The sequence below is a fragment of the Weissella minor genome (genome assembly GCF_001437425.1).
GTDB classification, from domain to species: domain Bacteria; phylum Bacillota; class Bacilli; order Lactobacillales; family Lactobacillaceae; genus Weissella; species Weissella minor.
Map to the genome: position 1 here is coordinate 57,672 of NZ_JQCD01000024.1, position 57,671 is coordinate 115,342.

Below are 57,671 nucleotides of genomic sequence, written 5' to 3' on the forward strand. Positions count from 1 at the left end.
TTGCTAAGTAAACAAAACCAAGCTTCCTCCGCCAGTATTATCTGGATCAGGTTTGTGGGTATTTTCTCAGCCGTAAAGGCACCCCAGCATGGTTGATTCGTTACTTAATAGTATACGTGATTAGTTAAGCGTTTGCAATGCGCTACGGAATTGGTTGACATCATCATAGCCCTTTAATTTCATTTGTTCAGCTAACTCAGCTTTCAAACGGTTAAAGACTTCAGGGCCTTCTTGATGCAAAGTTGTTCCGACTGATACAAGGTCAGCGCCACAAAGGACAAGGTCATAGACATCACGACCATTTTGAACACCGCCAGTACCAATCACCTTGATGCCGGCATTCAAACGTTGACGCAAGCCACGCACATTGGCAAGGGCAGTTGGTTTAGCAATCGCACCCCCTAAGCCACCAAAACCACCCTTAGGGGCAATCATGGCTGTGTCAGTTTCTGGATCAACCATAAGTCCGTTCCCGATTGAATTGATGGTATTAACAAAGGCAAGTGGGAAATCATTCAAAACCGCGGCAATCATGTCAAAATGCGCGATGTCAAAGTAAGGTGGCAATTTAACACCAAGGGGCTTTTTAAAGAAAGCAAATGTTTCTTCTAAAATTTGACGCGTTGTGTCAAAATCGTAACCCGTTTGAGGCTTACCCGGTACATTTGGACATGAAAGGTTTAATTCAACTAAACCGTTAAAATCTGAATCTTGAATTTCATGCAACATTTGTAAGTTATCAGCCTTTGTTAAGCCAGCAATTGACAAGAAGAGTGGCTTTTCATCTTGATGGGCAATGGCATAATCTAAATAGTAATCAAGGCTCAAGTTAGGGAGGCCCATTGAATTGATTGAACCAAGTGGCATATCCGCATAACGTACACCGGGGTTACCAGCACGTTCGGCCGGAGTGGCACTCTTAGTTACAAGTGAACCAGCACCTGGGGCTGTTAAAATTTGGTCTAATTCTTCAGTCGTTTGACAATAAACACCGGCAGCGTTTAGTAAAATGTCCTCAAAAGTAAATCCAGCAATGCTCGCGGTCATTGTAGTCATAATAATCTCCTTCATATCTCGTATGGCTTGAATGTTAATTTTACTTATTTTACCAATGTTTAGTTAAAAAAGCTACTGTTTTAACTTAGGCGCGGTGGCGCGTGTAAAATAGTTAAATCGAAAAGTCAGTTCGTCAGAATTGACTGTTTTTTTCATGGGGCAGCATGGCGTTGGTTTTTGAAATCTGATAAAATGTAGTATGGATATAGTTTACGAATGAATCGTCAGCTAAGAAGCATTGGAGGGAATGACTGTGTCATCGGAATTGAAAATTTTTGGTTTATCAACAAATCATGAATTAGCTAAAAAAGTTGCTGAAGGTTTACGATTACCATTAGGGCAAATTGAACAAACAACTTTTGCTGATGGGGAAATATATGAGCGCATACTTGAGAGTATTCGTGGGGATGATGTCTTTTTGGTTGCGCCAATTGCATCTGAAGCCAATGATAGTTTTATGGAAATTATGATTGCTGTTGATGCTTTGCGCCGCAGTTCAGCAGGTACAATTAATTTGGTTATTCCGTATTTTGGTTATGGTCGTCAAGACCGTAAGGCGAAGTCACGTGAACCGATTACTGCTAAAATGGTTGCATCATTATTAGAAATGAATGGGATTGACCGGGTTGCATCAATTGATTTTCACGCCGATCAACTACAGGGATTCTTCAACAAACCAGTTGATCATTTGTTAGCGGCACCTTTGTTATCAAGTTATTTTTATACACGTAACTTTACAGATAACTTAGTGGTTGTGTCACCAGATCATACTGGAGCTGGACGTGCTCGTAAGTTTGCTGATTTGTTAGATGCCCCTTGGGGTGTCATTAACGATATGGTTGCACGTACAAATCCAGCTTCTCCTGATGCAATTGTTGGGGATGTTGCTGGGCGTCGGGCCATTATTATTGATGATATTATTGATTCCGGAGAACGGATGCAATTAACGGCGAATGCTTTGAAGGCCAATGGCGCAACTGAAGTCTTTACAGTTGCAACCCATGCCGTCTTTTCTAACGAAGCTGGCCGTCGCTTAGCCGAAGATGAAAATATTGATCACATCGTGGTGACTGATACAATTCCGATTAGTGAAGCTAATACAACCGCAAAGCTAACGGTGCTATCAGTAGCACCATTATTAAGTGAAGCGATTAAACGTATTTACAATGATGAACCTTTGGATACATTGTTGAAATCGTTAAATAACCCAGAAGTGAAATTATAATCAGACATATTGAAATGAGGTATTAAAGATGGTTTATGCAGCAGCAGATAATCGTTATGACGTTTTGCCATATCGACGCGTTTCTGATTCAGGCTTGATTTTGCCAGCGTTGTCATTTGGTTTATGGCGTAATTTAGGTGATCAAAAGCCATTGGCGAATTCACGTGAAGTTATGTTGAAGGCTTTTGATAATGGTATTTTTTCATTTGATAATGCCTCAAACTATGGCCCATCAAATGGAACTGCCGAAGAGACATTTGGCGCTGTCTATCAAAGTGATTTGAAGCCTTACCGTAATGAATTAGTTATTACGACTAAGGCCGGATATCATATGTGGCCAGGTCCACTAGGGGAATTCTCTGGGCGTAAGACTTTGACGGCGGCTTTGGATTTGTCATTGGAACGGATGCATTTGGATTATGTTGATATTTTCTATGCGCACCGTTGGGATCCAAATACAAACTTACGTGAAACAGCTGAAGCGCTAGATTCACTTGTCCGTCAAGGAAAAGCGTTGTATGTTGGGGTTTCAAATTATACTGCTGAACAAACAGCGGCAATTGCTGAAATCTTTGAAGAATTGCATACACCATTTATTGGAAACCAAATGTCATATAATATGTTCAACCGTGAGGCAGAACAAGACCAGATGCTTGATATTTTGGATCAACATCATGCCGGCTTAATTGCATACGGTCCTTTGGCTGAAGGCTTGTTGACTGATCGTTACTTGGACGGCTTCCCAAGTGATTTCCCATTGCATCGTTCAAATGCCTTTATTGCTGAGGATCCTGAAGGAACCGTTGCTAAGTTGAATGCATTGAATGATTTGGCTAAGGGACGTAATCAAACCTTAGCGCAAATGGCTGAAGCATGGCTGTTACGTGATGATCGAGTGGCCTCAATTGTGATTGGTGCTTCATCTGTAGATCACTTACTTGATAATGTGAAGGTTGCTGGAAATATGACTTTCACAGCCGATGAATTAGCTGAAATTGATCGAATTTTAGGATAGATAAATTTAAATAGAGAAATTCAAGATGAAAATCTTGAATTTTTTTTTGTGAAAAAACCAATGATGGCGCCGTTTTGAGTGGATTGAAAAATATTTTTGAAAAAAACATGATATTCTACTTGACCGCATATTATAGTTGGTATAATATAATGCTATATTCAAAACAGTATAAAAGGAGCAAGCACATGGATATACAAGTACCAACCGTCGTTCTTGACGGTACCGTTCTTTCTATCTTGTCAAAAGAAGATACTTACGGTTATGTGATTACCAAAACAGTGCAAGAACATTTAAATATTAGTGAATCGACAATGTATCCGGTTTTAAGGCGTTTAAAGAAAAATAATTATTTAACGAATTATGATGAACCATTTGAAGGCCGGATTCGTCGCTACTATCACATCACGGACGAAGGAGTCGCCCGTTTAGCAGAAATAAGGACAGCATGGAGTGATTTTGATAAATCCGTTAATGCACTATTGGAGGGAGAATAATGTTTAACGACTATTTTGCAGAAGTACGTAACTACTTAAATGGTATACCAACGCGTGACCAACAAGAAATGGTTCAATTTTATGAAGAGCAGGCACTTGATGCTGACTGGACTGTTGATCAAATGGTCGAAAAATATGGAACACCTAAGCAATTAGCACGTTCATTACGTCTTGAATATGCAATGGACGTTGATGATGGACAAGCTGGTTTGGGGGAGACAGAATATCCACAATCAAAGAGTAAGAATCGAACGCAAATGATTTGGTTGATTGTTTTGGCTTTGCTGGCAAGCCCAATCTTGTTCTTATTGGCGATTATCTTAGTGCCAATGATTCTTGGAATTCTAATGGGCTTTGTGTCATTAATTATCGGAATTTATGTTGCGGTGATTGGCGTACTAGCTGGGGGCATTGCAGCAATTATTGCTGGAATTTCAGTTTGGTCAAGTTCAACGGCAACCGGTATTTTCTTGATGGGTGCTGGTGTTTTACTAACTGGATTAGTTGTGATTTTTGCACCAATTGTTTGGAATGTAACCAAGTGGTTATTTGAAATGTTTATTAAGTTTATGAAGTGGATTGGACGTAAACTCGTATCACGTCGACAAAATTCGCAAGTAAAGGAGGGCTAAGAAAATGAATTTGAAAAAACCTTTAATTATTGGTGGGATTTTGTCAGTTGTTGGTATCGGGATGATGGTCACAACCTATCAAGATGCAAACTTCAATTTAACGTATCAAAAAGGACGTGGTCTTGAGACGGTTGATGTCCGTCAGAACCAACAATCTTTTGACACGAAAGATATCAAAAACTTAGACGTTGATGTCAAAAATAGTGAAGTCCAAGTGCGTCAAGGCGACTCAGATAAGTGGAAAGTTGAAACAGTTGCTTATAGTGGTGTGCAAAGTTCTGTTAACGTAACTGATGGTACACTGAAAGTTACAGCGCCTACAGATAAGCCGAAGTTAATCATGTCAACAGGTAGTACCTCTGGTCATTTTGATGATAGCTATAATAGTGATCTAAATAATGCGGATACTGTTATCATTGTGCCTAAAGATGTCAATATTGAAAATGTTCGGGTTGATGGTCGAGATGGTGGTATTATCCTTGAGCGAATTAACGCTAAACATACGAATATCAATTTAGCTGATGGTGGCGCCCGATTAGAACATGTCAATGGTGATACATTGAAATACAGAGGCCAAGATGGTCGCATGCACTTAGAAAATGTTGATTTGAAAAGCATGGATGTTTCCGGAGATAACTTAGTAGTGTCAGGAACAAATTTGAAGTTGCAAGAAGCCAGTCAAGTTAAAATGAGTGATGGTAAATTCTGGATGGATCGCGTTCAAGCGCCTGGTTTTGATTTGCAAGCTGATGGGAATGTGCATTTTAATGCGAAATATGATGAAGATACTGATGAATTTACAGAAAAAGGTACGCATGAAGCAAAGCGTGGTGATCAAGATAAAGCTTTGAAGATTGAAGCTGGTTCTGGAAAGATTGGTGTGAATGAACACAAGGGTCTTCCTAATGATTATAATGACGGTTTCTATTACGAAAATTATGAAGAATATGATGATGAAGACGACGATGATGAAAATTAACATGTGTGATTTTTAAAAGTTGATAAAAAATAACCTTTGCCTTGAAGCAAAGGTTATTTTTTTTGAGATGAATCAACGGCCGTATCTATTGCATTCAGGCTTGCTATCAGTTAGTCTAAAGAATAAATATTCAAATATAACGGATGAGATAATAATGAAAAAACTAATTGGAATTGACTTAGACCAAACAACATTAAATAACGATGGGGTTGTGACGCCGCGTACGCAAGAAGTGTTACGAGCAGTCCAAGACCAAGGCCATGTCGTCGCAATTATTACCGGACGATCACCACGTTTATCACGTGATATCCATGAACAAATTGGCTTAACATCTCCTTTAGTAACTTTTAACGGGGGATTGGCGTATCATCCTCGTGAAGATTGGGACGATGCTTATGATTTTAATTTTACAAGCGATATTCTAATGGATTTAATGTTGCGTTTTGAAGAATTTAGAATTGATGGGATTGTTGCTGAAAATCGAACAGATGCGTGGGGCCGTTCAAGTAAAATTGAACTCGCACCATCTGAAAGTTTGTTTTTCCCAACCAGCGTTAAAAACCGTCGTTTATTGACGATTGATAACTTACCGCGCGAGATTAATGAAACGCTATTATACGTAGCACCGGAGCATCAGCCAGCCGTCGTTGACTATGTGAATAAACGTTATGGGCGCCAAGATGTCGAAGCGATTGGCTGGGGGCATGGCTCACCCATTGTTTCAGTACGCGTTAACTTTGTTAATAAGTTAATCGGGTTAACAAGTTTACAAAAGTCATACGGGATTGAACCAGATCAAGTTTATGCCTTTGGTGATGAAATGAACGATTACGAAATGTTAAGTGGAGCCGCGCATGGGATTATGATGAAAAATGGTAATGAAAAATTAGCCGCAGTCTCTGATGCCGTGACGCAAAAAACAAATGATGAAGATGGTTTGGCAGATTATTTAGAAAATGTTCTAAAATTAGTTTAGTCAGGCACATTTAAACAATTGATTGTAAGTACAAACTAGTGAGTTTGTGCTTTTTTTATGTTAAAATAAAATGCAAATTATGCTTAAGAAAAGGAGCTAATCGGATTATGGCGTTACCCGTCGCTTTTCAAGAGAAATATCGTCAATTATTAGGGGATGAAGCTGATGAATTTTTTCATGCGTTAGCTGCTGAACCAACAAAAGCTTTCCGGGTGAACCCGCTTAAAGCCGGTCAAGAATTGACTGATACCATAGCCGAAACGCCCATTCCGTGGAGCCGCTTTGGGTACTATGGATCGGTTTATGGCCATTCCGTTGATCATACTGATGGCTTGATTTATTCTCAAGAACCATCAGCCCAATTAGTTGGTGAATTGGCAGCGCCACAACCGGGCCAAAAGGTTTTGGATTTGGCGGCAGCACCAGGTGGTAAATCAACGCATTTAGCGTCATTTATGAATCAAGCGGGATTATTAGTTTCAAATGAAATTAATCGTAAACGTGCCGGTATTCTTAGTGAAAATATGGAACGCTTTGGCGTTGCGAATGCATTGGTGACGAATCATGATGCAATTGCATTAGCCAAAGTTTTTCCAGAATATTTTGATACGATTGTCCTGGATGCGCCATGTTCTGGGGAAGGGATGTTCCGAAAAGATCCAGATGCCATGCAGTATTGGTCAGCTGATTATCCAGCTGAAAATGCAGCGCGTCAAAAGGACATTTTAACGGATACGATAAAAATGTTGAAACCTGGGGGCACATTGGTGTATTCAACCTGTACCTTTGCCCCAGAAGAAGATGAACAGGTGATTGCTTGGCTATTGGACAATTATCCGGAATTTTCAATTGTACCGGTTGATAAAGTCGCTGGCTTTGATGATGGACGACCAGAGTGGGCTGATGGCAATCCGGCTTTAAAGGATACAGTGCGTCTATTCCCAAATCATGTCGCAGGCGAAGGCCATTTTATGGCAAAATTGCACAAAGCCGATGGCGAAGTGACTGCAAAACCTGTTAAATTGGCCAAGTCAAATGTGACGGCCGAGCAACAAAAATTGTGGGATGCTTTTGCCAATGAAAATTTGACTATCGATATGCCTAACACATTAATCACATTTGGTGATCAATTATATGCCATTCCTGAAGGAACGCCACGTTTAAACGGACTGCAAGTGCTACGAGCGGGCTTACACTTGGGAACATTTAAGAAGAAACGCTTTGAGCCTAGTTTGGCGTTAGCTTTGGCTTTACAACCAGTGCAATTCAAACAAAGCTATGCTTTAACGCTGGATGAATGGCAAAAGTATGTCCATGGCGACACATTTATGATAGAAAAAGATGAATCATATGCTAATGGGTGGTATATTTTAACTATGGCTGAAAACGGTGTTGGCTTTGGAAAACTCGTCAATGGTCAAATGAAGAATTTCTATCCCAAAGGATTACGTTTTATTGCGCAAACACATGATAAATAGCGAAGGAGAGCTAACATGGCAGTAGAAAAACTGAATCGACAAGCAGTCGAAAATGTAGCAGGTTTGGCAAAGTTAAGTCTTGATGACAACCAAGCTGAAATGATGACAGAGCAACTGGACAAAATTTTTGATTTGGTTACCAGTTTAGCAGAAGTAGATACAGACGGGGTGGAGCCAACTTATTCACCAACACAAAATCAAACCGTGTTGCGTGAAGATGTTGCAGTTAATGCCAACCAAACAAAGCAATTACTAGATAATGCACCTGAAAGCGAAGCGAACTTGATTAAGGTTCCCACAATTATTGATGAAGGAGCAGAAAACTAATGGATTTCTTACACACTGATTTAGAAACATTACATCAACAATTAGTTGATAAAGAAATTACAGCAACGGATTTAGTTCAAGCGGCCTTAGATAATATTGACGCTACAGATCCAAAGTATGATGCTTTCATCACCGTGATGAAGGATGAAGCTTTAGCTCAAGCAGCGCAATTAGATGCGCAAGGCATTGATGCTGATGATATTCTAGCAGGTATTCCTTATGGAATTAAAGATAATATCGTGACAAAAGATGTTTTGACAACAGCGGCTTCACGCATGCTTGAAAACTTTGTGCCAATCTATGACGCAACAGTTGTTGAAAAGTTGCGTGATGCTGGTGCGATTGGTATTGGTAAGTTGAATATGGATGAATTTGCCATGGGTTCAACGACTGAAACTTCATATTTTAAGCAAACAAAGAATGCTTGGAATACGGATAAGGTACCTGGTGGTTCATCAGGTGGTTCAGCCGCTGCGGTTGCTTCTGGTCAAATTCCATATGCACTCGGAACTGATACGGGTGGTTCAGTACGTCAACCAGCTGCCTTTAATGGAATTGTTGGGATGAAGCCTACTTATGGTCGTGTATCACGTTGGGGTGTGATTGCCTTTGCGTCATCATTTGACCAAGTTGGTGTTTTGGCCCGTACGGTTAAGGATAATGCGCATGTTTTGACAGCCTTAGCTGGTCAAGATGCACAAGATCAAACTAGTTCAGCGCAAGCTGTTCCTGATTTTGCGGCTAACTTGACGACTGACTTGTCAGGGATGAAGATTGCGGTGCCAAAGGAATACTTTGGCCGTGGTGTTTCTGAAGAAGTAAAAACAACAATTGAAGCAGGATTAGAAACGCTTAAGTCATTAGGTGCAACGGTTGATGAAGTGTCATTGCCACATACACAATATGGGGTTGCTGCTTACTATATTTTGGCATCAGCTGAAGCATCATCAAACTTGCAACGTTTTGATGGGATTCGCTATGGCTTCCGTGCCGATAATGTGAAAAACTTAGAAGACCTTTATGTGCAAAGTCGTTCACAAGGCTTTGGGGATGAAGTAAAGCGTCGTATTATGTTAGGAACTTATTCATTGTCAGCAGGTTCATACGATGCTTTCTTTAAGAAAGCCGCACAAATTCGTACGTTGATGGCTGACGATTTCAAAAAGGTCTTTGCAGACTATGATTTGATTGTTGGACCAACAGCGCCAAATGTTGCTTATAATTTTGGTGAAAACTCAGATGATCCAGAAATTACCTATATGAATGACGTTTTGACAATTCCAGTGAACATGGCTGGTTTGCCAGGGATGTCTGTGAATGCTGGCTTTGCAAATGAGCTACCAGTTGGTATGCAATTTATTGGTGATCAATTCCAAGAAGAAAAGCTATACCAAGCGGGTTACGCGTTTGAACAAGCAACAAAGTTATACGAAAAGACTCCAGGAGGTGCAAAGTAATGGCTGTACCAAATTTTGAAACAACAATTGGTTTGGAAGTACACGTTGAATTAAAAACGAACTCAAAAGCTATGTCACCTTCACCGGTTGGTTATGGTGCTGAGCCTAATCAAAATACAAATGTGATTGACTGGGGTTACCCAGGGGTCTTGCCACAAGCAAATCAAGGTGCCTTGGAATACGGTATGATGGCAGCAACTGCCTTGCATGCAGATATTACACGTGACTTGCATTGGGATCGTAAGAATTATTTTTACCCTGACAATCCAAAGGCTTACCAGATTACACAACAACAACAACCAATTGGTAAAAATGGTTGGTTAGAGGTTGAAGTTGATGGTGAGACGAAGCGCATCGGGATTACAGAAATGCACGTTGAAGAAGATGCTGGTAAAAATACCCACGGAACAAGTGGTTATTCTTATGTTGATTTAAATCGTCAAGGAACACCATTGATTGAAATTGTTAGTGAACCTGATATGACGACACCGGATGAAGCGTATGCTTATTTGGAAGCTTTGCGTCAAGCCATTCAATTTACAGGTATCTCAGACGTGAAGATGCAAGAAGGTTCAATGCGTGTTGACGCAAATATTTCTATCCGTCCAGTTGGTTCTAAGGAATATGGAACAAAGGTCGAATTGAAGAATTTGAATTCATTTAACTATGTCCGTAAGGGAATTGCATTCGAAGAAGAACGTCAAGCGAAAATTTACCTGGCTGGTGGAACGATTCAACAACAAACACGTCGTTTCGATGAAGCAACTGGTGAAACAGCTCTTATGCGTGTTAAGGAAACAGCGGATGATTACCGTTACTTCCCTGAGCCTGATTTGACACCTGTGCACATTTCAGAAGAATGGGTCCAAAAGGTGGCGGATGAACTACCTGAAGCAGCCCCTGAGCGTCGTAAGCATTATGTGGATGATTTGGGATTGGAGCCATACGATGCCAAGGTCTTGACACAGACACTTGAGATGTCAGACTTCTTTGACGCAACTGTCAGCGAAGGTGCCAATGCAAAACGTGCGGCTAACTATTTGATGGGTGATGTGAATGCTTATCTAAATGAAAAGCAGATGGACTTGCAAGAGACTGAGTTAACACCTAAGCATTTGGCAGCAATGATTAACTTAATTGATGACGGCACAATTTCAACTAAGATGGCTAAAAAGGTTTTTACCGCAATTACGAAGGGCGAAGATCCAGTTGCCTATGTTGAAGCAAATGGGTTGAAGCAACTATCAGACCCAGCTGAATTGCAACCGATTATTGATGAAATTTTGGATGCTAATGAACAATCAATTATTGATTTCCATAACGGAAAAGACCGTGCTGTGGGATTCTTGGTTGGTCAAATTATGAAGGCAACTAAGGGTAATGCCAACCCTGGTGTTGTGAATAAAATTTTGATGGCTTCGCTTCAAGCGCGTAAGCCTGAATAAAAATCGTGGTGATCACCGTGGGTGGTCATCAATACATAAATTTATGATATTCAAGGAGATGACTCATGAAAAAACGAGCCCGCATTATCTATAATCCAACATCTGGGCGTGAAGCGATTCGTCGTGATTTGGTTGACATTTTAAATGTATATGAATTAGCAGGGTATGAAACAAGTGCTTTTGCGACGACAGCAGAACCACATTCTGCCCAAAATGAAGCGCTTCGTGCAGCTGAAGATGGATTTGATTTGATTATTGCAGCTGGTGGTGATGGGACAATCAATGAAGTTGTGAATGGGATTGCTGGTTTGGAAAATCGCCCTGTGATGGCGGTTATTCCGGCAGGGACAACGAATGACTATGCACGTGCACTCCATATTCCACGTGATAATCCATTGGAAGCGGCCCGGATTATTAATCAGAAAAAGGCAGCCCGGATGGATATCGGTCAGGCAAATGACAGTTATTTTGTTAATATTGCCGCCGGTGGTTCATTATCGGAATTGACGTATTCAGTGCCATCAAAATTAAAGTCAATGTATGGTTATTTGGCTTATGTTGTTAAAGGGGCAGAATTGTTGCCACGTGTGCGTCCAATGGACTTACGAATTGAATATGATGATGGTGTGTATGAAGGTACCACCGCGCTATTCTTTTTAGCGTTAACAAATTCAGTGGGTGGTTTTGAACAAATTGTGCCAGATGCTAAATTAGACGATGGAAAATTTACTTTGTTGGTGCTAAAGACAAGCAAATTGAACGAAATTATGGCAATTATGAGTGAAGCGCTTAAAGGTAAGCACGTCGACGATCCGAATGTTTTATATGTTAAATCAGATCAGGTTAAAATTATGCCAAAGCCAGGTTATGATAACCCTGTTATGATTAATTTAGATGGTGAGTATGGTGGCGATGCACCAGTCGAATTTGTAAATCATCATGCGCATATCAAAATGGTTGCCAATGTCGATGATATGACTGATAACCAATTTGTTTTGCCAAGTATTGATTTATAAAAATAAAAAGCGTCCTATTTACAGTGGGGACGCTTTTTTCTAGCGTGCTTTTTGACGATTGAGAGAGGTGGGGACTGATGGCAATTGCAGATGTTTATCAACAAATCAATAAAAAAATTAGTGTGAACAATCCAGCTGATGCAGATGATCAAACGCGTACGAATATTGTCCATGAAGTATTGAGTTGGATTGGGCAGCCCGACCGGCATTTGAAAATTATTCATTTAGTGGGGACAAATGGAAAAGGGTCAATGGGGGTCATGCTCTCTGATATTTTGAAAGAAACTCGGTATTCAGTTGGGCATTTTACATCCCCTGTGATTCGTGATGACTTAGAAATGATTAGTGTGAATGGACATAGAATCAATGAAACCGAATTTATTACGAGTTATCAGCGAATTATTAAAGAAATTGAACGCCATGGTGGTGATGTCAATGTGTTGAATAAATTTGAATGGTGGGTGCTCATTGCCTTAGATTACTTTGGCCGTAAACGTGTGGATTATGTTGTTTTGGAAGCAGGTGAACATGGACTCTGTGATCCAACAAATGCGATTGATAATCCTTTAATCGTGGCATTTAGTAAAATTGCACCTGATTTTATTGCGCGTCAAGAAACCAATTTGGTTAAGATTACAGAGACCAAACTGGGAGCGATTAAAACCGGCACCACCGTTGTGAGTTATCCGGGCCAAGATCATGCGGTCAATGAATTTCTAAAGCAACGTACCCGTGAAATGGGTGCGACTTGGTTTGAAAATAAACCTAAAATAACACTGTTAAGAACGGCACCAGATGGCATGTATCTGAATGTCAATAATTTGCAAGGCTTGAAATTAGCATTAACAGGTTCGTATCAAATTCAAAATTTATCAACCGTTTTACAAATTATTGATGTGCTTAAAGCTAAAGGAGCATTTATTCAAGACGTTGACTTAATTGCGGCTTTATCTCGTGTTAAAATTGAAGGGCGAATGGAATATGATGAACAACTAAATATTCTGTTTGATGGCGCACATAATCAAAATGGAATTTCCAATTTGGTCGATTCAATCAAGGGATGGCATTTAAAGGCCAAGCCATTGATGGTATTGGGCTTTTTGAAGGACAATAATTGGCATGAAATGTTGGACGAGTTATTGCCATATACGCAAGCCGTTATTACGGTGACACCAGAAGCACCTAATGCGATGTCAGCTGATGAGTTGGCTGCTAAAATTGTGATGATGAGTAATGTGAATGTTGATGTGGCTGATGATCCATCAGCAGCGATTTCATTGGCAAGACAGGCGCGAGCCAGTACAGATGCCATGATTGTGGTGACTGGTTCATTTTTCACATTGAAAGCAATTTATGAAGGAGATACCAATGGTTAAACGCCTCGTCATAGCTTCAAATAATACGCATAAAACACAAGAAATTGCGGAGTTTTTTGCGCTCTTTGATCAAAAAGTTGTTAATTACCGTGAATTACATGCAGAAATTCAATTTCCAACTGAAACTGTTGATAATATGCAGGCCAACGTAAAAGCGAAGGCGGAGGCAATTCAACATATTTTACCGGATGAATATATTTTGGCGGATGATTCAGCGCTATTTATTCCGGCCTTACCCGATCATTTTGGGGTAACAACCATGCGTGAGTTTAAGGCGCATGCGTTAAAATCTGATGAAGCCATTAATCAGTATATTTTAGATTTAACAGATACGGTAAATGATCGTAGTGGTTATTTGCAGTCGGATTTTTTGTTGTTAACACCGACAGGGAAGCAATATCCAGTCCAAGCGCAGGGCGGCATCGCGATTGCGAACGCACCACGTGGTATTAATGGCATTGATGCCATCATGGAAACGCCAACTGGTAAAACGCTGGGTGAAATGTCCGTATCTGAGCGTGTTGATTACGCAGCACGCGGAAAAGCAGCAAAAGCAATTGTCATGTATTTAAATAAGGAAGACAGGGAGAAATAAGGCTATGCCATTAAGTGGAGAACAAATCACAAATTATCTTGCCGATGAAAGTTTAACGATTGAAGCATCTGATTTTAAGGGTGAGATTAGTCATTTGGCCTACAATTCACAAGATGTAAAACCAGGAACCTTATTTTTTATTAAGGGAAATTTCAAACCCGAATATTTAGTTGATGCTAAAGCTAAAGGGGTTGTCGCAGTTGTGGCACCAGTTGGATTTAATGAAACAATGGACTTACCAACTTGGGTTGTGGATGATGTTGCCGCAGCAATGAGTGTGCTAAGTATGGCCTTTTATGACTTCCCACAAAATAAATTGGCATTAATTGGGATTACTGGAACCAAAGGAAAGACGTCAGCCGCATATATGGCTTATGAAATGTTGCGACAAACAACTGATGATAAGGTTGCATTGTCATCAACGTTATCAGTTGTTACAGGGCAAGATCCAAAGTTTCATTATCGTGCGCATTTAACGACGCCCGAATCATTAGATTTATTCCGCTGGATGCACGAAGCCGTTGAAAACGGTATGACGCACATGGTGATGGAAGTGTCATCACAGGCCTATAAAAAAGAACGTGTCTATGGGTTGCGTTACAATGTTGGGGTCTTTTTAAATATTAGCGAAGATCACATTGGGCCAAACGAACATCCAACGTTTGAAGATTATATTGAATGCAAAATGGAATTATTCGACCATTCAGACCAAATTGTTTTGAATGCAGATAGCGACCATTTTGGTCAATTAATTGAACGAGCAGAGTTAGCTGTACCAAAAGATGGTTTGTGGCTCTATGCACGTGAACATACCGATGCTGAAGATGATATGGGCGCAGATGTTTCATACCGGACGGTGACTGAGGACTTACAGGGTAGTGAATTTATGTTACGCGGTCATGGTCAACAAGCGGATGAACTAGCGCTTGATGGTAGCTATACGCTAGATATGCCGGGTGATTTCAATCAAGGAAACGCGACGGCGGCAATGATTGCAACACGCTTAGTTGGCGCTGATACACAAGCGATGGCGACAGCATTGAATGAAGTTAAAATTCCAGGGCGGATGCAAGAATTAACGAGCCCAGAGCATGGGACAATTTATGTGGACTATGCCCATAATTATGCTTCAATTGCGGCTTTGCTCCAATTTGTGCGCGCAAACGAACGCGTGGATAAGTTACGGATTGTTGTGGGTGCGCCAGGAAACAAGGGTGTTTCACGTCGTCCGGGTATTGGACAAGCTGTTGACGAAGGGGCGGACATTGCGTACTTAACAAGTGATGACCCACAATTCGAAAATCCAGCTGATATTGTGAATGAAATTAAAGCGAAAATTGATGGTGATAAAGTTCAAATCATTGAAGAATTAGATCGGACAACTGCGATTACGGAAGCCATTAAACACTCAGGACCAAATGATGTGGTCGTGTTAGCTGGTAAGGGCATGGATGAATACCAAAAAATTGATGGTGTTGATACGCCGTATGAAAATGATTGGGCAATTGCTAATCGTGTCGTTGCTGAGTTGGCTCAAGCCGAAAAGTAGAAATCACTGCACATATTTGTTATAATAATAAGATTAATTTGGACATCGTATCTAGAAAAGAAGGGGGTACTTAGCATGGCTAAAGAACCTATTGAAAATACATCAGAGTTTGACATTGGCGATTACGTCGCCGGAAAGAAATTTGCTAATTTTGAGCATGATTTCAGTGGTATTGTTGAAAAAATTTATGAGCATGCCTTAATGGTGTTGATTACAGATTTTGATCCTGAAGATACTGCAACAGTGAATGAATATAACCAACGTGCGATTGTACGTATGAGTGAAACAAAAATTCTTAAGAAAACTGACAATCCAGCGCCACGTCCATCTGCTGAAGATGACGAAGATGAAGACGAAGAAGCACCAGCTGGTATTTTGGAAGAAGACGAACAAGAAGATAGTGATGACGAGGAGGAAGCCTAGTGGACTACAAAGAGAGCGTTGTAAAACTACTTGATGCTGTAATTCCTGAGCTAGACGCCGCTACAATTCAAAGTAAGATTGAAATCCCTAAAGATTCAGGCAAAGGTGATTTTGCTTTCCCAGCTTTTAACTTAGCTAAGGAACGTCATCAAGCCCCAAATCAAATTGCGATTGAAATTGTTGAACAGCTTGATCAAAATGGTTTTGAAAAAATCGAGGCAACCGGTCCTTATGTCAATTTCTTTTTAGATAAGACTGAAGCTGGAAAGAATTTCTTAAACGATATTTTGACTAATGCTGATTATGGACACAATACTGATGGTGAAGCGGGACATGTGACAATTGACATGTCATCACCTAATATTGCTAAGCCAATGTCAATGGGTCATTTACGTTCAACTGTCATTGGAAATTCATTAGCTGAAATTTCAGCAGCGAACGGATACCAACCAGTTAAAATCAATCATTTAGGTGATTGGGGAACGCAATTTGGTAAGTTAATTTCAGCGTACAAGCGCTGGGGTTCAGAAGCCGAAGTGAAAGCAGATCCAATCAATACATTGGTGAAGTATTATATTCGTTTCCACGAAGAAGCTAAAGAAAATCCTGAATTAGATGACGAAGGTCGTCACTGGTTTAAAAAGCTGGAAGACGGTGATGAGGAAGCGACTGCACTTTGGAAATGGTTCCGTGAAGAATCATTGCAGGAATTTATGAATATCTATAAGGTTTTAGATATTGATTTCGATTCATTTAATGGTGAAGCCTTCTACAACGACAAGATGGATGAAGTTGTTGATTTGCTTGAAGAAGCTGGAATTCTTGAAGAATCACAAGGAGCTGAAGTTGTTGATTTGGAGGATGAGGGGCTTAACGTTGCCATGATCAAGCGTACTGATGGTGCGACATTGTACATGACCCGTGATTTGGCAGCTGCCATTTATCGTAAGCGTCAATATAACTTCGTCAAGTCATTGTATGTCGTGGGTGGTGAGCAACGTGAACACTTCCAACAACTTAAGGCTATTTTGAAGAAGATGGGTTATGATTGGTCTGATGACATCGAACATGTGGCATTTGGTTTGATTACCGTTGATGGTAAGAAATTGTCAACACGTTCAGGTCGCATTATTCTTTTGAAGGATGTGTTGGATGATTCAATCAGTTTGGCACGTGAACAAATTGAAGAAAAGAATCCAACCTTAGCTAACAAAGATGAAGTGGCCTATGAAGTTGGTGTCGGTGCAGTCGTCTTCCATGATTTGATGAATGAACGTCTAAAGAACTTTGACTTTAATCTTGAAGAAGTTGTGCGTTTTGAAGGTGATACAGGTCCTTATGTACAGTATGCAAATGCACGTGCACAATCACTTTTGGCTAAGGCCGGTAATCCTGAAATTGATAAAACAGCTCTTACAATTACTGATGATGCTGTTTGGGAAGTTGAAAAGTTACTTTCAGAATTCCCTAACACGATTCGTCGTGCATGGCGCGAATTTGAACCATCAATTATTGCTAAGTATGCGTTGAACCTTGCACGTACATTCAACAAGTATTATGCAAATTCAAAGATTTTAGAAGAAGATGCAGAATTGAACGCCCGTCTTGCTTTGGTGACATCAGTTTCACAAGTGTTGACTGAATCACTACGCTTGCTAGGCGTTAAGGCACCAAAGGAAATGTAGTCAATGGGTCTTCATGTGACTAATTTTTCTTAATTGCGTATAATGAAATTAACCGACTTCATTTTGCTCTTGTGAGTGAAACGGCGTCGGTTTTTTAAAAAACGAAATAAGTGCGAGGAAGAAAGCATGCCTTCAAAAAAACAACAGCGTCAAGCTTTGATTTTAGATATCATTGCAAATGAAACAGTTAATTCACAAGATGGACTAATGCGCGCACTAAATGATGCAGGTGTTCAGGTGACGCAAGCAACTGTTTCACGTGATTTAAACGAATTACGTTTAGTACGTCAATTAAATCAGCAAGGTGAATTGACTTATCAAAGCCTGGATACAGATGTGGATGATGAGCATTTTCAAGTTAACCCGTCGCAAACTCGGTTAATTACCTCAATTGAAGTGATTGAATTTATGATTGTCGTTAAGACGGCGAATAGTAATGGAAATCGGGTCGCTGCTTTGATTGATGAAGCAAATTTTGAGCAAATTGTTGGTACACTAGCGGGTCATGATACGATTTTTGTTATGACGCATAGCGCAGAAGAAGCTAAGATTGTCTCACAACAAATGCAATCGTGGTTATAAGAAATGGAATAAAAAAATGAAAAATTGGCTAAAAAAAGTTAGGGATAAAGTGGGACCAATTTGGACGCGTTATCAACTAACACGCTGGTTGATTGTAATCTTTTTACTATGTTTCTTAATTATCAGTGTGATGGGAACATTTAAAGCGAAAACAACAGATGTCAGTCAACTGAAAGCACGTTTACAAGATTCAACAACCATCTATGATCGAAAAGATAAAGAGGCGGGATCCGTTGCTGGGCAAAAAGGAACCTATGTTAAGTTCGATGAAATATCACCGAATATTACAAATGCTATTTTATCAACAGAAGATCGTAATTTTTATCGAGAATATGGGTTCTCCATTAAAGGAACCATTCGAGGTGCTTTAACGACGATTTTATATCGGCTTAAAGGTAGCAGTGCCTCTGCTGGTGGGTCGACCATCACCCAACAATTAGTTAAAAATGCATTTTTGACGCAAGATCAAACGATTAAGCGTAAAATTAATGAACTCTTCTTATCGATCCAAGTTGAAAAAGAGTACAGTAAAGATGATATTTTAACAATGTATATGAACAATGCTTACTTTGGTCGTGGTGCTTGGGGGGTGCAAGATGCTTCCCAGAAGTATTTTGGTCTTGATGCAGATGAATTATCTGTCAATCAAGGGGCCATGTTGGCTGGATTATTACAATCACCAAATGGCTATGATCCGATTGAACATCCTCAAGCAGCCTTGAATCGTCGTAATCAAGTGCTTCAAAATTTGGTTAATAATGATCAATTAGCGCAAGATAAGGCTGATTCATTAGCAAATGAAGGTATCGGCGCAAGTGATCATGAATTAGTAAATGATAGCTATCGTTATTCATCATACTTTGATGCGGTTATTAATGAAGCAATTAATAAGTACAAGATTAAAGAAGATAAGTTATTAAATGATGGCTATAAGATTTATACGACCTTGGATCAAACTGATCAAGCGAATTTGCAATCAGATTATGAAAATCCTAATTTAAACCCTGTTGGTGGTGATTCACAAGCAGCATCCGTAGTCATGGATGCAAAGACTGGTGGGGTGCGTGCGGTTGTGGGTGGTCGCGAACAAGAACCTGTTTACCGTAGCTTTAATCGTGCGACACAAATGCATCGTTCACCAGGTTCAACCATTAAGCCAATTGTTGATTATGGTCCTTCCTTATCACGTGGTTTCTCACATGATTCAAAGTTGAAGAATGAACCAACCAGTTTTGGAACAGATGGTTATTCACCTACTAACGCATCTGGTTATACGAGTGCAGATGTGCCTATGTATCAAGCGATTGAGAATTCATATAATATTCCAGCTGTTTGGATTTTGGATCAAATGGGGACCAAGGTTGGTTACAATAGTGCGAAGAAGGCCGGATTACCGGTTGATCCATCAGACGACAATTTATCACTAGCAATTGGGGGAATGAAGAAAGGTGTTTCACCTTTGCAAATGACCCAAGCTTATACGAGTTTTGCCAATGATGGGGTGATGAGTGATAGTCACTTCATTACCAAGATTGTTGATGCAGACGGTAAAGTACTGGTAGATAATAGTAAGCCTAAACAAACACGTTTATGGAGTTCAAAGGTTGCTGATGAAATGACAGCCATGATGATGGGTGTCTATACGAATGGAACGGGTGTTTCTGCTAATCCGGATGGCTATACGGTTGCCGGAAAGACTGGAACAACCGAAGTTACAGGAAGTTATTCATCAGCATCGAATGCGACGGATTCATGGGCGATTGCCTATACACCAGATGTCGTTGTGACAACTTGGGTTGGCTATGATCAATCAGATGAAGATCATACTTTGCCAATTTATTTGTCACAAACGGCAGGGCCACTGATGAAACAAACTTTGGAGCAAGTAATTCCAAATACCAATCAGACGGCATTTGGCGTAGAAAGTGTGCGTGATGAAGAGGCTGGAAAGCAAAAGCAGTCATCTGAAGATAGCGCATCAGATTCAAATAGTTCAGGCAGTGATTTGACTGAACGCTTCCGTCAAGGAACGCAAAAGACATTAGATGACTTCAACCGTGGAATTCAACGGATTTGGTCGGACGTTGCTGGAAACTTTTAAATCAGTCAAGTCTGTGTCATAATTGTATTATTAAATGAAAAGAGGAACCCATAATGGTTAATATTTTTGATAACATTAATGCCGCTGCCAAGGATCTTGAAGAGACACCACAATACAAGAATTTGGCAGAAGCTTTGAAGGCTGTTCATGAAAATGAAGCAGCAAATGAAGTTTTTAATCGTTTCCAAGAAACACAACGTGTTGTAAATGAAGCAATGCAAACAGGTCAAGAACCTGAAGAAGCACAAATTCAAGAATGGCAAGAAATTGCTAAAGAAATTGAACAATATGATGAAATTAACAAGTTGATGGAAACTGAACAAGCTTTGAATCAATTGTTGATGCAAATCAATAACACTTTGACAAAGCCTATCGCAGTGTTATACGAAGAAAACTAAACTGCTTTTGAATGCTCATACAATTGTATGAGCATTTTTTTTTAAATTATTGTGAAAATGTTATTTTTGTCTTGAAACTAAAAACGGACATGGTATAATTCTTTTTGTACCACAATTAACTTTTTTGGAGGAAGATATTATGTCATTAGAAGATCAAGCTAAGGGTGCTATGGACCAAGCAACTGGTAAGGCCAAGGAACTTGGTGGTCAAGTTACTGGAGACAAGCAAATGGAAGCCGAAGGTAAGGCTGAAGGTTTGATGGGTAAAGCTAAGCAAATGTTTGGTGATGCCAAGGATAAGACTGTCGAAGTATCAGGTGACCTTGCTGACAAGGCAAGCGATGCCGTTGACGACATCAAAGAAAAGTTTTAATTAATTGAGGAGCAAGCTTTGGCTTGCTCTTTTTTGTTGCCGTTAATTAGTTTTTCCCTAAGGGGAATACGTGCTGAAAACGCTTTTAAATGTTAAAATGAATGCATATCTAAAATTGTATTTAGAAAGTGGGTCGGTATGAGTAAATTACTACGTGAGTATCAAAATGATGAACAATTTGAAGCCAATGTATTATTGAAAGAAATTGATGTCCGACGTACACAACAAGGTAAACATTATTTAGCGATGTTAGTTGCTGATCGTTCGATGGAAATGCGTGCGATGAAATGGGACGTGACAGAAGATGAATTGGAAGCCTTTGAAGCAGGACAAGTGGTCCATTTGAAAGCAATCCGACAAACTTACCAGGGAAATCCCCAATTACGTGTGTTAGAAATTAGAGCCACAACGGCTGGTGAATCTGCAGATGCAAAAGATTTTATGCAAGCAGCACCGGTTAAACGGGATGACTTGGAAGAAGAAGTTAGTCAATTAGTCTTTCAAATTACGAATGGCACTTGGCAAAGAATTGTGCGTTTCTTACTGAAGAAATATCATGATGAATTTTTTGTATTTCCAGCTGCTAAAACAAATCACCATGCGTTTACTGGTGGTTTAGCATATCATTCATTATCAATTGCACATTTAGCAGAAGCAGTTGTGAAACAATATGATAATTTAAATGGTAGCCTTCTATATGCGGGCGCTATTTTGCACGATTTGGGGAAAGTCATTGAACTGTCTGGACCAGTTGCAACCAAATATACGATTCCAGGGAATTTGATTGGACACATTGTTTTAATCGATGAACAAATTGTGCTGGCCGCGCATGAATTGAATATTGATTTAAATTCAGAAGATATGTTGGTCTTACGCCATACGGTGTTGGCGCATCATGGTCAATTAGATTATGGTTCACCAGTGCAACCGATGATTAAGGAAGCGAATATTTTACATCAGTTAGATGAATTAGATGCAAATATTCAAACATTTGATCAAGCGCTTGAACAAACGACCCCAGGTAGCTTTTCTTCAAGACAGTGGGCACTGAATAATCGAATGATTTATCATCCCCAAAATTCAGAACCGCGTTCTGAAGACTAGTAAAAGGTTTAAATGTCGTTAAAGACGTGTGTGATATACTTCTCAAACTTTTGAAACTGGCATAAAATAGCATTATGATTTAATTCGTTATAAGATCACTTAACAGGAGAATAAACATGGATTATTTAATCGGCGTTGATTTAGGAACAACTTCAACAAAAGCCGTTTTGTTTGATAAGGCGGGGCATGTGATTGCAAGTGCCAATAAAGGGTACAAATTGTATCGAGATGAGCCAGATATGGCTGAAGAAGATTTGAACGAAATTTGGCGTGCTTTCCTAGATGCTATGCATACTGTGGCTGAAAAGGCCACAGATGGTAATATTTTGGCTGTTTCATTTAGTTCAGCGATGCACTCATTGATTGCTTTTGACGAAGCATGGCAACCATTAACGCGTGTCATTACTTGGGCCGATAACCGTGCCGTTAAGTATACGGAAGAATTGCGTTCAAATGGTTTAGGTCATGAAATTTATTTGAAAACTGGTACACCAACGCATCCGATGGCACCTCTTTCAAAAATTCTTTGGTTAAAGAATGAAAAACCAGATATTTATAATCAAGCAGCGCACTATTTAGGAATTAAAGAATACTTATTCCATCGTTTATTTGGTGCTAACCGGATGGATATTTCAATTGCTTCTGGAACTGGAATGTTTAATATCTTTGATATGGATTGGGATGCCCAAGCGTTAGAGGTAACTGGTGTAAGTAAGGATCAAATGCCTGAACCAGTTGACCCTTATACGATTGAACGTGGTATGGATCCAAAGATTGCTGAGCTATTGGGCTTGGATGTGGATACAGCGTTTGTTTATGGAGCAGGTGATGGTCCATTGTCAAATCTTGGTGTGAATGCAGTCCAACCTGGTGTTGCGGCCGTGACAATTGGAACGTCTGGAGCGATTCGTGTGGTTTCTGATGCACCTAAGACTGACCCTAAGGGGCGTACATTTACGTATGCTTTGGATAAGGATCACTGGGTTGTTGGTGGACCAGTTAACAGCGGGGGTGACGTATTGCGTTGGGCCCGTGACAATATGTTCGATGCCGAAAAATCAACAGCTGATTTGATGGGCATGGATTCATATGATTTGATTACTGAAATTGCTGATCACGTACCAGCTGGTGCGGATGGACTATTATTCCATCCATACTTAGGTGGGGAACGTGCACCAATCTGGGATGCTAATGCAAAGGGATCATTCTTTGGTTTGACGTACAAGCATACCCGTGCACATATGGTGCGTGCGGTCATGGAAGGTGTTATTTTTAATATCTACATGGTTTCATTGGCCTTAGAAGAAGTAACAGGTAGTTTGAAGTCAATTCAGGCTACTGGTGGCTTTGCCCGCTCACCATTGTGGCGTCAAATGATGGCAGACATCTTTGAACAAGGTGTCACAGTGCCAACTGCCTTTGAATCAGGTGCATTAGCTGCAACTGTGATGGCCCAAAAGGCACTTGGTCTTGTTGATAGCTTAGATGTTATTGGGGATATGATTGGTGAAGCCAAGACTTATGAACCAAAGCCAGAAAACTATGAAGTTTATCGTGCATTGTCACCAATCTTCATTCGTTTGTCACGTCAACTACAAACGGAATACGAAACAATTGCTGATTTCCAACGTAAGTTTGTGAAAGTAGAAGATTAAATTGATTAAAAGGGTATACAGAAATCTGTATACCTTTTTTGATTGAACGGACATTGATGTAGACCAGGCTGGTTAGTGAAGCGTTAATTTAATCAATTAAAAGCCACAAATGCCTTTTTGAAGAGGCTTGTGGCTTTTTATATGGGAAAATATGGGGGATAAATAGCGTGAAAAATTCTGAATAGTTGTTTAATGCGTCTATTTGTATGAGCGTATTTAACCAATCAATATTGTTGAATTTTTCATTTTATATTCATTTTTCATTGTTTTTAATTAAAAAAAGATTTACGATATATGTGTTAGGAAGCTTGAATGAACCTTAAAGGAGAAGAATCATGGAGCAGAAAACACATTTTAAGTTGCATAAAGTAAAAAAGAATTGGGTGATAATTGGTGTTGCTTTGGGAGGCTTCATTGGTTTCGGTCAAGGTATTAGCAATAATGTCCAAGCGGATGTTCGCGAATCTAGTACAACAAGTACGTCAGTGGTTGGCAAACAGTCGCTGGATCAGGGTACTCATACTGATACACAAAGCGATATAAATATTAAGGACTCAGAGCAAGGGACAAACAATCGGGAAAAACAACCAGATGTTGTAACGACCCAGGATTCAGGCGTAGCGACTAATAATGGGGCAAAGCAACCAGATGGTGATAATACGCAGACCTCAGAACAAGAGATAGATAATGGTCCAAAGCAATCAGATGGTACAAAAACGCAAACGTCAGAACAAAAAACTGATAATGATGCAAAGCAACCGGATGATAATAATACGCAAACATCAGAACAAACAACTGATACTGATGCAAAGCAACCAGATGATAATAATACGCAAACGTCAGAACAAGAAATTAATAAAAGTGCAAGAAAAAACGATACAAACCAATTGAATGCAAAGCAAGAAAAAGCGCAGACAAATCGTGAAAGAAAAGTTAAAGCGAATGCCGCTACCACAGAAAAGAAAGTTGCTGCAACGAAAGCGGTTGCTAACGATTGGAAAGTAACAAAAACAATCACTTATCAGGCCGGCCAGCAAGGTGTCTCAAAAGATGGTTATAAATTCTATAAAATAGATGCCTCAAAACGTAATGATGGTATTTATGCAAACGCTTTTTATCGTACCGCTGCAAATAGCAAAAAGGTGGGGGATACTAAGGATTACAATGGACAGATTGTTTACGCGACTAAAGAGATAACTGTGCTTAAAGATGATGGAAATACGGTACCTGTTTTGTATGTGAATCTAAATGGGCAATGGGTATGGATTGATAAGCGTGCATTTATATCGATACCAGAGGAACAAACACCCTATAATTGGAAAATCACGCAGACAACGAACTATAAACCAGGTGATTCAGGCGTTTCAAAAGACGGATTCAAATATTATAAAGTAAATTCTAGTCAACGTAATGACGGCATTTATGCCAATGCCTTTTATCGGACGTCTCCGAATAGTAAAAAAATTGGAGATACAAAAAATTACAATGGTAAGACTTACGCTGCAGATAAAGAAGTGATTGTCACTAAAGACACAGGTGAAAAGCTTTCTGTTTTGCATGTTTACTTAGATGGTCAGTGGACATGGATTGATAAACGGGCATTTATTATAGGTAAACAAAACGACTCTTTCTATAATTGGACCATTACAAAGACAGATGTTTATAAATATGGACAAACTAATGTCTTTAAGAACGGTTATAAGTTTTATGCCATCAAGTCAGAAACTCGTAATGATGGCATCTATGACAATGCCTTCTATCGTACATCGCCAAATAGTAAAAAAACTGGAGATACAAAAAATTACAATGGGCGTATTGTCTATTCTGATCAAGAAATAACGGTGAAAAAAGATGATGGTAGCTCGTTACAGGTCTTACATGTCAATCTAGATGGAAAATGGGTATGGGTTGATAAACGCGCATTTGGAACGCTCAACCCTGAAATTTCTGGCCCTCAGAATCCGATTTTAAATTACAATTCATTTAATGAAAATGGACAAATTATCTATAAAGTTGACGGATCTAATTATGGTAAGTATGCGGATCAAGCAGCTGCAGAATGGAATAAAAGACTTGGAAGACAGGTTTTTGTAAAGGCGACTGATAAAACCAATCTTAATGATATTAATTTAAAAATATATGATCAATTCAGTGACGATGATACCCTTATGGGAACATATGTGAGATCAGGGAGGCTAGAGGTTAATACGAAGTATATTGGGGATACGTATACAGGAGATAAGATAACTGAAATTTTTGAACATGAATTTGGTCATGCAATGGGATTAAATCATACAGGGGCCGATGGCCAAGCGTGGTCTTGGAGTACACCTGAAGATGCGTTATGGTCAACTAGTAGTAGGTATTCTAAGCAAAGTATCTCGGAAAATAATGTTAAGGCCGTTCAAATGTTAATGGCATTAGGTATGTTTGATAATACGGCACATCCTTATCGTACAACCGCTTCGACACAGTCAGATATTGATAGTTATATTACAACAAAAATGCATTAAGATGTATATGAGTTGAGGTAGGCATGGTATCGACTAGAAGAATTTGATGAAGCACTCTAAAAGCTCACGCTGATAGGGTGCTTTTTAGATAAAATGGCTAATTTAGCGGATGGCAAATAAAGTAGTTATTTTCGTTAAAGTATTGGAATGTTTCAAATCAAGTATGAATTTTGTAGAACAAATCACAAAATTTTTTCATTTTATGCTAAAATTAGACTAATTAAATAGTGAGAGGAGCTTGATATGTCAAGCAGTATTATTTTAACGATTATTTCAATAATTTTTATTATTAATTTAATTGCATCTGTGATTACCGTTTTTTATGAGAAGCGGGATATCGCTTCAATCTGGGCCTGGCTACTTGTTTTGTTGCTATTCCCAGTTGTTGGATTTTTTATTTATGCGTTCTTGGGTCGAAAGATTTCGCATAATAAGATTTTCGACATTCGAACACAAGAAGCAATGGGGATTGATCAAATTGCCGATCATCAACGCAGCTTACTTCAAAGCTTGCCAGAATCGGAACGTAATCAATATGAAGAACAAGAAGCTTTCTTTAATTTGTTCTTGAATAATGATGAGGCTGCGGTCACGCAAAAGAACACTGTTCGACTTTTCAATAATGGGCCTGAAAAGTTTGAAGCCTTGTTTGAAGATATTAAAAATGCCAAGGATCATATTAACATTGAATATTTTTCAATTTTCGATGATGATTTAGGGAATCAACTAATTGATTTGCTAACACAAAAAGCAAAAGAAGGCGTTAAAGTGCGTGTGATGTTTGACCAATTCGGTTCACATGGGCTTAACAAGAAAATGTATAAGCGCCTAATTGATGCTGGTGGAGATGCATTGTCATTTTTGCAAACACCTTGGCCAATTACTTTCCGTGCTAATTTCCGTTTACACCGTAAGTTGGCTGTGATTGATGGCCAAATCGGTTACATTGGTGGTTTGAATGTGGGTGATGAATACGTTGGTAAATCAAAGAAATTTGGAAACTGGCGTGACACGCATACACGTATTGAAGGAGATGCCGTGCTTGCCATTCAAGCGCGTTTCTTCATGGATTGGAATTCAACAGCTAAGGGTGATCGTAAGCTTGAATTCGCAGATAATTATTTCCCAGAAACGAAGTCTGAAGGAGATGTTGCAATTCAAGTGGTGACATCTGGTCCCGACCAAGATATTCAACAAATCAAGCAAGGGTATATGCGTCAAATTGCATCAGCTCGTAAGTCAATTACAATTCAAACACCTTATTTTATTCCAGATCAAGGTGTGATGGATATGTTAACGATTGCGGCTATGTCAGGTGTAAAGGTCCGCTTGATGATTCCTTGTATGCCTGATCATCCTTTCGTCTATCGTGCAACTGAGTATTATGCACAAGAAATGTTGGATGCAGGTGGTGAAGTTTATACTTACGATAAAGGTTTCTTGCACGCAAAGGTTGTTGTGATTGATGGTAAAGTTTCATCAGTTGGTTCAGCTAATATGGACATGCGTTCATTTGGTTTGAATTTTGAAGGAAACGCCTTCATGTACAATGAAGACATTGCAGCGCAATTAGATGCATTCTTTGAAGAAGATATTAAGGATTCAACTTTGGTTGATAAGGCGTACTTTGAACAACAATCAGCATGGTTGAAGTTCAAACAAAAGTTCTCACGACTATTATCACCAATCTTATAATGATATGATTAAGTACGTTATGTTAAATAACGTACTTTTTTTATACAAAAAAATGAAACAGTAGGTATTATTTTTGACAAAAGAATTAATTAAGCCGGGTGTATGGCTAAACATACAACCGACTAAGCAATTTTCAACAGTTCGGATTGAATTCAATTTTGTGACAACGATGGATGCGCAGCTAGTTGCTGCGCGGACTTTACTTGCCAAAATGTTAGAAAGTGCATCACAAAAATATCCCAGCCAAACTGATTTAGCTCAGGCTTTGAGTAGCATGTATGGGGCTGGTTTTGGCGTGGATGTGCTAAAAATTGGCCAATTGCATGTCATCAAAGCACATTTAGCAATTATTGATGAGCACTTTGTATCTGAAGACAGCCCTTTGTTACAACAAGGAATAACTTTTATGCGTGAGATGTTATTCAACCCACTAGGGGACGCTGCGCAGGGATTTGATTTGACGGTCTTCACGCGTCAAAAAGAATTATTACTTGATGAGATGGCTGGACTAGAAGATGATCGCCCATATATTGCAAATCGACATGCTTTAAATGCGTACTTTGATGAAACGGGACAAGCATTACCAGCATATGGTACGACTGAAGCCATTGAAGCGGTGACACCAAAAGAAGCGTTTGCTGCTTGGCAAGACATGCTGGCAACGAATCGCTTGGATATTGTTGTATCCGGGGATGTGGAAGAAGCGGATATCATTGAAGCATTAGCAAATTTGCCAGTTAATGCAACGAAACCGAATGTTGATGCTTATTATCATCAAGAAGCGCACAAAACGATTGTGCAAGAACAAGAAACACAACATGTGAACCAGACGCAATTAGTTTTGGTTTATCAATTGGCAGTCCCAACTGAGGCACGTTTTTCAGCCTATGTATTTGAACAAATTTTTGGTGGGACGCCTGTTTCAAGGCTCTTTTTAGATGTCCGAGAAACCAGAGGATTAGCTTACTCAATTGCCACAGATTACAATCGTTTTACTGATGTGCTATTGGTGTCTGCTGGAATTGATGGACAGGAAGTGATCCAGACAAGGCAAGCAATTTTGGATAATTTAGTGCGCTTGCAGCAGGAGTTGATCACACCAGTCGAACTGGAAATCATCAAAAGTTTGATGAAGACAGAATTTATGGTCAGTTTAGATAACCAAAGTCAATTAACGGATCGCGCCTTTATTGAATCATTCACGGGCCAATCGATTGAAAAATGGTTTGAAGCATTGGATGCAGTGACGGTAGAATCAGTGCAAGCAATTGCGCAAAAAATGGTCTTACAAGTTGAGTATTTGCTGAAGGGAGATCGTACAGATGAAATTGACTAATTTTTTCCCAGCTGAACAACATATTGTTTTGGAAAATGGGCTCCGTGTTCATTTGGCACCACGTCCTGATTTTCACCAAATGGCAGCGAATTTAACGGTTGATTTTGGTGGACGGGATACTCGATTCACATTGGACGATGAAGTGATTGAACAGCCAGCGGGCGTTGCACATTTTTTGGAACATCGTTTATTTGGGCAACCAGATTATGATGCCTTTCAAAAGTTAAGTTCCTTAGGGGCTGAAGCTAACGCGTTCACAAGTCAAAGCCGAACGAGTTATTATTTTACAAGTTTGCAAAATAACTTGGCGGCCTTAGATGAATTATTGACCTTTACGCAAATGGGTTATTTTCCAGAAGATGCCGTAAAACGAGAAGCACAAATTATTGCGCAAGAAGCTGATATGTACCAAGATAACGTGGATGCGCAGGTGTATCGGTTGTTACTTGCACAATTATATCCAGGTGATATGTTGGCTCAAGATATTGTGGGGACCCACGCTTCACTTGCCCAGATTGATGTGGCGACATTGGAGACGGCTTTTTCAGCCTTTTATCAGCCAGAAAATATGGATGTTTTCATTACAGGTGCTTTTGACACTGATGCGGTTATGGCGACTATTGAAAATTCGATGGCCAGTCAGCGTTTACCGCAAAAAGTTGGACAAGTGATTGTCCCTGAATTAGCACCTGCAAAAAAAGAACCATTAAATGTGGTTCTTGAAACCAATCGGACTAAAGTGGCATTGGGGATGCGGTTTAGAACCGGAGCGACTTTAACAACTGGACGTGAAGGTTTAAAAGAAATGATTGCGGTTAGTTTAGCGCTTGATTTGGTGTTTGGGGAATTATCACCTGAGTATATGGAGTGGTATAATGATGCGCTAATCGATGATGATTTTAGTGTTGAATTTGAATGGGAACGTGATTTTGCATTTATTTCAATTGCAACTGACACGAATGAACCAGAGTGGCTAATTGATGAAGTAAGTAATGTGTTAAATCAGCTACCCGCTAAATTTGCAGCCTTACAAGATAAATTTGATCTTGTAAAAAAGGATGCTTTAGGTCGGACGGTGAATCGCTTTAATTTCATGGAAGAAATTGCTACAAGTTTTGAAGGAAATTTGTTCAATGCGTCCACTCTGATGGATGAGTATGATATGCTTGAGATGATAGATGTGAAGGATGTTCTAGATTGTTTACATTTAGCGGATAATTCAACCATTTCTAGCGTAATTGTACACCCAAATATTGAATAGTTATGATATAATGTAGGACGAATGTGACAAATTTATTTAGATAGTAAGGTGATCAAAATGAGTGAAGAACAAAATCAAGAAATTGGACAGACACTTCAAGATGCACGTATTGAGAAGGGGTGGTCACTTGACGATATTCAACAAATGACCAAAATTCAAAAGCGTTACTTGCAAGCAATTGAAAACGGTCAGTTTGATCAATTGCCAGGAAAGTTTTATGAACGTGCCTTTGTGCGTCAATATGCTGGCGCAGTTGGCCTAGATGCAGATGAAATTGTAAAGAATTTTGATACGGGGGCACCAGAGCAACCAGTTGTTGATACAGCTGATTTGGAAGCTGCACGTGTTGATTCTGATAACATCACACGTACTGGCATGCATCGTGAAACTGAAACACCAGTTGAGAAGACACGTCAAGTGATGCCAAAGGTGTTGATTGCGGTTGCAGCAGTGGTTGCAATTGGAATTATCTGGGCTTTGGTCTCAGCCGTTTCAGGGACCTCTAAGTCAGAATCAAATAACTCTTCTGTTGCGGTTTCAAGTTCAAAGGTAGAATCTTCAGAGTCAAGTAGTGAAGCTTCATCAAGCAGCAGTTCAGAAAAGGCCTCTTCAAAGAGTTCTTCTTCTGAAAAGAAATCATCACAAGTTTCATTGGGTGAAGGAACAGTTAGTGGACAATCAGTTAGTTATGACAAGGTTAAATTGCCAAACAAGACTGAAACAATGAAGTTAAGCACAACAAGTGATGCATGGCTTCAAGTAACTGATAATAACGGTACTGCACTTTATCAAGGAACTGTTTCACAAGCAAACCCAGTTGATGTTCAAATTCCAGAAGCAGCGACAAGTATCCATCTTCAAATTGGTGACGCAACACCATTGAAGGTTGAACTCGGTGGTAAGAATGTGCCATTGAAGAATAATGGGGCAACTGTTTGGAATGCATACATGCAATTCCAACGTTAAAATAGGAGTTATTCATGAATTTACCGAATCAACTCACTGTTTTTCGTATTATTTTAATTCCAGTGTTTATGATTATTTTAGCGGTGGATCCTGCTTGGGGCATTTGGTCTGTGGCAGGGACGCAATTACCAGTTAGTCATTTTGTGGCGGCCATTATTTTTATTGTCGCTTCGCTAACTGATTTCTTAGATGGACAAATTGCACGTCGCCAAAAGTTAGTCACTAATTTTGGAAAGTTTGCAGATCCGTTAGCAGATAAATTGCTCGTTATGACTGCATTGATTTTCTTTGTTCAGTTTAATTGGGTGCCGGCATGGATGGTTGCGATTATTATTATTCGTGAATTATCAATTACAGGCTTGCGCACATTAATTGTCGAAAATAATGGTAAGGTCTTAGCCGCAGCAATGCCAGGAAAAATAAAAACCGCTTCACAAATGGTTGCGATTATTTTCTTCCTATTACATGATTTTGGTTTTGCGGCAGTGCACATTCCGTTTGCTGAAATTATGATTTGGATTGCATTGATTGCAACAATTTATTCTGGAATTGATTACTTCTATAAGAATCGTGACGTTTTCAATGATGGATTTAAATAATCAAACAAAATGAACAGGCCAATGGCCTGTTTTTTTGTACGATAAAGTTATACAGTAATAAGGAAAAGATGCGTCTCTTTTATTGAATGAAAGGAATGAGCAAAATGACAATTGAATCAGAAGTAGGGTTAGCTTTAATTGAAGGCCAATATACATTGACGAGTGCGGAATCGTTGACGGCTGGTATGTTTGTCAGTGAACTTGCAAGTGTACCTGGTATCTCAGCAGTTTTACCGGGGGCGTTTGTGACCTATTCTGCAGCAGCAAAGCACCAACTTGTAGGTGTATCGCAAGAGCTTATTGACTCACATGGGGTTGTGTCGGCTGAAGTGGCTTATGCGATGGCCCAAGGTGCACGGGACACTTTACAAACAGATTTTGCAATTAGTTTCACTGGTGTTGCTGGGCCAGATGAATTAGAAGGTCATCCAGCTGGGACTGTGTTTATTGGTTTAGTGGGTCCAAAACAATTTGAAAGAACGCTTGAATGTCATTTTAAAGGTGACCGTTTAGCGGTTCGCCAGGCTAGCGTTCAAGCGGGCATGCAAATGATATTAGATGCCTTGAGAAATATTGCTTAAAGCATTGAGTTCGGTCTAAATTAGTTGTATACTATTAATACTTAAGTTAAAGTTAACAAAAACGGAGGCGTTACTTAAATGGCAAGTGGAAAGAATATTAATCCGAATAAAAAAATTGAAGGTCGTATTGAAGATCCAAAAGACCGTGAAAAAGCCCTAGACGATGCATTGAAGAAAATTGAAAAGTCATTTGGAAAAGGCTCAGTGATGAAGTTAGGTGATAGTAAGTTTACTAAGACCGATTCAACATCAACAGGTTCATTGAAGTTGGATATTGCGCTTGGAATTGGTGGTTATCCTAAGGGCCGTATTATGGAAATTTATGGACCTGAATCTTCAGGTAAGACAACATTGGCTTTGCATGCTGCAGCGGAAGCTCAAAAAGCTGGTGGAATTGTTGCATATATTGACGCGGAAAATGCGATTGATGTTGAATATGCACGTGCACTTGGTGTTGATGTTGACGAACTCTTACTTTCACAACCTGATACAGGTGAACAAGGTTTGGCGATTGCTGATGAATTGATTAGTTCAGGAGCTGTTGATTTGGTCGTTGTGGACTCAGTTGCAGCTTTAACACCTAAGGCCGAAATTGATGGTGAAATTGGTGATTCAACTGTTGGTTTGCAAGCGCGTATGATGTCACAGGCATTGCGTAAGATGTCTGGTTCAATTTTGAAAACTGGGACGACCGTTATTTTCATTAATCAATTACGTGAAAAGATTGGTGTGATGTTTGGAAATCCGGAAACAACACCCGGTGGACGTGCTTTGAAGTTCTACTCTTCTGTTCGTTTAGACGTTCGTCGTAAGGGTGGTATTGATGCAACTAAGGCTGATGGTGATAATGTTAAATCTATTGGTAATTTGACGCGTATCAAGGTCGTGAAGAATAAGGTTGCAGCACCTTTCCGTGAAGTTGAATTAGAAATCATGTTTGGTAAGGGAATTTCAAAGACCGGTGAAATGATTGACTTAGCTGTTGATAAGGATATTATTAATAAATCTGGTTCTTGGTTCGCTTATAATGGTGAAAAGATTGGTCAAGGTAAGGTGAATGTTATTCGTTGGCTAGAAGACCCTGAACATCAAGCAATTTATGATGAGATTTATACCAAGGTGCGTTCAGCCTATCTTGGTGAAAATGATGGATCAGATGATGTTGATACTCCTGAAAAGGATGACACTGATGCTGGTGAAATTGATCTACTTAAATAAGTCGACTGATTTAATGAGTAAAATAGGAAAGAACCGTGTTAAAAGCTACTTCTTTATATAGAAGCTTTTGATGGGGTTCTTTTTAAGTTAACGGGTCAAAATGGCTTTTTAATGTAAAAAGGTGTATGATAGAATGACAAATTTCGTTGGGAGGAACCAGCATGAGTGAACCATATGAGTTTGAACAAAAGCATTTGGATGATGTCTTAGAAAAAATTCAAGATGCTAAGGTTGCAAATGAATTAGAAAGAAAAAACGCAGATAAAAAAAGAGCAGATGTGGATGATGGTTGGAACGATGTACGCTATCGTTCATCAACATATAGTGGTTTATTCGAGACTGCTATGTCTGTACGTCAACAGCAACAGATGTTGGAACAACGTGAAGCTGAAATGAACTCGGTGGAACACCAAGCGCAAGTATTGGAACGATTAAGAGAACGTCCGTATTTTGCACGAATTGATGTCCAAGACGACGGTACCGATGGTGCGGAACCAATTTATATTGGTCTTGCTTCATTTTCGGATGCACCAGATCATTTTTTGGTATACGACTGGCGTGCCCCAATTTCATCAATTTATTATGATGAAGGTGTCGGTGATGTAACTTATACGACACCGGATGGTCCACAGCAAGCGACGGTGCACTTGAAACGACAATTTCAAATTGAAGATGATAAAGTTGTAACAATCTTTGATACTGATGAAGCGGTGGGTGATCAAATGTTGTTGGACGCCTTATCAGGTGAATCAACCACCAAGATGCAATCAATTGTTACGACTATTCAACGTGAACAAAATAAAATTATCCGTAATACGGCTGCTGACTTGTTATTTGTGCAAGGTGCAGCCGGTTCCGGTAAAACATCAGCGGTCTTACAACGTGTTGCTTATTTGTTATACCGTTACCGTGGGCAATTGACGGCGGGGCAAGTTGTGATGTTCTCACCAAATCAGTTGTTTAATGATTATATTGATCAAGTCTTACCAGAATTAGGTGAACAAAACATGGTACAAATGACCTACTATCAGTATGCGTCACGCCGTTTACCACGTTTTAATCTTGAGACATTGCAAGAGCGCTTTGAAGGTCAGCCTGATACTGATCAAAAGCATTTAATTAATTATAAAGGGAGTCTTGATTATTTTAATTTGATGCAAGCTTATGCCAAGTCACTTAATCAGTCAGGTATTCAAGTCCGTCCGATTAAATTCCGCGGGCAAGAAATTATTAGTGCCGATAAAATTAAAGACATTTACTATAGTTTCAATGAAAACTATAATTTAGGTAATCGTTTGTTCGGGACAAAAGAGCGTTTGTTGAAAATGTTACAGAGTCAGGTTCGGACAGAAATGAAGGCCGAATGGGTCGATGAACAAATTGAAAACCTTTCTAAGGAAGAATACGATTCTTTGATGGGGGATGAAGAGAAAGAATTCAAGTCAGATGAAGATGAGCATAATTATGTTGCTAAGATTATCGTGACGAATGAAATGCGACCACTCATTAAGGGAATTAACCGTAATCGTTTTATTAATATTAATCGTCAATTTGTGCACTTCTTAAAGTCAGTACCAATGCGGACACAATTAGCTGATTATCAATTAACAGATGCGCAATGGGATGAAGGGGTTGAACGGACCGTGGCGCAAATGCGTGAAGGACGTCTAAGCCTATCCGATATGACACCATTCATGTTACTGTTTGATTTGATTAAGGGTGCGCATGGAGAACGTGATATTAGATTCTTATTTATTGATGAAATTCAAGATTATACACCTTTCCAGTTAGCGTTTTTGAAGTATAGTTTCCCCAAGGCGCGTTTCACAATGTTGGGTGATTTAAATCAAGCGATTTTTACCAAAGAGAATGCAGTTGGTTTGCAAGCTGATTTGCAACATTTGTTTAATCCTGAGAAGTCAGAATATATTGAATTGACGGATACTTATCGTTCAACACAACAAATTACAGACTTTGCTAAAGCTATCTTAGTTGACGGTGCGACAATCAATGCCTTTGAACGTGAAGGGGCTAAGCCGGTTGTTAAAGTGACAGGTTCTGATGCTGAAATGGTTGATATTGCCAAAGAACGTGTTGAAAAAAATATTGCAGATCATGAAACGACGGCAATTATTACGAAGACATTGGCACAAGCCGAAGCCGCTTATGCGCATTTACGTTCAGAAATTGATTTGACGATTATCCGTACAGAAAATCAACGATTGGTTCCTGGAACGATTATTGTGCCAGCTTATTTAGCTAAAGGCTTAGAATTCGATGCTGTCATTATGTGGGATGCAACTGAAGAAAATTATCATGATGAAGATGAACGTCAATTGGTTTACACGATTGCATCACGTGCAATGCATCAATTGACGATATTAGCAAATCATCAATTGTCACCACTACTAGCAGATATTGATGAAAGTCTCTATGTGAAGGGATAAAGAATATGACAGAAGCATCATTAAATTATGAGGTGTTTGACCGACAAGTCTGGCAAAAATTTGGTCAACAAGATCATCTTGATTTAGACCAATCGCTAACGCCAACTGTGTTGTCAAAATTGAAGGCTTTTAATGATCAAATTTCAATTGATGAAGTTAATGTGATTTATTTGCCATTGGTGGCCTACATTAAGATGCAGTACGGACAATATTGTCAGATGCGACAAGCGCGATCAACTTTTTTTAATCAAAAGCAAGTTGACAGTCCCTTTGTGATTGGTATCGCTGGTTCTGTAGCTGTTGGTAAAACTACAACGGCCCAATTATTGCAATATTTGCTACAAGCGGAATTTGGCAATGAAGAGGTGGCTTTAGTTACGACAGATGGCTTTTTACGGTCAAATTCAGAACTTGAAGCAATGGGTATTATGGATCGTAAGGGATTTCCTGAATCATATAATATGGCGGCACTTTTAGAATTTGTGGATGCAATTAAAGATGGAGAGCCAGAAGTGAAGGCACCTCGTTATTCGCATGACGTATCGGATGTGCTTTTAGATGAATACGATGTGTTTAAACGTCCTAAGATTTTTATCATTGAAGGAATTAATACGTTACAAGCCTCACCAGATGCGCCTGTCTATCTCTCTGATTTTTTTGACTTTTCCATCTATCTGGATGCAAAAACTGATTTAATTGAACATTGGTACTTGGATCGATTTGTGGCATTGTTGAATCAGACGGCTCAAATGCAAGATCCAACGAATTTCTTCTATGAGTGGACCCAAATGCCTTTTGATCAAGCTGTGCAGCAAGCACGTGAAGTTTGGAATACAGTTAACTATCCTAATTTACGAGATTATATTTTGCCAACACGAGAACGAGCAGATTTAATCTTACATAAGACGGTAGGCCATGTAATTAACGAAGTTTGGTTACGTAAGTTCTAAAATGTTAACTTATCAAAGTGACACGAATGTGACAAATAAAGAAAAAAGAGTGATTTAAGCTTAAATCACTCTTTTTTTTGCATTAAATATTACATTTTTGAAGAAAGTTTCTAGCTTTGTTAAAGGATTTAAATGCCTTTATCAAGCTGTTTGTGAAGTTTATATTGGTGAATGTGACACGGATATTACGTTATTTTATGGTCAAACAAATTCTGGTAAATACATGTAATATATTCGTAACTTATACCTACCTTAAATTGGTAAACTAGTTCTTGTAGTTGCGAAGGAATAATTCGCAAAACATCAAATATAAAATATAAATTTAAAACTTTAAAAAAGAAAATTCGTTAAACGGAGAGGTTTAAACTAATTATGAGTAATTCAACTAAGAACGTAGCTTTAACAGTAGCCGGTGTTGCTTCCGTATTCGCAGCTGGTCAAACAGTCGCAACTGCCGCAACATACACTGTTCAAAATGGTGATAACTTATCAACAATTGCTGAAAAATTTAATCTAACTGTTGATGAATTGGTTTCAGAAAACAAGCTTACTGATAGTAACATGATTTTTACTAGTCAAAAGCTTGAAGTTTCAAAGACAGCTTCTGTTGATACTGCTGCAATTAAGGCATCTACTGAAGCTGACGCACAAGTTGCTGCTCAAAAAGCTTCTGAAGCTGCCCAAAAGGATGCACAACAACAAGCCGCACAAGCTGCAGCCCAAAAGGCTTCAGACAAGGCTGAAAACGAAACTGTTGCAACAGCAACTGAAGATGATAAGTCAAATGACGAATTAGAAGAAAAGGTTTCAGATGCACAAGCTACACCTGAAGTAACACAAGTTAAGGCTGAAAAAGCTGAAGTTGCACCTGCAAGTGCTGGAGCCGCTTCAGGATCAACTCGTGATCAATTCCTTGCTAATGGTGGAACAGCCGCTATGTGGGATGTTATTGTTATGCCTGAATCAGAAGGTAACCCAAATGCGGTTTCACCTAATGGTTATCAAGGACTTGGTCAAACTAAGGAAGCTTGGGGAACAGGTTCAGTTGCTGACCAAACAAAGGGTATGGTTAACTACGCGACATCACGTTATGGTTCAATTGATGGTGCACTTGCCTTCCGTCAAGCAAACGGATGGTGGTAAAATAGATCAAGAAAGATGAATGGAAACATTCGTCTTTTTTTTTGTCTGAAAAAGGTGTTAACTTATTTGACAAAAAGGCTTGAATTTCAAAATGAAACGGATATAATTAATGTCTGTTCTTATTTACTCACTTGTGGTAAGAAGAAATTTTAGTGTCTTAGAATGGAAGGTAAACACGTATGGCAGAAACAACAGCCCATGTACAACCAGTAGACGTACATGGTAAGCCTTACAATCGAACAATCATGGTTGCATTAATCTTGGTTGCGACATTTGCGGGTGTTTTGATGCAAACATCTTTGGGAACGGCGATTCCGACATTGATGGATGCATTTGATATTAATTTGGCGACAGCACAACAAGCCACGACTTGGTTTTTATTGGCAAATGGAATTATGATTCCGGTGTCTGCTTATTTGACTAGTCGCGTACCAACGAAATGGTTGTATTTAACAGCTTTCGTTCTTTTGTGGTCAGGAATGGCGATTACAGCCTTCACACCAGAAGAACATGGTATGTGGAATATGTTCTTGGTTGGGCGAGTTCTTGCAGCCGCTGGAGTCGGAATTTCGATGCCATTAATGCAAGTTGTTATGGTTAATATTTTCCCAGCAGAACAACGTGGTGCTGCGATGGGATTGAGTGGTTTAGTTGTTGGAATGGCTCCCGCGATTGGACCAACCCTATCAGGTTGGATTTTACACCAAGATCACACAATTTTAGGATTAACGTTATCTAACTCATGGCGAACAATTTTCTATGTTCCTATGGCTGTATTAGGCGTTGTGATTTTGTTAGGATTTTTCCTACTTAAAGATGTTTTGGAGACGCATGACGTTAAGTTAGACGTGATCTCATTGATTTATTCAATTATTGGGTTTGGAAGCTTCTTACTCGGATTTACCAATGTTGGTAGTGATGGTTGGGGAGATATGAAGAATGTTATTCTACCAATCGTGATTGGATTAATCTTTATTGCTATTTTTGTTGTTCGTCAATTGCACTTAGACCAACCATTCTTAAATGTGCGTGTGTTTATGAATAAGCAATTTACGATTACAACGCTTGCCGTTATGATGGCAATGATGGCGATGATGGGTGTTGAAATGATGTTGCCAACTTATCTACAAAATGTTCACGGGCTATCTGCTCTGGATTCTGGATTAGTTCTATTACCAGGAGCGTTGATGATGGGAATTATGTCACCAATCGCTGGTATGGCCTACGACAAAGTGGGAGCGCGTCGTCTAGCATTAGTTGGCTTTAGTTTGCTAGCAGCTGGAACAGTGCCATTTATCTTCTTAACAGCTGAAACACCTACACACTACATTACAGCTTTGTATGCTGCTCGTATGTTTGGTGTTGCGATGGTAATGATGCCTTTGACTGCATCAGCCATGTCAGCATTACCACCTAAAGAAGCCAATCATGCCACTGCTTCAAATAACACAGCGCGCCAATTGGCTTCAGCTGTGGTTGTGGCTTTGTTGACTTCCGTTACACAAAATATTATTAACAATAATAAGCCAGCTGATGCATTGCGTGATGCTAATCCGCTAAAGTTTGGACAGCAAATGATTGATGCATCAATGGACGGTTTCCAAGTGTCATTCTTCATTGGATTTTTGTTTGCAGCAGCAGGACTTATTATCGCGTTCTTCTTGCGCAAAGGAAAAATTATTGAAGAAGATGCAACCGAAGTGGCATCAAAGGAGGATTAGTAGATGATTATTGTATTATTACTACTTTTTGTCGTTCTAACCTTTGTTACATGGATTTATATTAAGCCACTTCCTTTGAGAATCGTGGCTGGGAGTTTAGCTGTATTAGGATTGGTACTTAGTATTGCCGGAATTACGTTAAATTTCACAGATCATTATGGAATGAAGCAAGTTACAAAAACAACAGAACAACAAATTTATTCGGCTGGGGATAAAAATTCACCAGCTAACATGTTACTTGCGCAAGAAATTGGTGATGACTCAGGTAATTATGTATTGGTTTATCGTGAAAACGAAAACGATGCAGAGCCAAAGCCACACCACAAGCCTGACCAAAAGCACATTATTGAAGCTGTAAAAAAGACAGCTGATTATAAAGAAAGTGCACAGGCAACTGAAGCAACATCGCAAACTAAGACAACGCGTTGGGTGTTTAAAAATGATATGTACAAACTCTTGTTTGGTATTAGTGACCAACAAAATGAATTAGTTAAAGAAACAACAACTGTAACGGTGCCTGAAAAGACATGGGTTGTCATGTCTCCAAAGCAAGCGGAAGAGTTGGGAAAGCAACAACAAAAGATGCCAGCACAAGCACGTGAGATGCAAGCAAAGCAAACAGAAACTGCTGTTAAAGAGCAGATGATGGCTTATATGCAAAAGCATCCTGATGCAAGTGCAGCTGAACAAAAAGCACAGTCAGAAGCAATGGCTTCTGAAATGGCAGTTAAAGCAATTAAAACACAATTGAAGTAAGTTATTTTGATTTAGACTATCGCTTTAAGAAACGGTGTGTTATGATAGAGACATAGTTTAAAAGATTTTTGTTTTATGTTTCGATCCGTTTTGAAATATGGCATGGTCGTTTTGGATTATTTAAAAAATTGGCAAGAGTGCCAGGAGGTTCGTAACATTATGGAACAAGGAACAGTTAAGTGGTTTAACGCAGATAAGGGATTTGGATTTATTGCTCGTGATAACGGTGATGATGTATTCGTACATTTCTCAGCTATCCAAGGTGACGGATTTAAGTCATTGGACGAAGGACAAAAAGTTGAATTCAACGTTACTGATGGTGACCGCGGATTGCAAGCTGCCGACGTTACAAAGCTTTAATTAGCTAAAAGAAGAACAGCTCTCGAGCTGTTCTTTTTTTGTGGAGAAATGAATATGAATCAACAGTGGATGAAGCAAGTGACTATAAAACAGTTACAACAACCAACAAGTTTGCGGGATCAATTAATTGCATGGCGGATTCCGCGACGCATACAAGGGCAGTTACGCCAAGGAAGACGTGTGCTGGTTAATGGGAGTTATAAACCCATGAATACAAATTTGAAAGCTGGAGACGAGCTGACAATGCTGTTTATGGATACGGACTTTACCACGCCTGTTTCAAGCTATGTGCCGGATGCCTCGCAAACTGTGGAAGTGTTATTTGAAAATGAAGATTTGTTAGTTGTCAATAAAAGTGCGGGTGTTAAGATGCACCCAAACTCTCCAGGTGAAACAGGGACACTGATGAATTATGTTCAAGCTTATTTAAGTCATGATGATTTGGCGGATGCTTATATGGTTCACCGGCTTGATGAGGATACCTCTGGAGCTGTTTTAATTGCTAAGACACCGATTGTTGTCAGTGTCCTGAATGCTTACTTAAAAGATAAAGTCATTCAACGGGCCTACCTCGCAATTGTTGAAGGGGTAATGAATCAAACGCAGGGGGATGTTGATTTACCGATAGGTATTAATCCTGAGAATGAGCGTTTACGACAAGTTAATGGCCTCAAGGCACAAAAAGCATTAACACATTGGAAAGTAACCCATTCTTTTGACAATCATACATTGGTCGCATTGCAGCTCGATACTGGGCGAACGCATCAAATTCGTGTCCATATGCAAGCCTTGGGACATCCAATTGTGGGAGATCGGTATTATAATCGGGAACAAAGCCATTCAAGATTGATGCTGCATGCCAATAAAATCACATTTATAATGCCTTTCACTAATGAACAAAGGGAAGTTAAAGGTGCCTTACCGAAAGATTTTTGTTTAAATTAAGAATTGTTAAAGGATTGTAATGAAAAGTTAAGCGTTTTAAGGTAAACTTACTAAAGTAAACATTTAAATGAAGGCGACAGGAAATAATAATGAATGAGAATACGTTAAAACAATTAGGTAAATCAACAGTACTAGCTTCCTCTCTTTTGGCAGCGGGCGTATTTGTAAATCAAACAAATGCATCAGCCTCTGAAGCGCAAAATGGTTGGACAGCCAACTCAGTAGCGCAAGTTAGTCAAGCAGTTCAACAATCAGCAGGAAATGACTATCTCGTTCGTTACGGAGATACGTTGTGGGCACTATCGCAAGCAACAAATAGCTCAATTGCTCATTTGGCACAAACAAACGGTATTGCTAATCCAGATTTGATTTATGCTGGAACAACATTGACGTTAAGTGATGGTGCAATTGCGCGTCCAGTCGCACAAGCGGTACCTGATGAACAAGCACAAGTAGATGCTACAGCACAACCTGTAGAACAAACTCAAGTGGCTGATCAAGCACAGGCTACAGAACAAGCTCAAGTGGCTGATCAAACACAACCTGCAGAACAGGTTCAAGCTGATACAGCAGAGCAAGATCAAGCAGCGGCTAACCAAGCTGAAGCTGAAGCCAATGCAGCGGCAGAACAAGCTCGTCAAGCTGAAGAAGAAGCTAATCAATTAGCTGCACAAAAGGCTGAAGAAGAAGCCGCAGCACAACGCGCAGCTGAAGCACAAGCTAAGCAAGATGCCCAAATTAAGGCACAAGCAATTGAAGCAGCAGAAGCACAAAAGCGTGAAGCTGCAAACCAAGCACGTCAAGAAGCACAACAAAAGCAAGCACAAGCTCAAGAAAAGCAAGCTGAAGCACAACAAAAGCAAGCACAACAAGAGTCTGCAAGCGAGCAACAAAATAACCAAGCGCCTGTTACCCCAAATAATTCAACAGACGATTCATCAAATAATAATCCAGCGCCACAATCAGGAGATGCTACTTTTACAGCGTTGAATGAATTGCGTATTGCAAACGGATTGGCACCATTGCAATGGGATGCTGATTTAGCTGCTCAAGCAACAGCTCGTGCTAGTTTGGTAAATTCAACGCAATCAGTACCAAGTGATCACTGGTCAAGTGCTGGTGAAGTAATTGCGATTGGTTGGAATGCCGGAGCAGATGTCAATAATGCATGGTTTAATGAAATTAACATGGCTGGAGCACCTGGACACCGTAATTGGCAAATGAATGCTGGTTATACACGTGTCGGATTTGGACATGTTGGTAACTCTATTGTTGGTATTGCACGTTAAAATAAAACTAAAGGAGATGTTTGAGTAATCAAATGTCTTTTTTATTTATCATCAACCAGTAAAAAAACGCTCGCATATTAGCGAGCGTTTTTTTAATTTATGTCCAGTCACCATTACGGAATACTGGAACTGCTTGGCCGTCAAATGTGATACCGTCAACATCCATGTCGGCTGAACCAACCATGAAGTCAACGTGGACGCTTGAATCGTTTTGACCATGGGCTTGGCGATCAGCTAGGCTCATTTGTGTACCACCGTTAATGTTTGATGGGTATGCTGCCCCTAAGGCGAGGTGATCCGACGCATTTTCATCAAATAACGTATTAAAGAAGGTGATACCTGATTGTGAAATTGGTGAAGGATCAGGAACAAGGGAAACTTCACCTAATGATGTTGCACCTTCATCTGTGGCTAATAACTCTTTTAAGACGGCTTCGCCGGTTGAAGCATGTGCGTCAACGACATGACCGTTTTCAAATGTAAGTTCGATATCTTTGATTAGTGTACCACTGTATGAGAGTGGCTTGGTTGATTTAACATGCCCCTCAATATTGCGATAGTCAGGTGAAGTAAAGACTTCTTCTGTGGGCATGTTCGCAATAAAAGTATGTCCAGATTTATCGACTGAATCAGCTGCTTCCCAGAAATGATTTTCAGCTAGTCCGACTGTCAAGTCAGTAATTGGTGACTTAAAGTGCAATTCTTTGAAATTATGATCATTTAACCAAGCTGACTTTTCCTTAAGTTTTTCAACATGGGCAGTCCAGTCAGCTTCGGGATCGTTATCTGCTGAAATTCGTGAAATTTTAAAAATTTGTTCCCAAAGTGTATCTTGAGCAGCATCCGCATCAAGGTCAGGGAAGACTTTTTGTGACCATTCACGACCGGCAGCGCCAATCACAATCCAATCGATGTCGTTATTCATTGTGACTTCACGGACGGCTTTATTCGCGTTTTGATATGCACGTTCTGATAAGGTGATACGGTTGCTGTCAATGTGGCTAAATCCATCAGGGTCTGCAGACATAATTGAAATACGCGTTGTATTTGCATCTGCAATATTTTGTGAGCGTACTGGAACCCAAGTTGGCAGGTTAGATAGCATCTCTTCAGGTGCGTTTTCTAAATAGGCACGCTTTGTATGTAAATCAGACCAATCTACATCTACTTTGGCTGCACCGCGTTCATAGGCAGCATCAGTGATTGCGTGAACTAGGGGAGCTTGTTCAATTTCAGCATAAATCAAAATTGATTGTCCTTTACGAACATTAACACCTAGTGACGCCACAAGTTGGGCGTATTTTGTGAGTAGTAAGTCGAAATTTTCAATTGTCATTCGTTGTGCCTCTTTCTTTTATTAGAATATGCTCATTTTACATGATTTGAGCTGTTCTTACCAGATTTACAGCGTTTTTGCTGTTTCTAGGTAAGTGTAGTATAATAACACGGATAGAATTTAAATGAACATCTAGGAGCAAAAAAACATGAGACGAATTATTACATATGGTACATTTGATATGCTACATTACGGACATATCAATTTGTTACGTCGTGCGAAAGAGCGTGGTGATTATTTGATTGTTGCACTTTCAACGGATGAATTTAATTGGGACGAAAAACAAAAAGTAACCTATTTCAGCTATGAAAAGCGTAAGCAATTGCTTGAAGCTATTCGATATGTAGATTTGGTTATCCCTGAAGAGGGCTGGGCGCAAAAAACAGAAGATATCAAATTGTATCAAGTTGATGAATTTGTGATTGGTGATGACTGGCGTGGTCAGTTTGACTATTTGGAAGATGAAACAGATGCTACAGTGACTTATCTTGAACGTACGCCTAAGATCTCAACAACACAAATTAAAGAAGATTTGAATGAAAAAGATTTGGCTAACGGTTCTTCAGATGAACAATAATAGCTTGGCTAGCATTTAATTGGTTAAATCGAAACTCATTTTACAAGTGTGAAATGAGTTTTTTAGAAGGAAATGCAATGCAAAAAATTAAGAACGTTATTAAAAATTCACCTTTTTTGGGTGCGTTATATTCTGGTATGTTAGGCATATGTATATTTTTTTTGCGTCATATGATTCGTGTTAATGACAAACAAATTATGTTCGCCTCGTACAGCGGGCGTCAGATTTCTGATACACCATTAGCTGCATATCAGATTCTTAAAGCGGACCCGGAATTTGAGGATTATCATTTTGTGTGGGCGGTCAATCAACCAGGTAATTTTCCTGAATTTGAAGATGTTGAACAAGTCAAAATGGATTCAATGGGATATTTTATCCAATTGTTGAAATCGAAATTTTGGATTTCAAATGCTTCCATTGAACGCTTAATTCCTTTTAAACATCCAAATAATATTTACATTCAATTTTGGCATGGTGTACCGCTAAAGACATTAGGTCATTCCGAACCGGATTTACCCCAATTGGTACAACGTTGGTATGATCATGTCGAGTTAGATTATCTGTTTGCTTATAGTTCATACGATGCAGAAAAGTTGCATGGATTATTTCCACAAACAAAACAGGTTGTTGAACGGGGACAATTACGAAAGTGGTTATCTGACCAAGTGCAACCTGACTTAGCATTGAAAGCACAATTGGGCAATGATAAGCCGGTGTTACTATATGTACCAACGTATCGAAATGATCAACAAATTGAAGCTTTTTTGAATACGGACGAATTAACAGATTTGATGCATGATTACCAAGTGATTTATCGGGGACATTATTTTTCAGAACGAACCGATTTACCTGGATTGATTGATGGCAATCAATTTGATCTTTATCAATTGTTTGCGGTTGCGGATTTATTGATTACAGATTATTCGAGTGTGATGTTTGATTTTGCATACTGGCAAAAACCAATCTATCTCTATGCACCAGATTTGGAAAATTACCAAGCGACCCGTGGATTCTTTCTTAATCCAAAGTCGCTGGGATTACCTGTTGTTGAGTCATTTGATGATTTGAAAAAGACTTTAACAGCCGCAGAACCAATGACGGACGTATTGCAGGCGTTAGAAATGACCTACGATCCGCACGATGTCGATCAGACAATTGAGGCTTTTAAAGCGTGTTTTAAATAATTCGTTAAAAAACCACCAAAGTTTAAGCTAAAGATGGTTTTTTTTTTGTAGAAAAGGTAGGCTTAATTATCAGGGTGCAAAATAACTTTGAGATCAGTTATTGAAAATGTGATTAAAGAGAGTTCGGTAAGCCAATGAACAAGAAAAGTAAAAGTTATATATTTTCAAAGCGGTTTTTAGATATATCAGTCGCAATTTTTGCACTGATTGTTTTATCACCTGTTTTTTTGTGTGTTTCGATTTTGTATCTATTTGGTGAAAATCGCGGGCCTATTTTTTATCAACAGACTAGAATTGGTTTTGAACATCGAAAATTTAAAATTTATAAATTTAGATCAATGGTGGTGGGGGCTGATGCACGCTTGACGGAAAATCCAGAACTTTATGCGAAATTTGTGGCAAATGGTTATAAGTTACCAACTTCTGAGGATCCACGCATCACGAGTTTAGGTGCTTTTTTACGTAAAACATCTATCGATGAACTTCCACAATTTATCAATATTTTAAAAGGTGATATGAGTATAATTGGACCACGTCCAGTGGTTGAAAAAGAACTTGTTGAATACGGGGATGAAGTAGATACGTTCTTGTCGGTGCGTCCTGGAGCAATGGGTTTGTGGCAAGCAAGTGGTCGAAGCAATATTCAGTACCCAGAGCGAGCGCAATTGGAATTAGATTACGCAAAGAATGCCAATATCTGGTTTGATTTTAGAATTATTTTTATGACCATTCAGGCGATATTTAAAAAAGTCGGTGCAATGTAATTTAAACGTGGAGGTGTGAGTTGATGAAAGAACGAAGCCGAACATGGGTCGTGTGGGCGCTTTTAATCTTTTTAATTGGGGTTATGGCATTTGGTAGTTACTATATCAATACGGTTCAAAAAGAACGGGTGACTCAATCGCAAAAGCGTGATGCGCCGAAAGCGATTAAAGCCGCACGCGATGAATTACAAGCTGCTGATATTGATACAAAAGATATTTCAGATAAAAAAATCGATGCTGTGATACAGGAAGCAAAAGCGGATAACGTTTCAGTTGTTGAATATGTAAAAGCGCATCGGACCGCTCTAGATGAATAGTCAGAGGAATTAACTATGAAAATTATTGTTGCGGCACATAAACCATATCAAATGCCTGATGCGGCGATTTATCAGCCGGTGTTTGTTGGTGCGGCCTTGAAGACAGATATGCCAGATGGATATATTGGGGATGATACGGGGACGAATATGTCTGAAATGAATCCTTATTATAATGAATTAACGGCACTATATTGGGCAAAATATAATCTTCAAGATGAAGATGTGATTGGTTTAGCTCATTATCGTCGTTATTTGGGTACCAAAACCAGTCATGCACTGAAAGATGTCTTAACGGAAGTTGATATTGCACACGCGTTGACAGAGGTGGATGTTTTGTTGCCAAAGCATCGGAATTATTTCATTGAAAACCAAAAAGATCATTATTTAAATGCACATTTAAATGAGCCATATTTTGTCATGGCTCAGGTGATTCATGACGATTATCCAGAGTATGAAGCAGCCTTTAAGACATTAGAAAAGTCGACAAAAATTCATCTCTATAATATGGGGATTATGCGCCAAGAATTGTTCCAAGAATATACTGATTTTGTTTTTGGTGTTTTGGAAAAGGTGCAAACACAAATTCCCTATCAAAATTATGAAGGTCAAGATGCACGCGTCTTTGGTTTTTTGGCAGAACGGTTGATGGATGTTTGGGTGAATACACATCAACTAACCTATAAAGAGTTCCCTTTGGTTACGACAGAAAAAACCAATTGGGTGGACAAGGGTTCGCAATTCCTAAGACGTAAGTTTGTCAAAGGTGATGCAAAGAAAACACATTTTTAAGCATATAACGATGAGTTATATGCTTTTTTTTTGAAAAAAATAAAGTTTTTTTCTGAAATAAATGCAAAACAGGCTTCAAAAGACGATTAAATAAGGGTTTTAGCACTCTTTGTATTTAAGTGCTAAAAGTGTTGACAAAGTATCTGTAGGCATGTATTATAATAACTGTTAGCAGGAAATGGTAATGAGTGCTAACGAAAGAGGTGAAGTAGATGTTAACAGATAGACAGAGATTAATTTTAGCAACTATCGTTATGGAGTATGCTGAAAGTGGTAAAGCTGTCGGTTCGAAAGCATTGCTTCAGGATTTGCAGTTAGGTGTGAGTTCGGCAACGATTCGAAGTGAAATGGCTTCGCTTGAGAATCAAGGCTTATTACAAAAAGAACACACATCTTCTGGCAGAGTGCCATCGCAAAGTGGTTATCGTTACTACGTTGATAAATTGATGCCAACCGATCGACAAAGTATGGAAATTAAGAATGCACTTCATCGTGTGTTTGCTCGTAATTTCCAACAAGTAGATGATATGTTGCAACAAGCTGTTGACGAGTTAGTTAACTTGACAGGCTATACGGCGATTGCCTTAAAACCTGAAACGATGGGAACTCGGCTTTCTGGATTCCGACTTGTACCGCTTGATGGACAACAAATTTTAGCAATTGTTGTGACAAATGATGGTGAAGTAACAAGTCAAAGTTTCCGATTACCAGATGGGATGGATGTCTCAGAGTTAGATAGTATGGTTGCTTATATTAATAATACATTGGTTGATCATTTGGTTGTTGATGTATTGAAAACATTAAGTGGCGACTTACCATTAACGATGGAACGTGTGATTCGTACGCCAGCTGCTTTCTTGCAGTTGTTCGGTGATGTATTGGCACGTTCGATTTCAGACAAAGTCTTTATCGGCGGTCAGCTAAATGTTTTGGATTTTACAAATGATTCAAATTTGCAAGATATTAAACAAGTATTCCAATTAATTCAAAAGCCACAATCGATGCGTGAAGCAGTTGGGACGGCGAATGATGGCATTATGGTTCAAATCGGGGAAGAAAACCGAAATGAATTATTGCAAAAGTACAGTTTAGTATCTGCAACCTACCATGTACCAAAACACGGAGCTGGTGCAATTGCAATTCTAGGGCCAACACGAATGCCATATGCACAAACGGTTATGACGGTTGATCAATTTAGAAATGCGCTTGCAGAAAAATTAGTTGAATATTATTAATGAAAAGAGGTGTCGAAATGGCAGAAGATACACAAGCTACAAATGAAGAAGTGGATGTTGAAGAAGTTTCGGCTGAAATGGTTGATGAATCAATGTCAAATGATGATGTTGATCAAGCGGAATCAGTAACTGAAGCAGATTCAGAGACTGAAACCGTTGCCGATGAAATTGCTGAATTACGTCAACAACTTTCTGATGCAGAAGATAAGTTCTTGCGTTCGCAAGCTGAAATGCAGAACATGCAGACACGGTTAGTTAAAGAACAAGCACAAGCGTTGAAATATGCTAATCAAAAATTAGGACTTGCTGTTTTGCCAGCCTTGGATAACTTGGAACGTGCGCTACAAGTCGAAGCTGACGACGAAGCTGCAGAACAATTGAAGAAGGGTGTTGAAATGGTCTTTACGACTTTGAAGCAAGCCCTTGTTGATAATGGTATTAAAGAAGTCGGAGTTGTCGGAGAAACGTTCGATCCAAACTTCGCTCAAGCCATTCAATCAGTTCCAGCGGATGAAGCGCATCCAGCAGATACGATTGCATCAGTTATGCAAAAGGGATACGTTTTGGATGACCGTGTCATTCGTCCAGCTATGGTTTCAGTTTATAGTTAAGCCAGACACTAAATATTACATAAACACAAAACATTAAAAATTAGAGAGGTATAGAGATTATGTCAAAGATTATTGGTATTGATTTAGGAACAACAAATTCAGCCGTTGCCGTTATGGAAGGTGATACACCTAAGGTGATTACAAATCCAAATGGTGGTCGTACAACACCTTCTGTTGTGTCATTTAAGAATGGGGAAACTCAAGTTGGGGACACTGCAAAGCGTCAAGCTATTACAAACCCAAACACAGTTTCATCAATTAAGTCACACATGGGTGAAGCAAACTACACAGTTGATGTAGATGGTAAGGATTACAAGCCACAAGAAATTTCAGCAATGATTTTGCAATACTTAAAGGGTTACGCCGAAGATTACTTAGGTGAAAAGGTTTCAGAAGCTGTTATCACAGTGCCTGCTTACTTCAATGACGCACAACGTCAAGCAACTAAGGATGCTGGTAAGATTGCTGGACTTGATGTAAAGCGTATTATCAACGAACCAACAGCCGCTGCCTTGGCATATGGTCTTGATGGTGATGACAAAGATGAAAAGGTCTTGGTTTATGACTTGGGTGGTGGAACATTTGACGTTTCAATCCTTGAATTAGGCGATGGTGTCTTCGAAGTTTTGTCAACAAATGGTGATACACATCTTGGTGGTGACGACTTTGACCAAAAGGTTATCGACTGGTTGGCTGATGAATTTAAGCAAGAAAATGGCATTGATTTGCGTGATGACAAGTTGGCATTGCAACGTCTAAAGGATGCTGCTGAAACTGCTAAGAAGACATTGTCACAAGCAACTGAAGCACAAATTGACTTGCCATTTATTACAGCTACAGATGATGGTCCATTGCACATTCAAAAGACATTGTCACGTAGCCAATTCAACCAAATGACATCAGATTTGGTAAAGCGTGCTGAAGGACCTGTAAAGAATGCCTTGAAGGATGCTGGATTATCAATGGATGATGTTGATAAGGTTATCTTGAATGGTGGATCAACTCGTATCCCTGCAGTTCAAGAATCAGTTAAGAAGTTGACTGGTAAGGAACCAGATCACTCAATTAACCCTGACGAAGCGGTTGCTTTGGGTGCTGCGGTTCAAGCTGGTGTGCTAACTGGTGATGTTAAGGATGTTGTTTTGCTTGACGTTACACCACTATCACTTGGTATTGAAACAATGGGTGGCGTATTCACAAAGTTGATTGATCGTAACACGACAATTCCAACATCAAAGTCACAAACATTCTCAACTGCTGCTGATAACCAACCAGCTGTTGATATCCATGTTTTGCAAGGTGAGCGTGCCATGGCTGCAGATAACAAGACTTTGGGTCAATTCCAATTGACTGATATTCCTGCTGCACCACGTGGAATCCCACAAATTGAAGTGACATTTGATATTGACCGTAACGGTATCGTTTCTGTTTCTGCTAAGGACCTTGGTACAAACAAGGAACAAAAGATTACCATCCAAGATTCTGGTTCATTGTCAGATGATGATATTGAGCGTATGATGAACGATGCTAAGGCAAACGAAGAGGCTGACAAGAAGCGCAAGGAAGAAGTTGATTTGCGTAACGAAGTTGACCAATTAATCTTCAGTTCAGAAAAGACACTTGAAGAAGTGGGCGACAAGGTTAGCGATGATGAGAAGAAGCCAGTTGAAGATGCTGTTGCTGCTTTGAAGGAAGCTAAAGAAGCTGACAACCTTGATGATATGAAGGAAAAGAAGGAAGCATTGGAAAAGGTTGCACAAGAATTGGCTGTTAAGTTGTATCAACAACAAGCTGATCAAGCACAACCAAACGATGCTGCTGGAAATGATGATGGGACTGTTGAAGGTGACTTCACAGACGAATCAAATAACTAAAATTTAAAATTTTAAAATCGTTACACACAACACAAAGCGAGGCTTCGGTCTCGTTTTGTGATACATAAAATAATAAAAAAGGAGGGGTGCCTCATGAATAATACTGAATATTATGATACGTTAGGTGTATCAAAAGACGCATCTCAAGATGAAATTAAGAAAGCTTACCGTAAATTATCAAAGAAATATCATCCAGATATTAACCACGAAGACGGGGCTGAAGAAAAATATAAGGCCGTTCAAGATGCTTATGAAACATTAGGTGATGACCAAAAGCGTCAAATGTATGATCAATATGGAAAAGCTGGTGCTGACGCCGGATTCGGCGGTGGTGGTCAAGGCTTTGGCGGATTTGGTGGCTTTGGCGGCGGCGGTCAAGGTGCGCAATTCAGTGGTGACTTGAATGATTTGTTCGAGCAAATGTTCGGAGGTGGATTCTCTTCTGACCCTAACCGACCACGTCAGGGACGTGATTTGCAATATCGTATGAATTTATCATTTGAGGAAGCAATTTTTGGTAAAGAGACGACGATTAACTATAATCGACAAGGTGAGAATGGCGAACAAGAGCGCAAGGAGCTCAAGGTAACGATTCCAGCTGGTGTTGAAGATGGTCAACAAATGCGTTTGTCGGGTCAAGGTGAAGCTGGAACAAATGGTGGCGCCTATGGTGACTTGTATGTTGTCTTTTATGTTGCTGCATCTAAGGATGGTTTTGAGCGTGATGGTGCAACCGTATATTCTCGTGTTGCTGTTGATTATGCAACTGCGGTATTGGGTGGTGAAATTTCGGTCAATACAGTTCATGGAGATGTTCAACTAAAGATTCCGGCTGGAACTCAGACTGAAACAAACTTCCGCTTGCGTGGAAAAGGTGCACCAGTGATGCGTGGTAACGGAAATGGTGATCAAATTGTAACCGTTTATATTGATGTGCCAAAGAAGTTGAGCAAGGACCAAAAGAAGGCGTTGACTGCCTATCAAGAAGCGATGGATGGACATAGTACAAAGCGTGGCCTATTTAATTGAATAAAAAGTTTTAAAAAATAGAAAAAAGACGGATTCGTTTTAAAAGACGAGTGCGTCTTTTTGTTGGTTTAAGGTTAATTATGTATATTGTGTTTGAGGTTAAATTATGCGAGTTGAAGAATTTAAACTAAGTGTCGTTGGGATGGATGTAACGCGCCGATTGTTTATGCGATCACAGGGCGAACTGTTTCCGTTAACGACTTATGAGCTTGAAGATAATATTGTTTATTTAATGAGTGGCGAGGCGTTAGAAACGGCTTTACAACTGGAGACGATTTTAAATTTTTTGGATAATCAAGAATTGATTGGTATTGATGCGGAGAAGCAATTTTTCCCAATCTATGGTTACCGCGTAGAAAATGATTATTTGATTTTAGGTTAAGGAGCACAGCATGAAAAAAAGCGCACTATATTTTACGTTTTCGACCATTGTGTTGGTATTGATGGGTGTCGGATATGTCGTAATGCAGGGTGGCTTTTCGGTTTTTGGTGATCGAACAGCAGGGAAAGAACGTTCGCATAATGAAAAAGACATGGCGGCGCTCTATGAAGTTCCGCAGTCTGATTTGAAATCAAATCGATATGTTAAAGATATGATGCCAACAAAAGTTGGTGACTACACAGTGACCTCACAAGGGGTTCGTATGACCTTGGATAAAGATGAAAAATTAGATACTAGTGTTGATAATGGTGCGATGAAGTACCATGTCAATCGTATTCAAGTTTTGAAAAATGAGGCTCGAACTGAACAGGCACAAAGCATTGTCCGTAAATCGATGAATGTACCTGATTTGTCGAAAAATTATATGTCGGCGCAGATTGATTATACCGTTAAGAATGAGTCACAAAGACGCGTCAGTTCAGATGGTGTGACAACGGTGTCTTATGGCTATGGAAATGTGATGACCCCATTAGGCGGTTTAGTCAATGGTGGTAGTGTATCGGCGGATGGTATCAACCCTGGTGAGACGCAATCCGGTTATGTGATTGTGTGGATACCTAAAAATGCGGCGCAAGATTTTAAACAATTTTCGATTGAATTTGCATCGACTTATGATGAGAGTGGCCAACAGATTAGTTCTAAAGCACCTAAAACAACCGTAGATTTCTAAATAAACTGAAATTAAGACTGAGTTAATGGTAAAATAAAAGAAGTCTAAAACCGCTTTTAGGCGGTTTTTTTATGTTTAAATGATGGAGGAAAATAACAATGCAACTTGAATTCTTAGGAACTGGTGCGGGGGTACCAGCACACTTTCGTAATGTGACAAGCATTGCCTTACGCTTGCTTGATGAGTTGAATTCGGTGTGGTTATTTGATGCGGGTGAAGGTACGCAAATTCAAATGCTTAGTTCCAGCATTCGTCCTCGAAAAATTGATAAAATTTTTATTACACACTTACATGGTGACCATATTTTTGGACTGCCTGGTTTATTAGCATCGCGATCATTTCAAGGTGGTCAAGATGAATTGACGATTTATGGACCCAAAGGTATTAAACAATTTATTGAAACGAGTTTGCGGATGTCACAAACACATCTGACATATCCGATTAAGTATACGGAAATTGCCCCTGAGGGTGGTTTGATTTTTGAAAATAAAAAAATGAAAGTGACGGCTAAGCCATTAGACCATAAGATTTTATCGTTCGGTTATCGCATCGACGAAAAAGACCAAGTTGGTGAATTACAAGTTGATAAACTAAAGGCATTGAATGTCCCAGCTGGCCCACTTTATGGCCGGCTTAAGAGCGGACAAGATATTACTTTGGACGACGGTCAAGTCATCAAGAGTCAGGATGTAATTGGCCCAAATAAAAAGGGGCGTTCAGTTGTCATTTTAGGTGATACCCGAAAGACGGATAATGCGCTTATTTTGGCGAAGGATGCAGATGTGCTGGTGCACGAATCAACCTATGGTCAAGGAGAAGGCAAACAAGCTCGGAATCATTATCATTCGACAAGTTTACAGGCGGCTGAAATTGCTAAACAAGCTCATGTGGGACGTTTGTTATTAACCCATATTTCAGCACGTTATGCTGGTAAGTCAGCTAATGTACTAGCGTATCAGGCACGTGATATTTTTGAAAATACGCGCGTCGTCAATGATTTTGATGTTTTTGAAATTCCGTATGGGACGCAGCATAATACGAAGCCGATTAAACTTGATGTAACGAATGAGGAGGATACGCAATGATTGAAGCCAAATTTCGTTGGCAAACTGATGAACTTAATCAAAGTGCGGTCCAACAATTAACGACAGATTATGATTTACCGGATTTAGTTGCTAAATATGCGGTGAATCAAGGGTATGATACCCCAGAGTCGGTGCAGACGTTTTTGCAACCAACCATGGACCAACTCTATGATGCATCACTGTTACCGGGGATGCAGGCGGCAATTGAACGTCTAACACAAGCGATTGAACAAGGTGAAAAAATTGTTGTCTATGGTGATTATGATGTCGATGGTATGTCAAGTACGGCTATTATGGTTTGGGCGTTGGAGATTCTGGGTGCAGATGTGACTTATTTTGTGCCAAGTCGATTTGATCAAGGCTATGGACCAAACCTTGAAAAATACCAAGCGCTAGTTGCGGATGGCATGCAGCTACTTGTGACTGTTGATAACGGTGTGACCGGGGTTGAAGAGTTTGCATGGCTGAAATCACAAGGGATTGATGCGATTATTACAGATCATCATGAATTGCCAGAACAATTACCAGACGTGACGGCAATTGTTCATCCGCGTTTAGTGGCCGGAGATGATGCATATCCATTTGGAGAATTGTCTGGTGCGGGCGTTGCCTTTAAAGTTGCGTCAGCTTTGTTAGAAGCTCCAGCTGATGAGGTGATTGATCTAGCTGCATTAGGTACCGTTGCGGATGTGATGCCATTGATTTCTGAAAATCGGGTGATTACAGCACAAGGTGTTGCAGCAATGCGAGAAGACGCACGTCCAGGCGTTGCGGCGATTTTAGCTTCGGCTGGTCAAAATCCGGAAGAGCTTAATGCAAGTAGCATTGGTTTTACGATTGGACCACGTTTAAATGCAATTGGGCGATTAGCTGATCCAATGTTAGGTGTCCAATTACTTTTGTCTGATGATATGGACGAAGCGGATCAGTTAGCCAAGCAAGTTGAAACTTTGAATAAAGAACGTCAAAAATTTGTTGAGGAAATTACGACTGCGGCACAAGCGCAATTAGTAGCAGAAGAAACGCAGCATCAAGTCAACGTCGTTATTGGTGCAGATTGGCATGAAGGCGTGTTAGGAATTGTTGCAAGTCGTTTGGTGGAAGCAACAGGTAAGCCAACAATTGTTTTGACGAGTGATGGCGTTCAAGCCAAGGGTTCAGCACGTTCTGTTCCTGGTTTTGATTTATTCACGCCATTAGATGCGCATCGTGAACTATTTGATGCCTTTGGTGGGCATGCCAGTGCAGCTGGGATGACACTGCAATTGGACCAAATTGCAGAATTGCAAAAAGTGTTAGATCAAGCGGCGAGTGACCAGCGTTTAGCAGATGTGCCGCAACCGGAACTTTCTATTTTAGGCAATGTGACCGGCCGTGATTTTAATCGTGAAACGTATGACACATTGCAAATCTTAGCGCCGTTTGGAGAGCAGAATCCAGAACCCTTATTTCAAGTCGATGTACAGATGTTACAACAAATTAAAACCATGTCTGATGGTAAACACCTGCGCTTTACGGCAGTAACGACGCAAGGTGACTTACCAGTTATTGGTTTTGGTTTTGGCGAATTAGCTGATCAGTTGGCCGGTCGTTTTGAGAAAATTAGCTTAGTTGGGACCATGAGTCAAAATACGTATCGTGGGATGACAACATACCAATTGATGCTTAAAGATATTAAAGCTGAAGGTTCTTCGATTATGGACTGGCGCACAAGTAAATTAACGCAACAAGTCTTACAACAACCTGCTGATTATATATTTTTTGATGAACGTTTATATCAGCAATTAAGTCCACAAGTTGGGGCCAATGGTCGCGCGATTTCAATTGAAGATGCCTTTAACTATACCCAGTTAGGGACGATGGCGTTAGTTGACTTGCCTGACTCGTTAGAGCAGTTGCAGGAGTTGTTGCAATTTGTCCCTGCAAACGCGATTGCACCTATTTTTTATACGAAGCATCCAAGTTATCTTCAAAAAGTGCCAACTAAGGCTGATTTTGGTAAAGTTTTTCGTTTTGTACAAAGTTATCAAAACGTTA

General features: G+C 39.6%; 53 protein-coding genes and 1 riboswitch (1 of these 54 only partly in view). Of the genes, 51 read left to right on the top strand and 2 right to left on the bottom strand.

Annotated features, from left to right (window positions below):
* Positions 1-6 precede the first annotated feature (6 nt).
* Positions 7-96: riboswitch (TPP riboswitch) on the bottom strand.
* A 24-nt stretch (positions 97-120) separates the two neighbouring features.
* Positions 121-1,056, bottom strand: coding sequence for a dihydroorotate oxidase (locus tag IV67_RS03755; protein ID WP_057787261.1), 936 nt, complete (start codon positions 1,054-1,056; stop codon positions 121-123).
* A gap of 247 nt (positions 1,057-1,303) precedes the next feature.
* On the opposite strand from IV67_RS03755, the gene IV67_RS03760 reads away from it, so the two are divergent.
* From IV67_RS03760 to IV67_RS03945, 38 genes are all read left to right on the top strand, one after another.
* On the top strand, positions 1,304-2,281 hold the full coding sequence (locus tag IV67_RS03760; protein ID WP_057787263.1) for a ribose-phosphate diphosphokinase: 978 nt from the start codon (positions 1,304-1,306) through the stop codon (positions 2,279-2,281).
* A gap of 28 nt (positions 2,282-2,309) precedes the next feature.
* The gene (locus IV67_RS03765) at positions 2,310-3,296 is read left to right on the top strand and encodes an aldo/keto reductase (RefSeq protein ID WP_057787265.1); all 987 of its coding nucleotides are present in this window, start codon (positions 2,310-2,312) and stop codon (positions 3,294-3,296) included.
* Positions 3,297-3,481: 185 nt separating this feature from the next.
* Positions 3,482-3,790, top strand: a complete 309-nt coding sequence (locus IV67_RS03770) for a PadR family transcriptional regulator (protein WP_057787267.1) — start codon at positions 3,482-3,484, stop codon at positions 3,788-3,790.
* Complete coding sequence (locus IV67_RS03775) at positions 3,790-4,422, top strand: DUF1700 domain-containing protein (RefSeq protein ID WP_057787270.1); 633 nt, start codon at positions 3,790-3,792, stop codon at positions 4,420-4,422. Before IV67_RS03770 ends, IV67_RS03775 begins: the two co-directional genes overlap by 1 nt.
* 4 nt (positions 4,423-4,426) lie before the next feature.
* Positions 4,427-5,401 (top strand): DUF4097 family beta strand repeat-containing protein, encoded by a 975-nt coding sequence (locus IV67_RS03780; RefSeq protein WP_057787271.1) that lies wholly within the window; start codon positions 4,427-4,429, stop codon positions 5,399-5,401.
* Between the two features lie 154 nt (positions 5,402-5,555).
* A complete protein-coding gene (locus tag IV67_RS03785; RefSeq protein WP_057787273.1) occupies positions 5,556-6,377 on the top strand; it encodes an HAD family hydrolase in 822 nt (273 codons plus the stop codon).
* A 107-nt stretch (positions 6,378-6,484) separates the two neighbouring features.
* Positions 6,485-7,855 (top strand): RsmF rRNA methyltransferase first C-terminal domain-containing protein, encoded by a 1,371-nt coding sequence (locus IV67_RS03790; protein ID WP_057787275.1) that lies wholly within the window; start codon positions 6,485-6,487, stop codon positions 7,853-7,855.
* 15 nt (positions 7,856-7,870) lie between these two features.
* Complete coding sequence (gene gatC / locus IV67_RS03795; RefSeq protein ID WP_057787277.1) at positions 7,871-8,182, top strand: Asp-tRNA(Asn)/Glu-tRNA(Gln) amidotransferase subunit GatC; 312 nt, start codon at positions 7,871-7,873, stop codon at positions 8,180-8,182.
* The gene (gatA, locus tag IV67_RS03800; protein WP_057787279.1) at positions 8,182-9,639 is read left to right on the top strand and encodes an Asp-tRNA(Asn)/Glu-tRNA(Gln) amidotransferase subunit GatA; all 1,458 of its coding nucleotides are present in this window, start codon (positions 8,182-8,184) and stop codon (positions 9,637-9,639) included. Before gatC ends, gatA begins: the two co-directional genes overlap by 1 nt.
* Positions 9,639-11,084: an Asp-tRNA(Asn)/Glu-tRNA(Gln) amidotransferase subunit GatB gene (gatB, locus tag IV67_RS03805; RefSeq protein ID WP_057787281.1), complete on the top strand. Its 1,446-nt coding sequence runs from the start codon at positions 9,639-9,641 to the stop codon at positions 11,082-11,084. The genes gatA and gatB overlap by 1 nt, the downstream gene beginning before the upstream one ends.
* 65 nt (positions 11,085-11,149) lie before the next feature.
* Entirely contained in the window at positions 11,150-12,100 is a 951-nt protein-coding gene (locus tag IV67_RS03810) for a diacylglycerol kinase (protein ID WP_057787283.1), read from the top strand.
* Positions 12,101-12,177: 77 nt separating this feature from the next.
* Positions 12,178-13,476 carry a bifunctional folylpolyglutamate synthase/dihydrofolate synthase gene (locus IV67_RS03815; protein WP_057787285.1) on the top strand — a complete coding sequence of 433 codons (1,299 nt, stop codon included), beginning with the start codon at positions 12,178-12,180 and terminating at the stop codon, positions 13,474-13,476.
* Positions 13,469-14,071 carry a non-canonical purine NTP pyrophosphatase gene (locus IV67_RS03820; protein ID WP_057787287.1) on the top strand — a complete coding sequence of 201 codons (603 nt, stop codon included), beginning with the start codon at positions 13,469-13,471 and terminating at the stop codon, positions 14,069-14,071. The genes IV67_RS03815 and IV67_RS03820 overlap by 8 nt, the downstream gene beginning before the upstream one ends.
* Positions 14,072-14,075: 4 nt before the next feature.
* Positions 14,076-15,620 carry a Mur ligase family protein gene (locus tag IV67_RS03825; protein ID WP_057787289.1) on the top strand — a complete coding sequence of 515 codons (1,545 nt, stop codon included), beginning with the start codon at positions 14,076-14,078 and terminating at the stop codon, positions 15,618-15,620.
* 75 nt (positions 15,621-15,695) lie between these two features.
* Positions 15,696-16,043: a hypothetical protein gene (locus IV67_RS03830; protein WP_057787291.1), complete on the top strand. Its 348-nt coding sequence runs from the start codon at positions 15,696-15,698 to the stop codon at positions 16,041-16,043.
* On the top strand, positions 16,043-17,728 hold the full coding sequence (gene argS, locus IV67_RS03835) for an arginine--tRNA ligase (protein ID WP_057787293.1): 1,686 nt from the start codon (positions 16,043-16,045) through the stop codon (positions 17,726-17,728). Before IV67_RS03830 ends, argS begins: the two co-directional genes overlap by 1 nt.
* Before the next feature lie 126 nt (positions 17,729-17,854).
* Positions 17,855-18,310: an arginine repressor gene (locus tag IV67_RS03840; protein ID WP_057787295.1), complete on the top strand. Its 456-nt coding sequence runs from the start codon at positions 17,855-17,857 to the stop codon at positions 18,308-18,310.
* 16 nt (positions 18,311-18,326) lie between these two features.
* A complete protein-coding gene (locus tag IV67_RS03845; protein WP_057787297.1) occupies positions 18,327-20,411 on the top strand; it encodes a PBP1A family penicillin-binding protein in 2,085 nt (694 codons plus the stop codon).
* Positions 20,412-20,464: 53 nt separating this feature from the next.
* Positions 20,465-20,809 carry a YlbF family regulator gene (locus IV67_RS03850; RefSeq protein ID WP_057787298.1) on the top strand — a complete coding sequence of 115 codons (345 nt, stop codon included), beginning with the start codon at positions 20,465-20,467 and terminating at the stop codon, positions 20,807-20,809.
* Between the two features lie 139 nt (positions 20,810-20,948).
* Positions 20,949-21,182: a CsbD family protein gene (locus IV67_RS03855; protein ID WP_057787300.1), complete on the top strand. Its 234-nt coding sequence runs from the start codon at positions 20,949-20,951 to the stop codon at positions 21,180-21,182.
* Between the two features lie 138 nt (positions 21,183-21,320).
* The gene (locus tag IV67_RS03860; RefSeq protein ID WP_057787302.1) at positions 21,321-22,286 is read left to right on the top strand and encodes a 3'-5' exoribonuclease YhaM family protein; all 966 of its coding nucleotides are present in this window, start codon (positions 21,321-21,323) and stop codon (positions 22,284-22,286) included.
* Between the two features lie 116 nt (positions 22,287-22,402).
* Positions 22,403-23,941 carry a gluconokinase gene (gntK, locus tag IV67_RS03865; RefSeq protein ID WP_057787304.1) on the top strand — a complete coding sequence of 513 codons (1,539 nt, stop codon included), beginning with the start codon at positions 22,403-22,405 and terminating at the stop codon, positions 23,939-23,941.
* 335 nt (positions 23,942-24,276) lie between these two features.
* Complete coding sequence (locus IV67_RS03870) at positions 24,277-26,454, top strand: GW dipeptide domain-containing protein (protein ID WP_057787306.1); 2,178 nt, start codon at positions 24,277-24,279, stop codon at positions 26,452-26,454.
* A gap of 243 nt (positions 26,455-26,697) precedes the next feature.
* Positions 26,698-28,149: a cardiolipin synthase gene (cls, locus tag IV67_RS03875; RefSeq protein WP_057787308.1), complete on the top strand. Its 1,452-nt coding sequence runs from the start codon at positions 26,698-26,700 to the stop codon at positions 28,147-28,149.
* A gap of 73 nt (positions 28,150-28,222) precedes the next feature.
* Positions 28,223-29,485 carry an EF-P 5-aminopentanol modification-associated protein YfmF gene (gene yfmF / locus IV67_RS03880; protein ID WP_057787310.1) on the top strand — a complete coding sequence of 421 codons (1,263 nt, stop codon included), beginning with the start codon at positions 28,223-28,225 and terminating at the stop codon, positions 29,483-29,485.
* Positions 29,472-30,746, top strand: a complete 1,275-nt coding sequence (gene yfmH / locus IV67_RS03885) for an EF-P 5-aminopentanol modification-associated protein YfmH (RefSeq protein ID WP_057787312.1) — start codon at positions 29,472-29,474, stop codon at positions 30,744-30,746. Before yfmF ends, yfmH begins: the two co-directional genes overlap by 14 nt.
* A 57-nt stretch (positions 30,747-30,803) precedes the next feature.
* Positions 30,804-31,712, top strand: coding sequence for a helix-turn-helix domain-containing protein (locus tag IV67_RS03890; RefSeq protein WP_057787314.1), 909 nt, complete (start codon positions 30,804-30,806; stop codon positions 31,710-31,712).
* A 14-nt stretch (positions 31,713-31,726) separates the two neighbouring features.
* Positions 31,727-32,311: a CDP-diacylglycerol--glycerol-3-phosphate 3-phosphatidyltransferase gene (gene pgsA, locus IV67_RS03895; RefSeq protein ID WP_057787317.1), complete on the top strand. Its 585-nt coding sequence runs from the start codon at positions 31,727-31,729 to the stop codon at positions 32,309-32,311.
* Between the two features lie 95 nt (positions 32,312-32,406).
* Positions 32,407-32,892 (top strand): nicotinamide-nucleotide amidohydrolase family protein, encoded by a 486-nt coding sequence (locus tag IV67_RS03900; RefSeq protein ID WP_337250197.1) that lies wholly within the window; start codon positions 32,407-32,409, stop codon positions 32,890-32,892.
* Positions 32,893-32,970: 78 nt separating this feature from the next.
* A complete protein-coding gene (recA, locus tag IV67_RS03905; RefSeq protein WP_057787321.1) occupies positions 32,971-34,110 on the top strand; it encodes a recombinase RecA in 1,140 nt (379 codons plus the stop codon).
* Positions 34,111-34,271: 161 nt separating this feature from the next.
* A complete protein-coding gene (gene helD / locus IV67_RS03910; protein ID WP_057787323.1) occupies positions 34,272-36,557 on the top strand; it encodes an RNA polymerase recycling motor HelD in 2,286 nt (761 codons plus the stop codon).
* Positions 36,558-36,562: 5 nt separating this feature from the next.
* Positions 36,563-37,507: a type I pantothenate kinase gene (coaA, locus tag IV67_RS03915; protein WP_057787325.1), complete on the top strand. Its 945-nt coding sequence runs from the start codon at positions 36,563-36,565 to the stop codon at positions 37,505-37,507.
* 372 nt (positions 37,508-37,879) lie between these two features.
* Positions 37,880-38,650, top strand: a complete 771-nt coding sequence (locus IV67_RS03920) for a LysM peptidoglycan-binding domain-containing protein (RefSeq protein WP_057787327.1) — start codon at positions 37,880-37,882, stop codon at positions 38,648-38,650.
* Positions 38,651-38,829: 179 nt separating this feature from the next.
* Positions 38,830-40,371, top strand: coding sequence for an MDR family MFS transporter (locus IV67_RS03925; RefSeq protein WP_057787329.1), 1,542 nt, complete (start codon positions 38,830-38,832; stop codon positions 40,369-40,371).
* Positions 40,372-40,374: 3 nt separating this feature from the next.
* Complete coding sequence (locus IV67_RS03930) at positions 40,375-41,127, top strand: DUF4811 domain-containing protein (protein ID WP_057787331.1); 753 nt, start codon at positions 40,375-40,377, stop codon at positions 41,125-41,127.
* Between the two features lie 159 nt (positions 41,128-41,286).
* On the top strand, positions 41,287-41,487 hold the full coding sequence (locus IV67_RS03935; RefSeq protein WP_057787333.1) for a cold-shock protein: 201 nt from the start codon (positions 41,287-41,289) through the stop codon (positions 41,485-41,487).
* A gap of 54 nt (positions 41,488-41,541) precedes the next feature.
* Entirely contained in the window at positions 41,542-42,432 is an 891-nt protein-coding gene (locus IV67_RS03940) for an RluA family pseudouridine synthase (RefSeq protein ID WP_057787335.1), read from the top strand.
* 89 nt (positions 42,433-42,521) lie between these two features.
* Positions 42,522-43,721 (top strand): CAP domain-containing protein, encoded by a 1,200-nt coding sequence (locus tag IV67_RS03945; protein WP_057787337.1) that lies wholly within the window; start codon positions 42,522-42,524, stop codon positions 43,719-43,721.
* Positions 43,722-43,818: 97 nt separating this feature from the next.
* On the opposite strand, the gene IV67_RS03950 is transcribed toward IV67_RS03945, so the two are convergent.
* The gene (locus IV67_RS03950; RefSeq protein ID WP_057787339.1) at positions 43,819-45,057 is read right to left on the bottom strand and encodes an aminopeptidase; all 1,239 of its coding nucleotides are present in this window, start codon (positions 45,055-45,057) and stop codon (positions 43,819-43,821) included.
* Positions 45,058-45,205: 148 nt separating this feature from the next.
* On the opposite strand from IV67_RS03950, the gene tagD reads away from it, so the two are divergent.
* The 13 genes from tagD to recJ all read left to right on the top strand — a co-directional run.
* On the top strand, positions 45,206-45,634 hold the full coding sequence (tagD, locus tag IV67_RS03955) for a glycerol-3-phosphate cytidylyltransferase (protein WP_057787341.1): 429 nt from the start codon (positions 45,206-45,208) through the stop codon (positions 45,632-45,634).
* Positions 45,635-45,711: 77 nt separating this feature from the next.
* The gene (locus IV67_RS03960) at positions 45,712-46,818 is read left to right on the top strand and encodes a CDP-glycerol glycerophosphotransferase family protein (protein WP_057787343.1); all 1,107 of its coding nucleotides are present in this window, start codon (positions 45,712-45,714) and stop codon (positions 46,816-46,818) included.
* A 134-nt stretch (positions 46,819-46,952) separates the two neighbouring features.
* On the top strand, positions 46,953-47,582 hold the full coding sequence (locus IV67_RS03965) for a sugar transferase (protein WP_057787345.1): 630 nt from the start codon (positions 46,953-46,955) through the stop codon (positions 47,580-47,582).
* 23 nt (positions 47,583-47,605) lie between these two features.
* Positions 47,606-47,899: a hypothetical protein gene (locus IV67_RS03970; protein ID WP_057787347.1), complete on the top strand. Its 294-nt coding sequence runs from the start codon at positions 47,606-47,608 to the stop codon at positions 47,897-47,899.
* Between the two features lie 15 nt (positions 47,900-47,914).
* Positions 47,915-48,688, top strand: a complete 774-nt coding sequence (locus IV67_RS03975) for a DUF4422 domain-containing protein (RefSeq protein ID WP_057787349.1) — start codon at positions 47,915-47,917, stop codon at positions 48,686-48,688.
* A 212-nt stretch (positions 48,689-48,900) separates the two neighbouring features.
* On the top strand, positions 48,901-49,923 hold the full coding sequence (gene hrcA / locus IV67_RS03980; RefSeq protein ID WP_057787351.1) for a heat-inducible transcriptional repressor HrcA: 1,023 nt from the start codon (positions 48,901-48,903) through the stop codon (positions 49,921-49,923).
* 17 nt (positions 49,924-49,940) lie between these two features.
* Complete coding sequence (gene grpE, locus IV67_RS03985; protein ID WP_057787353.1) at positions 49,941-50,534, top strand: nucleotide exchange factor GrpE; 594 nt, start codon at positions 49,941-49,943, stop codon at positions 50,532-50,534.
* Between the two features lie 59 nt (positions 50,535-50,593).
* Positions 50,594-52,408 carry a molecular chaperone DnaK gene (gene dnaK / locus IV67_RS03990; RefSeq protein WP_057787355.1) on the top strand — a complete coding sequence of 605 codons (1,815 nt, stop codon included), beginning with the start codon at positions 50,594-50,596 and terminating at the stop codon, positions 52,406-52,408.
* Between the two features lie 93 nt (positions 52,409-52,501).
* Positions 52,502-53,437 (top strand): DnaJ C-terminal domain-containing protein, encoded by a 936-nt coding sequence (locus tag IV67_RS03995; protein ID WP_057787357.1) that lies wholly within the window; start codon positions 52,502-52,504, stop codon positions 53,435-53,437.
* A 106-nt stretch (positions 53,438-53,543) separates the two neighbouring features.
* Positions 53,544-53,819 carry a hypothetical protein gene (locus IV67_RS04000; RefSeq protein WP_057787359.1) on the top strand — a complete coding sequence of 92 codons (276 nt, stop codon included), beginning with the start codon at positions 53,544-53,546 and terminating at the stop codon, positions 53,817-53,819.
* Between the two features lie 10 nt (positions 53,820-53,829).
* On the top strand, positions 53,830-54,549 hold the full coding sequence (locus tag IV67_RS04005; protein WP_057787361.1) for a hypothetical protein: 720 nt from the start codon (positions 53,830-53,832) through the stop codon (positions 54,547-54,549).
* Between the two features lie 98 nt (positions 54,550-54,647).
* Positions 54,648-55,634 (top strand): ribonuclease Z, encoded by a 987-nt coding sequence (gene rnz, locus IV67_RS04010; protein ID WP_057787363.1) that lies wholly within the window; start codon positions 54,648-54,650, stop codon positions 55,632-55,634.
* Positions 55,631-57,671, top strand: the 5' portion of a protein-coding gene (gene recJ / locus IV67_RS04015) for a single-stranded-DNA-specific exonuclease RecJ (protein ID WP_057787365.1). The gene runs 272 nt beyond the window's last position; 2,041 of the gene's 2,313 nt are visible here — the first part of the coding sequence; the start codon lies at positions 55,631-55,633; the stop codon falls past the right edge of the window. Before rnz ends, recJ begins: the two co-directional genes overlap by 4 nt.

Excerpts from the sequence above, each read along its gene's own strand:
- IV67_RS03755 (WP_057787261.1), bottom strand. The coding sequence starts at position 1,056 with ATGACTACAATGACCGCGAGCATTGCTGGATTTACTTTTGAGGACATT.
- IV67_RS03760 (WP_057787263.1), top strand. The coding sequence starts at position 1,304 with ATGACTGTGTCATCGGAATTGAAAATTTTTGGTTTATCAACAAATCAT.
- IV67_RS03765 (WP_057787265.1), top strand. The coding sequence starts at position 2,310 with ATGGTTTATGCAGCAGCAGATAATCGTTATGACGTTTTGCCATATCGA.
- IV67_RS03770 (WP_057787267.1), top strand. The coding sequence starts at position 3,482 with ATGGATATACAAGTACCAACCGTCGTTCTTGACGGTACCGTTCTTTCT.
- IV67_RS03775 (WP_057787270.1), top strand. The coding sequence starts at position 3,790 with ATGTTTAACGACTATTTTGCAGAAGTACGTAACTACTTAAATGGTATA.
- IV67_RS03780 (WP_057787271.1), top strand. The coding sequence starts at position 4,427 with ATGAATTTGAAAAAACCTTTAATTATTGGTGGGATTTTGTCAGTTGTT.
- IV67_RS03785 (WP_057787273.1), top strand. The coding sequence starts at position 5,556 with ATGAAAAAACTAATTGGAATTGACTTAGACCAAACAACATTAAATAAC.
- IV67_RS03790 (WP_057787275.1), top strand. The coding sequence starts at position 6,485 with ATGGCGTTACCCGTCGCTTTTCAAGAGAAATATCGTCAATTATTAGGG.
- gatC (WP_057787277.1), top strand. The coding sequence starts at position 7,871 with ATGGCAGTAGAAAAACTGAATCGACAAGCAGTCGAAAATGTAGCAGGT.
- gatA (WP_057787279.1), top strand. The coding sequence starts at position 8,182 with ATGGATTTCTTACACACTGATTTAGAAACATTACATCAACAATTAGTT.
- gatB (WP_057787281.1), top strand. The coding sequence starts at position 9,639 with ATGGCTGTACCAAATTTTGAAACAACAATTGGTTTGGAAGTACACGTT.
- IV67_RS03810 (WP_057787283.1), top strand. The coding sequence starts at position 11,150 with ATGAAAAAACGAGCCCGCATTATCTATAATCCAACATCTGGGCGTGAA.
- IV67_RS03815 (WP_057787285.1), top strand. The coding sequence starts at position 12,178 with ATGGCAATTGCAGATGTTTATCAACAAATCAATAAAAAAATTAGTGTG.
- IV67_RS03820 (WP_057787287.1), top strand. The coding sequence starts at position 13,469 with ATGGTTAAACGCCTCGTCATAGCTTCAAATAATACGCATAAAACACAA.
- IV67_RS03825 (WP_057787289.1), top strand. The coding sequence starts at position 14,076 with ATGCCATTAAGTGGAGAACAAATCACAAATTATCTTGCCGATGAAAGT.
- IV67_RS03830 (WP_057787291.1), top strand. The coding sequence starts at position 15,696 with ATGGCTAAAGAACCTATTGAAAATACATCAGAGTTTGACATTGGCGAT.
- IV67_RS03840 (WP_057787295.1), top strand. The coding sequence starts at position 17,855 with ATGCCTTCAAAAAAACAACAGCGTCAAGCTTTGATTTTAGATATCATT.
- IV67_RS03845 (WP_057787297.1), top strand. The coding sequence starts at position 18,327 with ATGAAAAATTGGCTAAAAAAAGTTAGGGATAAAGTGGGACCAATTTGG.
- IV67_RS03850 (WP_057787298.1), top strand. The coding sequence starts at position 20,465 with ATGGTTAATATTTTTGATAACATTAATGCCGCTGCCAAGGATCTTGAA.
- IV67_RS03855 (WP_057787300.1), top strand. The coding sequence starts at position 20,949 with ATGTCATTAGAAGATCAAGCTAAGGGTGCTATGGACCAAGCAACTGGT.
- IV67_RS03860 (WP_057787302.1), top strand. The coding sequence starts at position 21,321 with ATGAGTAAATTACTACGTGAGTATCAAAATGATGAACAATTTGAAGCC.
- gntK (WP_057787304.1), top strand. The coding sequence starts at position 22,403 with ATGGATTATTTAATCGGCGTTGATTTAGGAACAACTTCAACAAAAGCC.
- IV67_RS03870 (WP_057787306.1), top strand. The coding sequence starts at position 24,277 with ATGGAGCAGAAAACACATTTTAAGTTGCATAAAGTAAAAAAGAATTGG.
- cls (WP_057787308.1), top strand. The coding sequence starts at position 26,698 with ATGTCAAGCAGTATTATTTTAACGATTATTTCAATAATTTTTATTATT.
- yfmH (WP_057787312.1), top strand. The coding sequence starts at position 29,472 with ATGAAATTGACTAATTTTTTCCCAGCTGAACAACATATTGTTTTGGAA.
- IV67_RS03890 (WP_057787314.1), top strand. The coding sequence starts at position 30,804 with ATGAGTGAAGAACAAAATCAAGAAATTGGACAGACACTTCAAGATGCA.
- pgsA (WP_057787317.1), top strand. The coding sequence starts at position 31,727 with ATGAATTTACCGAATCAACTCACTGTTTTTCGTATTATTTTAATTCCA.
- IV67_RS03900 (WP_337250197.1), top strand. The coding sequence starts at position 32,407 with ATGAGCAAAATGACAATTGAATCAGAAGTAGGGTTAGCTTTAATTGAA.
- recA (WP_057787321.1), top strand. The coding sequence starts at position 32,971 with ATGGCAAGTGGAAAGAATATTAATCCGAATAAAAAAATTGAAGGTCGT.
- helD (WP_057787323.1), top strand. The coding sequence starts at position 34,272 with ATGAGTGAACCATATGAGTTTGAACAAAAGCATTTGGATGATGTCTTA.
- coaA (WP_057787325.1), top strand. The coding sequence starts at position 36,563 with ATGACAGAAGCATCATTAAATTATGAGGTGTTTGACCGACAAGTCTGG.
- IV67_RS03920 (WP_057787327.1), top strand. The coding sequence starts at position 37,880 with ATGAGTAATTCAACTAAGAACGTAGCTTTAACAGTAGCCGGTGTTGCT.
- IV67_RS03925 (WP_057787329.1), top strand. The coding sequence starts at position 38,830 with ATGGCAGAAACAACAGCCCATGTACAACCAGTAGACGTACATGGTAAG.
- IV67_RS03930 (WP_057787331.1), top strand. The coding sequence starts at position 40,375 with ATGATTATTGTATTATTACTACTTTTTGTCGTTCTAACCTTTGTTACA.
- IV67_RS03935 (WP_057787333.1), top strand. The coding sequence starts at position 41,287 with ATGGAACAAGGAACAGTTAAGTGGTTTAACGCAGATAAGGGATTTGGA.
- IV67_RS03940 (WP_057787335.1), top strand. The coding sequence starts at position 41,542 with ATGAATCAACAGTGGATGAAGCAAGTGACTATAAAACAGTTACAACAA.
- IV67_RS03945 (WP_057787337.1), top strand. The coding sequence starts at position 42,522 with ATGAATGAGAATACGTTAAAACAATTAGGTAAATCAACAGTACTAGCT.
- IV67_RS03950 (WP_057787339.1), bottom strand. The coding sequence starts at position 45,057 with ATGACAATTGAAAATTTCGACTTACTACTCACAAAATACGCCCAACTT.
- tagD (WP_057787341.1), top strand. The coding sequence starts at position 45,206 with ATGAGACGAATTATTACATATGGTACATTTGATATGCTACATTACGGA.
- IV67_RS03960 (WP_057787343.1), top strand. The coding sequence starts at position 45,712 with ATGCAAAAAATTAAGAACGTTATTAAAAATTCACCTTTTTTGGGTGCG.
- IV67_RS03965 (WP_057787345.1), top strand. The coding sequence starts at position 46,953 with ATGAACAAGAAAAGTAAAAGTTATATATTTTCAAAGCGGTTTTTAGAT.
- IV67_RS03970 (WP_057787347.1), top strand. The coding sequence starts at position 47,606 with ATGAAAGAACGAAGCCGAACATGGGTCGTGTGGGCGCTTTTAATCTTT.
- IV67_RS03975 (WP_057787349.1), top strand. The coding sequence starts at position 47,915 with ATGAAAATTATTGTTGCGGCACATAAACCATATCAAATGCCTGATGCG.
- hrcA (WP_057787351.1), top strand. The coding sequence starts at position 48,901 with ATGTTAACAGATAGACAGAGATTAATTTTAGCAACTATCGTTATGGAG.
- grpE (WP_057787353.1), top strand. The coding sequence starts at position 49,941 with ATGGCAGAAGATACACAAGCTACAAATGAAGAAGTGGATGTTGAAGAA.
- dnaK (WP_057787355.1), top strand. The coding sequence starts at position 50,594 with ATGTCAAAGATTATTGGTATTGATTTAGGAACAACAAATTCAGCCGTT.
- IV67_RS03995 (WP_057787357.1), top strand. The coding sequence starts at position 52,502 with ATGAATAATACTGAATATTATGATACGTTAGGTGTATCAAAAGACGCA.
- IV67_RS04000 (WP_057787359.1), top strand. The coding sequence starts at position 53,544 with ATGCGAGTTGAAGAATTTAAACTAAGTGTCGTTGGGATGGATGTAACG.
- IV67_RS04005 (WP_057787361.1), top strand. The coding sequence starts at position 53,830 with ATGAAAAAAAGCGCACTATATTTTACGTTTTCGACCATTGTGTTGGTA.
- rnz (WP_057787363.1), top strand. The coding sequence starts at position 54,648 with ATGCAACTTGAATTCTTAGGAACTGGTGCGGGGGTACCAGCACACTTT.